Annotated in this window: 56 protein-coding genes and 1 riboswitch (2 of these 57 cut by a window edge); of the genes, 28 read left to right on the top strand and 28 right to left on the bottom strand. The window is 70.7% G+C overall.

Annotation, left to right across the window (positions count from 1 at the left end; translation table 11 throughout):
* Positions 1–529 carry the 5' portion of a PAQR family membrane homeostasis protein TrhA gene (locus BLT21_RS00465; protein ID WP_091497386.1) on the bottom strand. Its footprint begins 164 nt before the window's first position, so 529 of the gene's 693 nt are visible here — the first part of the coding sequence; the start codon lies at positions 527–529; its stop codon lies off the left edge, out of view.
* 96 nt (positions 530–625) lie between these two features.
* Between BLT21_RS00465 and BLT21_RS00470 the strand changes: the two genes are divergently transcribed.
* A complete protein-coding gene (locus tag BLT21_RS00470; protein ID WP_091497389.1) occupies positions 626–1402 on the top strand; it encodes an isoprenyl transferase in 777 nt (258 codons plus the stop codon).
* Positions 1403–1592: 190 nt separating this feature from the next.
* On the top strand, positions 1593–2948 hold the full coding sequence (locus BLT21_RS00475) for a PhoH family protein (RefSeq protein ID WP_091497392.1): 1356 nt from the start codon (positions 1593–1595) through the stop codon (positions 2946–2948).
* A 57-nt stretch (positions 2949–3005) separates the two neighbouring features.
* On the opposite strand, the gene BLT21_RS00480 is transcribed toward BLT21_RS00475, so the two are convergent.
* Genes BLT21_RS00480 through xseA form a run of 7 tightly spaced genes read right to left on the bottom strand, consistent with a single transcriptional unit; the run spans position 3006 to position 8953 of the window.
* On the bottom strand, positions 3006–3659 hold the full coding sequence (locus tag BLT21_RS00480) for a response regulator transcription factor (protein ID WP_091497396.1): 654 nt from the start codon (positions 3657–3659) through the stop codon (positions 3006–3008).
* Positions 3656–4630, bottom strand: coding sequence for a sensor histidine kinase (locus BLT21_RS00485; RefSeq protein ID WP_256335863.1), 975 nt, complete (start codon positions 4628–4630; stop codon positions 3656–3658). Before BLT21_RS00485 ends, BLT21_RS00480 begins: the two co-directional genes overlap by 4 nt.
* A 10-nt stretch (positions 4631–4640) precedes the next feature.
* Positions 4641–6035: a class II fumarate hydratase gene (locus tag BLT21_RS00490; RefSeq protein WP_091497401.1), complete on the bottom strand. Its 1395-nt coding sequence runs from the start codon at positions 6033–6035 to the stop codon at positions 4641–4643.
* 48 nt (positions 6036–6083) lie between these two features.
* Positions 6084–6761 carry a carbonic anhydrase gene (locus BLT21_RS00495; protein WP_091497404.1) on the bottom strand — a complete coding sequence of 226 codons (678 nt, stop codon included), beginning with the start codon at positions 6759–6761 and terminating at the stop codon, positions 6084–6086.
* Entirely contained in the window at positions 6758–7399 is a 642-nt protein-coding gene (locus BLT21_RS00500; protein ID WP_091497408.1) for a DUF4245 family protein, read from the bottom strand. The genes BLT21_RS00495 and BLT21_RS00500 overlap by 4 nt, the downstream gene beginning before the upstream one ends.
* Positions 7399–7632, bottom strand: a complete 234-nt coding sequence (locus tag BLT21_RS00505; RefSeq protein WP_091500618.1) for an exodeoxyribonuclease VII small subunit — start codon at positions 7630–7632, stop codon at positions 7399–7401. Before BLT21_RS00505 ends, BLT21_RS00500 begins: the two co-directional genes overlap by 1 nt.
* A gap of 10 nt (positions 7633–7642) precedes the next feature.
* Positions 7643–8953: an exodeoxyribonuclease VII large subunit gene (gene xseA, locus BLT21_RS00510; RefSeq protein WP_091497411.1), complete on the bottom strand. Its 1311-nt coding sequence runs from the start codon at positions 8951–8953 to the stop codon at positions 7643–7645.
* A 58-nt stretch (positions 8954–9011) separates the two neighbouring features.
* Here xseA and BLT21_RS00515 point away from each other — a divergent pair, with 58 nt between their 5' ends.
* A complete protein-coding gene (locus tag BLT21_RS00515; RefSeq protein WP_176786775.1) occupies positions 9012–10073 on the top strand; it encodes a 4-hydroxy-3-methylbut-2-enyl diphosphate reductase in 1062 nt (353 codons plus the stop codon).
* The gene (locus tag BLT21_RS00520; protein WP_091497418.1) at positions 10070–10651 is read left to right on the top strand and encodes a DUF6264 family protein; all 582 of its coding nucleotides are present in this window, start codon (positions 10070–10072) and stop codon (positions 10649–10651) included. The genes BLT21_RS00515 and BLT21_RS00520 overlap by 4 nt, the downstream gene beginning before the upstream one ends.
* Before the next feature lie 80 nt (positions 10652–10731).
* Here the strand turns inward: BLT21_RS00520 and fbaA are convergent, their stop codons facing one another.
* Entirely contained in the window at positions 10732–11760 is a 1029-nt protein-coding gene (gene fbaA / locus BLT21_RS00525; RefSeq protein WP_091497422.1) for a class II fructose-bisphosphate aldolase, read from the bottom strand.
* Between the two features lie 177 nt (positions 11761–11937).
* Between fbaA and glpX the strand changes: the two genes are divergently transcribed.
* Both glpX and BLT21_RS00535 read left to right on the top strand, forming a co-directional pair.
* Entirely contained in the window at positions 11938–12927 is a 990-nt protein-coding gene (gene glpX, locus BLT21_RS00530; RefSeq protein ID WP_091500619.1) for a class II fructose-bisphosphatase, read from the top strand.
* A gap of 129 nt (positions 12928–13056) precedes the next feature.
* The gene (locus tag BLT21_RS00535; protein WP_256335864.1) at positions 13057–13239 is read left to right on the top strand and encodes a UDP-N-acetylmuramyl pentapeptide phosphotransferase; all 183 of its coding nucleotides are present in this window, start codon (positions 13057–13059) and stop codon (positions 13237–13239) included.
* Positions 13240–13275: 36 nt separating this feature from the next.
* Here the strand turns inward: BLT21_RS00535 and BLT21_RS00540 are convergent, their stop codons facing one another.
* Complete coding sequence (locus tag BLT21_RS00540) at positions 13276–14523, bottom strand: DNA recombination protein RmuC (protein ID WP_091497429.1); 1248 nt, start codon at positions 14521–14523, stop codon at positions 13276–13278.
* Between the two features lie 60 nt (positions 14524–14583).
* On the opposite strand from BLT21_RS00540, the gene BLT21_RS00545 reads away from it, so the two are divergent.
* Complete coding sequence (locus BLT21_RS00545; protein ID WP_256335865.1) at positions 14584–15249, top strand: DUF6226 family protein; 666 nt, start codon at positions 14584–14586, stop codon at positions 15247–15249.
* A gap of 73 nt (positions 15250–15322) precedes the next feature.
* Here the strand turns inward: BLT21_RS00545 and BLT21_RS00550 are convergent, their stop codons facing one another.
* Positions 15323–15919, bottom strand: a complete 597-nt coding sequence (locus BLT21_RS00550; RefSeq protein ID WP_091497437.1) for an exonuclease domain-containing protein — start codon at positions 15917–15919, stop codon at positions 15323–15325.
* Positions 15920–16026: 107 nt separating this feature from the next.
* On the opposite strand from BLT21_RS00550, the gene ychF reads away from it, so the two are divergent.
* The 4 genes from ychF to BLT21_RS00570 all read left to right on the top strand — a co-directional run bounded on the left by ychF (position 16027) and on the right by BLT21_RS00570 (position 19257).
* The gene (ychF, locus tag BLT21_RS00555) at positions 16027–17106 is read left to right on the top strand and encodes a redox-regulated ATPase YchF (RefSeq protein WP_091497440.1); all 1080 of its coding nucleotides are present in this window, start codon (positions 16027–16029) and stop codon (positions 17104–17106) included.
* A gap of 43 nt (positions 17107–17149) precedes the next feature.
* Positions 17150–17593, top strand: a complete 444-nt coding sequence (locus BLT21_RS00560; RefSeq protein WP_091497445.1) for a hypothetical protein — start codon at positions 17150–17152, stop codon at positions 17591–17593.
* Between the two features lie 33 nt (positions 17594–17626).
* Positions 17627–18613: a hypothetical protein gene (locus BLT21_RS00565; RefSeq protein WP_091497449.1), complete on the top strand. Its 987-nt coding sequence runs from the start codon at positions 17627–17629 to the stop codon at positions 18611–18613.
* 104 nt (positions 18614–18717) lie between these two features.
* Entirely contained in the window at positions 18718–19257 is a 540-nt protein-coding gene (locus BLT21_RS00570) for a Dps family protein (protein WP_091497453.1), read from the top strand.
* An 83-nt stretch (positions 19258–19340) separates the two neighbouring features.
* Here the strand turns inward: BLT21_RS00570 and BLT21_RS00575 are convergent, their stop codons facing one another.
* Entirely contained in the window at positions 19341–20381 is a 1041-nt protein-coding gene (locus BLT21_RS00575; RefSeq protein WP_091497457.1) for a zinc-binding dehydrogenase, read from the bottom strand.
* A gap of 91 nt (positions 20382–20472) precedes the next feature.
* Positions 20473–20835 carry a hypothetical protein gene (locus tag BLT21_RS00580; RefSeq protein ID WP_091497461.1) on the bottom strand — a complete coding sequence of 121 codons (363 nt, stop codon included), beginning with the start codon at positions 20833–20835 and terminating at the stop codon, positions 20473–20475.
* A gap of 193 nt (positions 20836–21028) precedes the next feature.
* Here BLT21_RS00580 and BLT21_RS00585 point away from each other — a divergent pair, with 193 nt between their 5' ends.
* Positions 21029–21289, top strand: a complete 261-nt coding sequence (locus BLT21_RS00585; RefSeq protein WP_091497465.1) for a hypothetical protein — start codon at positions 21029–21031, stop codon at positions 21287–21289.
* A gap of 27 nt (positions 21290–21316) precedes the next feature.
* On the opposite strand, the gene BLT21_RS00590 is transcribed toward BLT21_RS00585, so the two are convergent.
* Positions 21317–21658, bottom strand: coding sequence for a hypothetical protein (locus tag BLT21_RS00590; protein ID WP_143024908.1), 342 nt, complete (start codon positions 21656–21658; stop codon positions 21317–21319).
* Between the two features lie 2 nt (positions 21659–21660).
* Positions 21661–22062 carry a glucose-6-phosphate dehydrogenase gene (locus BLT21_RS00595; RefSeq protein WP_091497474.1) on the bottom strand — a complete coding sequence of 134 codons (402 nt, stop codon included), beginning with the start codon at positions 22060–22062 and terminating at the stop codon, positions 21661–21663.
* A gap of 167 nt (positions 22063–22229) precedes the next feature.
* Here BLT21_RS00595 and BLT21_RS00600 point away from each other — a divergent pair, with 167 nt between their 5' ends.
* A complete protein-coding gene (locus BLT21_RS00600) occupies positions 22230–23144 on the top strand; it encodes an alcohol dehydrogenase catalytic domain-containing protein (protein WP_091497478.1) in 915 nt (304 codons plus the stop codon).
* 48 nt (positions 23145–23192) lie between these two features.
* Here the strand turns inward: BLT21_RS00600 and BLT21_RS00605 are convergent, their stop codons facing one another.
* Entirely contained in the window at positions 23193–23741 is a 549-nt protein-coding gene (locus tag BLT21_RS00605) for a type 1 glutamine amidotransferase domain-containing protein (RefSeq protein ID WP_091497483.1), read from the bottom strand.
* A gap of 89 nt (positions 23742–23830) precedes the next feature.
* Between BLT21_RS00605 and BLT21_RS15775 the strand changes: the two genes are divergently transcribed.
* Positions 23831–23959 carry a hypothetical protein gene (locus tag BLT21_RS15775; RefSeq protein WP_256335866.1) on the top strand — a complete coding sequence of 43 codons (129 nt, stop codon included), beginning with the start codon at positions 23831–23833 and terminating at the stop codon, positions 23957–23959.
* A gap of 84 nt (positions 23960–24043) precedes the next feature.
* Here BLT21_RS15775 and BLT21_RS00610 read toward each other — a convergent pair whose 3' ends face one another.
* From BLT21_RS00610 to BLT21_RS00640, 7 genes are all read right to left on the bottom strand, one after another.
* The gene (locus tag BLT21_RS00610; protein ID WP_091497487.1) at positions 24044–25552 is read right to left on the bottom strand and encodes a DHA2 family efflux MFS transporter permease subunit; all 1509 of its coding nucleotides are present in this window, start codon (positions 25550–25552) and stop codon (positions 24044–24046) included.
* A 134-nt stretch (positions 25553–25686) separates the two neighbouring features.
* Positions 25687–26643, bottom strand: a complete 957-nt coding sequence (locus BLT21_RS00615) for a glycosyltransferase family 2 protein (protein WP_091497492.1) — start codon at positions 26641–26643, stop codon at positions 25687–25689.
* Positions 26640–27770 (bottom strand): cysteine desulfurase family protein, encoded by a 1131-nt coding sequence (locus BLT21_RS00620; RefSeq protein WP_091497495.1) that lies wholly within the window; start codon positions 27768–27770, stop codon positions 26640–26642. The genes BLT21_RS00615 and BLT21_RS00620 overlap by 4 nt, the downstream gene beginning before the upstream one ends.
* Positions 27770–28627 (bottom strand): carboxylating nicotinate-nucleotide diphosphorylase, encoded by an 858-nt coding sequence (nadC, locus tag BLT21_RS00625; RefSeq protein ID WP_091500620.1) that lies wholly within the window; start codon positions 28625–28627, stop codon positions 27770–27772. Before nadC ends, BLT21_RS00620 begins: the two co-directional genes overlap by 1 nt.
* Entirely contained in the window at positions 28627–30219 is a 1593-nt protein-coding gene (nadB, locus tag BLT21_RS00630; RefSeq protein ID WP_256335867.1) for an L-aspartate oxidase, read from the bottom strand. The genes nadC and nadB overlap by 1 nt, the downstream gene beginning before the upstream one ends.
* Complete coding sequence (gene nadA / locus BLT21_RS00635) at positions 30216–31529, bottom strand: quinolinate synthase NadA (RefSeq protein WP_091500621.1); 1314 nt, start codon at positions 31527–31529, stop codon at positions 30216–30218. Before nadA ends, nadB begins: the two co-directional genes overlap by 4 nt.
* Positions 31530–31539: 10 nt before the next feature.
* Positions 31540–32235 carry an NUDIX hydrolase gene (locus BLT21_RS00640; RefSeq protein ID WP_091497500.1) on the bottom strand — a complete coding sequence of 232 codons (696 nt, stop codon included), beginning with the start codon at positions 32233–32235 and terminating at the stop codon, positions 31540–31542.
* A gap of 108 nt (positions 32236–32343) precedes the next feature.
* Here BLT21_RS00640 and BLT21_RS00645 point away from each other — a divergent pair, with 108 nt between their 5' ends.
* The 4 genes from BLT21_RS00645 (at position 32344) to gcvP (ending at position 38255) form a co-directional block, all read left to right on the top strand.
* Positions 32344–33516: a MarP family serine protease gene (locus tag BLT21_RS00645; protein ID WP_091497504.1), complete on the top strand. Its 1173-nt coding sequence runs from the start codon at positions 32344–32346 to the stop codon at positions 33514–33516.
* Between the two features lie 138 nt (positions 33517–33654).
* A riboswitch (glycine riboswitch) is annotated at positions 33655–33746 on the top strand.
* 140 nt (positions 33747–33886) lie between these two features.
* Positions 33887–34999 (top strand): glycine cleavage system aminomethyltransferase GcvT, encoded by a 1113-nt coding sequence (gcvT, locus tag BLT21_RS00650; protein ID WP_091497507.1) that lies wholly within the window; start codon positions 33887–33889, stop codon positions 34997–34999.
* Positions 34996–35379 (top strand): glycine cleavage system protein GcvH, encoded by a 384-nt coding sequence (gene gcvH / locus BLT21_RS00655; RefSeq protein WP_091497510.1) that lies wholly within the window; start codon positions 34996–34998, stop codon positions 35377–35379. Before gcvT ends, gcvH begins: the two co-directional genes overlap by 4 nt.
* A 53-nt stretch (positions 35380–35432) precedes the next feature.
* Positions 35433–38255, top strand: coding sequence for an aminomethyl-transferring glycine dehydrogenase (gene gcvP / locus BLT21_RS00660; protein ID WP_371113425.1), 2823 nt, complete (start codon positions 35433–35435; stop codon positions 38253–38255).
* Between the two features lie 28 nt (positions 38256–38283).
* Here the strand turns inward: gcvP and BLT21_RS00665 are convergent, their stop codons facing one another.
* The 5 genes from BLT21_RS00665 to BLT21_RS00685 form a co-directional block, all read right to left on the bottom strand.
* Positions 38284–39306, bottom strand: a complete 1023-nt coding sequence (locus BLT21_RS00665; RefSeq protein WP_091497516.1) for a hypothetical protein — start codon at positions 39304–39306, stop codon at positions 38284–38286.
* A 220-nt stretch (positions 39307–39526) separates the two neighbouring features.
* A complete protein-coding gene (locus tag BLT21_RS00670; protein WP_091497519.1) occupies positions 39527–40282 on the bottom strand; it encodes a CPBP family intramembrane glutamic endopeptidase in 756 nt (251 codons plus the stop codon).
* Positions 40283–40321: 39 nt separating this feature from the next.
* Positions 40322–40870, bottom strand: a complete 549-nt coding sequence (locus BLT21_RS00675) for an Lrp/AsnC family transcriptional regulator (RefSeq protein WP_091497522.1) — start codon at positions 40868–40870, stop codon at positions 40322–40324.
* Positions 40867–42231 carry a M20/M25/M40 family metallo-hydrolase gene (locus tag BLT21_RS00680; RefSeq protein WP_091497525.1) on the bottom strand — a complete coding sequence of 455 codons (1365 nt, stop codon included), beginning with the start codon at positions 42229–42231 and terminating at the stop codon, positions 40867–40869. The genes BLT21_RS00675 and BLT21_RS00680 overlap by 4 nt, the downstream gene beginning before the upstream one ends.
* 2 nt (positions 42232–42233) lie before the next feature.
* Complete coding sequence (locus tag BLT21_RS00685; RefSeq protein WP_143024909.1) at positions 42234–43394, bottom strand: M24 family metallopeptidase; 1161 nt, start codon at positions 43392–43394, stop codon at positions 42234–42236.
* Positions 43395–43766: 372 nt separating this feature from the next.
* Here BLT21_RS00685 and BLT21_RS00690 point away from each other — a divergent pair, with 372 nt between their 5' ends.
* The 10 genes from BLT21_RS00690 to typA all read left to right on the top strand — a co-directional run.
* Positions 43767–45377, top strand: coding sequence for a peptide ABC transporter substrate-binding protein (locus BLT21_RS00690; protein WP_091497532.1), 1611 nt, complete (start codon positions 43767–43769; stop codon positions 45375–45377).
* A 116-nt stretch (positions 45378–45493) separates the two neighbouring features.
* The gene (locus BLT21_RS00695) at positions 45494–46423 is read left to right on the top strand and encodes an ABC transporter permease (protein ID WP_091497535.1); all 930 of its coding nucleotides are present in this window, start codon (positions 45494–45496) and stop codon (positions 46421–46423) included.
* Positions 46413–47363, top strand: a complete 951-nt coding sequence (locus tag BLT21_RS00700) for an ABC transporter permease (protein WP_091497539.1) — start codon at positions 46413–46415, stop codon at positions 47361–47363. Before BLT21_RS00695 ends, BLT21_RS00700 begins: the two co-directional genes overlap by 11 nt.
* Positions 47360–49084, top strand: coding sequence for a dipeptide ABC transporter ATP-binding protein (locus BLT21_RS00705; protein ID WP_091497543.1), 1725 nt, complete (start codon positions 47360–47362; stop codon positions 49082–49084). The genes BLT21_RS00700 and BLT21_RS00705 overlap by 4 nt, the downstream gene beginning before the upstream one ends.
* A 12-nt stretch (positions 49085–49096) precedes the next feature.
* Positions 49097–49648 carry a PH domain-containing protein gene (locus tag BLT21_RS00710; RefSeq protein WP_091497546.1) on the top strand — a complete coding sequence of 184 codons (552 nt, stop codon included), beginning with the start codon at positions 49097–49099 and terminating at the stop codon, positions 49646–49648.
* A gap of 262 nt (positions 49649–49910) precedes the next feature.
* Entirely contained in the window at positions 49911–51635 is a 1725-nt protein-coding gene (locus BLT21_RS00715; protein ID WP_091497549.1) for an ABC transporter substrate-binding protein, read from the top strand.
* Positions 51636–51747: 112 nt separating this feature from the next.
* Entirely contained in the window at positions 51748–53268 is a 1521-nt protein-coding gene (locus BLT21_RS00720; protein WP_091497553.1) for an ABC transporter permease, read from the top strand.
* Entirely contained in the window at positions 53265–54308 is a 1044-nt protein-coding gene (locus tag BLT21_RS00725; protein ID WP_091497556.1) for an ABC transporter permease, read from the top strand. Before BLT21_RS00720 ends, BLT21_RS00725 begins: the two co-directional genes overlap by 4 nt.
* Complete coding sequence (locus BLT21_RS00730; protein WP_091497561.1) at positions 54305–55960, top strand: ABC transporter ATP-binding protein; 1656 nt, start codon at positions 54305–54307, stop codon at positions 55958–55960. The genes BLT21_RS00725 and BLT21_RS00730 overlap by 4 nt, the downstream gene beginning before the upstream one ends.
* A gap of 108 nt (positions 55961–56068) precedes the next feature.
* A protein-coding gene (gene typA / locus BLT21_RS00735; protein ID WP_091497564.1) for a translational GTPase TypA crosses the window boundary here: on the top strand, positions 56069–56453 show its beginning. 1529 nt of this gene lie beyond the right edge of the window; 385 of the gene's 1914 nt are visible here — the first part of the coding sequence; its start codon is at positions 56069–56071; its stop codon lies beyond the right edge, outside the window.

Here is a 56453-nt window from a genome sequence, read left to right on the forward strand (position 1 = left end):
GCAGTCCGCCGATGATGACGAGGGTCATCATGGCGACGTTCGCCTCGAACAGGGGAACGATGTACATCACGGCCGCCCAGCCGAGCACGAGATAGAGCGCGACGTACAGCCAGCGGGGGGCGTTGATCCAGAACACGCGGAACAGGATCCCCGCGACGGCCCCCGACCACACCAGCGAGAGCAGCAGCACCGTCTGATCCGTCGGCAGGGCCAGCACGGCGAGCGGCGTATAGGTGCCGGCGATCAGCAGCAGGATGTTCGCGTGATCGATGCGCTTGAGGATCGCCTTGGCCCGAGGCTTCCAGTCGAAGCGGTGATAGAGCGCCGAATTGCCGAACAGCAGCAGGGATGTGGCCATGAAGACGGCGCTCGCCCACTTCGCGGGCTCGCCCTGCGCGAGGACGATCAGCACGATGCCCGCCGCGATGGCGACCGGGAACGTCGCGGCGTGGATCCAGCCTCGCCACGTGGGGCGGAGCTCGATCTGAGCGCTGGCAGCGGCGGCGTCCAACAGGGGCAGCTGGGGCATCTCGGCCCCCTCATCGGATGCGGGTCGGGTCACAACACGAGCGTAAGCGACGCCGTATGCCACCGGTCACATGAGGGCGGGGAGTAGCGTAGGGGAGTGGCTGCGAACCGCGGGCGAGGACCCCTCTACCGACTCTATGCGTCCCGGCTGCGCCGGCATCTGACGCCCGAGACGGTGCCGCACCACGTCGCGATGATGATCGACGGAAACCGTCGGTGGGCGAGGCAGGCGGGTTACCCGACGCCGGCGGAGGGCCACCGCGCGGGCGCCGCGAAGATGCACGAGTTCCTCCGCTGGTGCGACGAACTGGGCATCCGCGTCGTCTCGCTCTACCTGCTCTCGCACGACAACCTCGCCAAGCGCGACTCGCGCGAGCTCGCCGACCTGCTCGAGATCATCGCCGAGCTCGCCGAGACGCTCTCGAGCGAGCCCGGCTGGCGCGTACAGCACGTCGGACGCGCCGCGCAGCTTCCCGACGACCTGGCACGCGTGCTAGTGAAGGCTCAGGAGAGCACGCGGGAGAACACGGGACTCCACGTCAACCTCGCGGTCGGCTACGGCGGACGCGGCGAGATCGTCGATGCCGTTCGCAGCATCATCACCGCCCACCACGAGCGCGGGGGGTCGCTCGAGGAACTCGCTGAGAGCCTGACCCCCGAGCAGATCGGCGAGCACCTCTACACGGGCGGACAGGCCGACCCCGACCTGGTCATCCGCACGTCGGGGGAGCAGCGGCTCAGCGACTTCCTGCTGTGGCAGTCGGCGCACAGCGAGTTCTACTTCGTCGAGGCCCTCGGCCCCGACCTGCGCGAGGTCGACTTCCTGCGCGCGATCCGCGACTTCGCGACGCGCGACCGCCGCTTCGGCGGCTGAGCGCGGCGCCACGCCCCGAGAGTTCATCCGCCGGAAATGTTCGGCGGCGTGTCGCGCTGGCGCGTCGTTGGGACCCCGCCGTACTGTCATCGCAACGGGCACGGTGCCCGTTCGAGTCGGCCTTCTCACGACTCGTGACCCACGGTCGACTCGTGTAATCGGGTGAGACACCCGAGGCGGGGAGTGGGTTGTGGCCGCACGAGCAACAGAGCAGCAGCGTCACGTCAACCACAGCGGGCGTGACGAGCTCGATCAGGAGCTCCGCACCTATGTGCTCGACACATCGGTGCTGCTGAGCGATCCGCGGGCGCTGTTCCGCTTCGCCGAGCATTCGGTCGTCGTGCCCGTCGTGGTCGTGACCGAGCTCGAGGCCAAACGCCACGACCCCGAGATCGGGTACTTCGCACGCCAGGCGCTGCGTCACCTCGACGACCTGCGGGTCGAGCACGGGCGCCTCGACTTCCCGGTTCCGGTCGGCGACGGCGGCACGCTGCGAGTGGAGCTCACCAACACCGACCCGTCGGTGCTGCCCGCCGGGATGCGGCTCGGCGACAACGACACGCGCATCCTCGCCGTCGCGATGCACCTCGCGCAGGAGGGACAGCCGGTGACGGTCGTGTCGAAGGACCTGCCCATGCGCGTGAAGGCGGCGTCGCTCGGCATCAGCGCCGAGGAGTACCTGGCCGAGCAGGCCGTCGACTCGGGGTGGACCGGCATCGCCAACATCCACCTCTCGGGCGACGAGATGAGCGACCTCTACGAGAGCGAGGTCGCCACGAGCGACCTCGTACGGGGGGTGCCCGTGAACACCGGACTGGTCATCCACTCCGAGCGCGGCTCGGCGCTGGGCCGTGTGACGGGCAACGCCTCGTTCCGCCTCGTCCGAGGCGACCGCGACGTCTTCGGGCTCCACGGCCGATCGGCCGAGCAGCGCATCGCGATCGACCTGCTGCTCGACTCGGACGTCGGAATCGTGTCGCTGGGCGGCCGCGCGGGCACCGGCAAGTCCGCCCTGGCGCTGTGCGCCGCCCTCGAGTCGGTACTCGAGCGTCAGCAGCAGAAGAAGATCATCGTGTTCCGCCCGCTGTTCGCCGTCGGCGGCCAGGACCTCGGGTACCTGCCCGGCGACGCGCAGGAGAAGATGAACCCCTGGGGGCAGGCGATCTTCGACACGCTCGGTTCGGTGGTCTCGGGCAACGTCGTCGAGGAGATCATCGCGCGGGGGCTGCTCGAGGTGCTGCCGCTCACGCATATCCGCGGACGTTCGCTGCACGACGCGTTCGTGATCGTCGATGAGGCCCAGTCGCTCGAGCGCAACGTGCTGCTCACCGTGCTGAGCCGCATCGGGCAGAACTCGCGCGTCGTCCTCACCCACGACGTCGGCCAGCGCGACAACCTGCGGGTCGGCCGCCACGACGGCATCGCGTCCGTGATCGAGACGCTCAAGGGCCACGATCTGTTCGGGCACGTCACGCTGACACGATCCGAGCGCTCGGCGATCGCCGCCCTCGTGACGGACCTGCTCGAGGCCGGCGAGCTGAGCTGACGCGCCGCTGAGCCCGGGCCCGCCGGGGCCGGCTCCGACCGCGTGTCGGGGCTGGCCTCAGTCCCAGCGGTAACCCTCGCCGCGGACGGTCGCGATACGCGACGCGCCGACCTTGCCTCGGAGGTAGCGCACGTACACGTCGACGACGTTGGAGCCGGGGTCGAAGTCGAGCTCCCAGACCCGGCTGAGGAGAGTCTCGCGGCTCAGCACCTCGCCCGCGTGCCGCAGGAACTGCTCGGCGAGGGCGAACTCCCGGGCCGAGAGGTCGATGTCCTGTCCGTCGACGGTCGCTCGCCGGGTGAGCATGTCGAGGGTGACGCCGTCGCGCGTCAGGACGGTCGCAGGACCGGCGCTCTCACGCAGACGCGAGCGGACGCGCGCCAGCAGTTCCGCCACGACGAACGGCTTCGGCACGTAGTCGCTGGCGCCCGCGTCGAGCGCCTCCACGGTGTCGCTCGTGCCGCTGCGGGCGGTGAGCATGATGACGGGGACCGCCGACCCCGACGAGCGGATGCGGCGCAGGACGTCGAAGCCGTCGATGCCCGGGAGGCCCACGTCGAGGATGACGAGATCGATGTCGTCCGAGCTCATGAGCTCGAGCGCGGTCTCGCCGTCCTCGGCGGCGACGGGTTCGAGACCCTCCGCGCGCAGGGCGCGCTCGAGGAGCCCGATGATGTGAGGCTCGTCGTCGACGAGCAGGACGCGGGTCATCCGATCTCCTTGCGCTGCAGGACGACCTCGTCCGCGCGGACCGGCGACGGCAGACGCCGGGCGGAGCGGAGCGGGATCGTGATGGTGAAGGTGGCGCCGCCGCCGGCCGTCTCGGTGACGGCGCACGAGCCGCCGTGGCCCTTGGCGATGGCGTCAACGATGGCGAGCCCGAGGCCCGACCCGCCCGCCGAACGTCGCCGACCACCGCGGTCGAAGCGGCGGAAGATGCGATGCCGGGCCGCAGGCGGGATGCCGGGACCGTGGTCGCGCACCCAGAGGTGCAGGGCACCCGCGTAGACGCCGCTGCCGAGCTCGATCGCGGTGCCGGGAGGGGTGTGTTTCGCGGCGTTGTCGGCGAGCTGGAGCCAGGCCTGCAGCAGGCGGTCGGCGTCGCCGTGCACGATCGCCCGGTGCGACGCCTCGACCCGCCAGTCGTGCCCGGGGATGACGGTGACGAGGTCGACGACGCGTTGCGTGAGACTCTCGACGTCGACGTCGTCCATCGCGAACCGCTCGCCCTCGACCGAGGCGAGCAGGTCGATGTCGCCGATGAGGCGGGTCATGCGATCGAGCTCGGCGACGGCGATGTCGCGCACCGCGTCGACGTCGGCCGGATCGGCGGAATCGACCAGCTCGAGGTGTCCGCGGACGATGGCTATCGGCGTCTTCAGCTCGTGGCGCACGTCGTCGAGCAGTCGCCGCTGCGCCTCGACGGCCGCGTCGAACGCATCTTGTGCGGCCGCCTCTCGGGGTGGTGTGGCCAGCAGGGGCCAGCCGACGAGCCAGACGGTGACGAGCGTGCCGCCGGCGACCAGAGCGTAGACCGCGATGACCGGCCAGGGCAGGTCGGCGTCGAGCAGCAGGAAGACCAGCAGCGCGCCGATCGCCACCACGACGAAGCCGGCGCACACGACGACCAGGAGTATCCCCAGGATGCGTGCGCGCCGGGCTTCCGACCGCGACGGGTTCACCCTCCGATTATCAACCAGGGTGGGTCATCGAGAGCAGGTCCAACTTCTCGTCGAGCTGCGCCTCGGTGAGATCGCCGCGCTCGACGTAGCCGAGGTCGATGACGGCCTCACGCACCGTGATCCCCTTGGCGACGGAATGCTTGGCGATCTTCGCGGCCGCCTCGTAGCCGATGAGCTTGTTGAGCGGGGTCACGATCGAGGGAGACATGCCCGCGAAGGCCGCGGCACGCTCGACATTGGCCTGGAGCCCGGCGACGGTCTTGTCCGCGAGGACCCGGACGGCGTTCGAGAGCAGCCGGATCGACTCGAGCAGTGCGGTTCCCATGACCGGGATGGCCACGTTCAGCTCGAACGAGCCCGACGCGCCGGCCCAGGCGACGGTCGCGTCGTTGCCGATGACGCGCGCCGAGACCATCAGCACGGCCTCGGGGACGACCGGGTTGACCTTGCCCGGCATGATCGACGAGCCCGGCTGCAGGTCGGGGATGTGCAGCTCGCCGAGGCCGGTGTTGGGGCCCGAGCCCATCCAGCGGATGTCGTTGTTGATCTTCGTCAGCGACACGGCGATGGTGCGGAGGGCACCGGAGGCCTCGACGAGCCCGTCGCGGTTGGCCTGAGCCTCGAAGTGGTCCTTCGCCTCGGTGATGGGCAGCTCGGTCTCGGCGGCGAGCAGCTCGATGACCTTCTGCGGGAACCCGAGCGGCGTGTTGATGCCGGTGCCGACGGCGGTGCCGCCGAGGGGGACCTCGCCGACGCGGGGCAGCACGGACTGCACGCGCTCGATGCCCAGACGCATCTGGCGGGCGTAGCCGCCGAACTCTTGACCGAGGGTCACGGGGGTCGCATCCATCAGGTGGGTGCGACCGGACTTGACGACGTCCTTCCATTCCTCCGCCTTCGTCTCGAACGCGACCGCGATGTGATCGAGGGCGGGGATGAGGTCGTCGATGAGGGCCTGGGTCACGGCGATGTGAACCGACGTCGGGAAGACGTCGTTCGACGACTGCGATGCGTTGACGTGGTCGTTGGGGTGCACCGTGCTGCCGAGGGCGCGCGTCGCGAGGGTCGCGAGCACCTCGTTCATGTTCATGTTCGACGACGTCCCGGATCCCGTCTGGTAGGTGTCGACGGGGAAGTGGGCGTCGTGGCGACCGGTGACGACCTCGTCGGCGGCGTTCGCGATCGCGTCGGCGATGGCGGGATCGAGTGTGCCGAGCTCCTTGTTCGCGAGGGCGGCCGCCTTCTTGATGCGCGCGAGCGCGGCGATCTGGCTCGACTCGAGTCCCGAGCCCGAGATCGGGAAGTTCTCGACCGCCCGCTGGGTCTGGGCGGCGTAGAGGGCGTCCTGGGGGACGCGGACCTCTCCCATGGTGTCGTGCTCGATGCGGTACTCGATGTCGGTCACGTCGTCGTTCCTCTCTCGGTGTTTTTTCGTCAGGTATCGATGGTCGCGTCAGGAAGCGGCGTCGTCGTGGACGTCGCCGAGGATGATGGACGGCTCTGCGACGCCTTCGCCCAGGCGGTAGTTCGCCCCGACGATGGCCAGGCGCCCCTCGGCGACAGCCGTGCTGATCAGTTCGGAGGCGTGCAGCAGCTGGCCGACCGTCTCGCGGAGGTGCTCGCGTCCGACAGCCTCCGCATCGACGTTCTCGGCGGTGACGCCGTCGGCGGCGCCGGCGCGCAGGACGCGGCGGACAGCCGGGACGATGGGGGAGATCTGACGCCAGATCAGCGGCGGCAGGGCCGGCGCGTCGACCCCCGTGCTCTCGATCGCCGCGCGGACGGCGCCGCAGGCGTCGTGCCCGAGGACGACGATCAGCGGCACGTTGAGCACGGCCACGGCGTACTCGAGGCTGCCGACGACCGAGTCGGAGATCACCTGCCCGGCGTTGCGGATGACGAACAGGTCGCCGAGGCCCTCGTCGAAGATGATCTCGGCCGCGAGCCGCGAGTCGGAGCATCCGAACAGGGCTGCGCGCGGTGTCTGCGAGCCGACGATCTCGTGACGGCGCTCGACGTCCTGGCGCGGATGGCGGGGCGCACCGTCGACGAACCGGATGTTGCCGGCGCGCATCTCGTCCCAGGCCTCCTGGGGGGTGGGCGATGCCGGAGCGGCAGCGGTCGAGGTCATGGGGTCTCCTCCTGCAGTTCGACGATCTGGGTGGTCAGCGCTCGCGCGGCGGTGCGCACCGTCTCGCCGTCGACCGCTCCGCCGCCGTAGACGAGGATCGTGTCGGCGCCCGCCGTCGTCGAGAGGGCGTACGAGATGTTGCCGGCCCGGGCCGGGTCGGGGATCTCGAAGACCTGCCAGTCGACGCCGTCGATGCGCTCCGTCGCGGTGGCGCGCGAGCCGCTGATCTGACGGGAGGCCCAGCCGCTGTCAGCGTCGAAGGCCTGCTGCACGTTGACGTACCCGCTCTCCGGCGCGTAGACGATCTCCCACGTCTGCACGTCGTCGCCCGCGAGCTCGGCCTTGTTGACGCGCCACGAGTCGGGTACCTCGGGTGCCACGAGCGTCCGGTCGATCGCCGCACCGACATCGGCGGCGACCGCCGCGACGTCGATGCCGGGGCGGTCGGGGACCGAGCCCCGGGGCACCGCGAGGACGATGACCGCGACGACGGCCACCGTCACGATCAGAGCGGCGATGAGGTTGCGTGCGGTCTGGCTCGATCGGTAGACACGCGATGACGCGGCCTTGCGCGCCGCGGTCTCGTCGGCGGTCTCGGGACGTCCGAGCTCCGCGACGACGCGGCGACCCTGCGCCATCACTCGTCGTCCGCGCGGGTCGCGCGTGCCTCGTCGAGTCGGCGCTTGGCGCCGAGCAGCCACTCCTCGCACCGCGAGGCGAGCTGTTCGCCGCGCGTCCACAGCGCGAGGGACTGCTCGAGGGTCGGAGCGCCCTGCTCGAGCTCTGCGACGACCCGAACGAGCTCGTCACGCGCCTGCTCGAAGCTGAGGGTCTCGACGTCGGCGGTGAGCCCTTCGGCCGGCGGAGTCATGTCTGCCATTCTAGGACGCCTCCGTCGGCGAGCCCGCGCCGCCGATCTCGTCGGCGGACTCGACCAGTTCGCCCTCCGACCGCGTGGCGAATGCTCCCCGGCCGACCGTCACGACGACGCGTGCTCCGTCCGGAGCCTGCGACGCGTCCCGGACGATGACGCCCTCGTCGAGATGCGCGATCGCGTAGCCGCGGTCGAGGGTCGCACCCGGCGAGAGCGCACGCAGGGTGGAGCGCAGGCGGGCGACGTCGTGACCCGCGGCATCCATGCGGCGCCCCACGACGTCGCGACCCCGCGCGGTGAGGACGTGCAGCTCGTGAGCCCGCGTCGTCATGAGCGACTCGGGATCGCGCAGCACCGGCCGCGATCGCAGCTGCTCGAGCTGCGCGAGGTCGTGCGAGACCCGTTGCGTGAGGCGTGTGCGCGAGCGACTGCGCAGCTGTTCGACGAGCGCGCGCTGCTCGGCGACGTCGGGGACGACGCGCTTCGCGGCGTCCGTGGGCGTCGAGGCGCGCAGGTCGGCGACGTCGTCGAGGAGCGGGTGGTCGTTCTCGTGCCCGATCGCCGAGACGACCGGCGTCGTCGCGGCAGCGACCGCGCGGAGCAGGCGTTCGTCGCTGAAGCCGAGCAGGGTCTGCGGGTCGCCGCCGCCTCGGGCGATGACGATGACGTCGACGGCGGGATCGGCGTCGAGGGCGCGCAGGGCCGCGATCGTCTCGGGTACGCACCGGTCGCCCTGCACGGCCGCGTGCACCGTGCGGAACGCGACGTGAGGCCAGCGGAGCTCGGCGTTGCGGTGCACATCGCGCTCGGCATCGCTCCGCTCGCCGGTGATGAGCCCGATCGTGTGGGGGAGGAAGGGGAGAGGCTTCTTCCGCGAGACGTCGAAGAGTCCCTCGGACCGCAGCTGAGCGCGGAGCCGTTCGAGCTGCACGAGCTGGTCGCCGAGACCGGTCGGGCGCATGGCCGACACCGTGAACGAGAAGTCGCCGGACTTCACGAAGTAGTCGCTCTTGACGCACGCGACCACGCGGTCGCCGACGCGGGGGCTCGAGCCCAGTCGCTGCAGTGTGCTCGACCAGAGCCGGAACGAGAGTGCGGCGTCGGCCTCGGCGTCCTTCAGCCGGCCGAACACATGCCCGCCCCGCAGGTTCCACGAGGTGATCTCGCCTTCGACCCAGACCGCGTTCCACCGCTGCACGAAGTCGCGGATGGTCTCGTTGAGACGCGAGATCGACGTGGGCGTCTGCGGGGAGGAGTCACGGGGGTGCACCGCATCGGGGGGCGGCGTCTGGTCGGGCGCGGACTCGAACGACGGCATGGGGCTCCTCACGGCCGCTTCCGAGCAGCCGACGGGATGGGCCTCGTAGAATCGAGGGGTGACCACTCCCGCCGTCCGGCTGCCCGTTCCCCGCGTGCCGGGGCGTCACGGCCGTCTCCAGGATATCCCTGTGGGCGCCGCCAAGCGGGTGCTCCTGGCTGCGCCGCGGGGATACTGCGCCGGGGTCGACCGTGCGGTCGTGGCGGTCGAGAAAGCGCTCGAGCGCTTCGGCGCCCCCGTCTACGTGCGGAAGCAGATCGTGCACAACATCCACGTCGTCCGCGAGCTCGAGGAGCGTGGCGCCGTCTTCGTCGACGAGGTCGACGCCGTGCCCGAGGGAGCCCACGTCGTCTTCAGCGCGCACGGCGTCTCGCCGGCGGTCGTGTCCGCGGCATCCGATCGCGGCCTCCAGGCCATCGACGCGACCTGCCCCCTCGTCACGAAGGTGCACCGCGAGGCCGTCCGCTTCGCCCGCGACGAGCGCGAGATCCTGCTCATCGGACACGAGGGGCACGAGGAGGTCGAGGGGACTGCCGGCGAGGCACCCGATCACATCACGATCGTGACCTCGCCCGAGCACGCCGACACCGTGGAGGTGCGAGATCCGGCGCGCGTCGTCTGGCTCTCGCAGACGACGCTCTCGGTCGACGAGACCATGGAGACCGTCCGGCGCCTGCGGGTGCGGTTCCCCGACCTGCAGGACCCGCCCTCCGACGACATCTGCTACGCGACGCAGAACCGGCAGGTGGCCATCAAGAAGATCGCCGCCGAGACCGACCTCGTCATCGTCGTCGGCTCGGCGAACTCGTCGAACAGCGTGCGACTCGTCGAGGTCGCCCTCGAGTACGGGGCGCGTGCTGCGTACCGCGTCGACTATGCAGACGAGATCCGTCAGGAATGGCTCGACGGCGTCCGCACCGTCGGCGTCACGAGCGGCGCATCCGTGCCCGAGGTCCTCGTGCAGCAGGTGCTCGCGAGCCTCGCCGACGCGGGATACGCCGATGTCGACGAGGTCCGCACCGCCGAGGAGGATCTGATGTTCTCGCTTCCGAAGGAGCTGCGCACCGATTCCGCGGGCGTGCAGGATGCGCGCGCGCGTGGCGGACGGGGTCGTTCGTGAGCGATTCCGAGCGGCCCCGGCCGCAGTACGGCGAGTACGCGACTCCCGAGGAGCAGCGCGCGCGGATCGCAGCCCTCGGCGGTTCCGCGCCGCATCCGGACGTCGCGGATCCCGCCCTCGTCGCGCACCCGGTCGCGCCGTCGCCGACGCACGAGCCGTCGCGTGGCCCGCTTCCCTCGCCGCGCCCCACCACCGCAGCCGCCCGCCCGACGCGCCTCGCCGATCGCGTCATCACGGTCGCGCTCCTGGCGTACGGTCTCGTGACCGTGCTCGGCGCGATCCCGCAGCTCGTCGACTTCGCGGGCTTCGCGCAGACGTGGATGGACATGGCGGGGATCGATGCGAGCCTCGCCGACCCCGCGGGCGGGCGGGCGTGGGGCATCGCCGCCGCCGTCGTCTACGGCCTCGGCTGGCTGCTGACGGCCGTGTTCTCGTGGTGGTCGCTGTCGCTGCGCCGCCTCTCGTGGTGGATCCCGCTCGTGGGCGCGATCGTCACGTTCATCATCGTCAGCATGCTGCTGGCCGCGCCGCTGCTCTCCGACCCCGGCGTGCTCGACGGCCTATCGCGCATGGGCTGAGCGGGCCCCGGCATTCGCCGCCCCAGCGCAGAACGGCGCCCCGCGTCGAATCGCGGGGCGCCGTTCTCGGTAGCTGTGGGTCAGCTCTGCGACTGTCCGAACGAGCCGAGCTGCTTCGTCGCCTCGACGACGCGCGCGGCCATGGCCGTCTCGGCCTTCTTGCCCCAGGCACGCGGGTCGTAGGCCTTCTTGTTGCCGACCTCGCCATCGACCTTCAGGACACCGTCGTAGTTCTGGAACATGAAGCCGGCGACCGAACGCGTGAAGGCGTACTGGGTGTCGGTGTCGATGTTCATCTTCACGACGCCGTTCGCCACGGCGAGGGCGATCTCCTCGTCGGTGGAGCCGCTGCCGCCGTGGAAGACGAGGTCGAGCGGCTTCTCGCCGGTGCCGAACTTCGAGGCGATGCCGGCCTGGATCTCGCCGAGCAGCTCGGGCTTGAGCTTGACGTTGCCCGGCTTGTACACGCCGTGCACGTTGCCGAACGTGAGCGCGGCGATCCAGCGACCCTGGTCGCCGAGGCCCAGGGCCTCCACCACCTGTGAGACATCGCCGGTCGTCGTGTACAGGGCATCGTTCGAGCCCTCGTGCTGGACGCCGTCCTCTTCGCCGCCGACAACACCGATCTCGACCTCGAGGATCGCGCGGATCGCCTTGATGCGGGGAAGGAGCTCCTTGGCGATCTCGATGTTCTCGGCGAGCGGCACGGCGGAGCCGTCCCACATGTGCGACTGGAAGATGGGCTGTCCGCCGTCGGCGACGGCCTCTTCCGAGGCCGAGATCAGCGGCAGGAGGAAGTCGTCGAGGGCCGGCTTCGGGCAGTGGTCGGTGTGCAGCGCGACCGTGACGGGGTAGTTCTTGGCGACCTCGTGGGCGAACTTCGCGAACGCGAGGGCTCCGGTCGCGCGACCCTTGACGGTGTGACCCGCGAAGTAGTCGGCGCCGCCCGTCGTGACCTGAATGATGCCGTCCGAGCCCGCCTCGGTGAGGCCCTGGAGCACGGCGTTGATGGACTGCGAGCTGGCAGCGTTGATGGCGGGGTAGGCGAAACCACCGGCCTTCGCGCGATCCAGCATCTCTGCGTACTGTTCGGGGGTTGCGATGGGCATGAAAGCTCCTCATGTCGGCGGTGTTACCGAGCCCACTTTATCGAAGGCGGCCGGTACGGTCAGCGGAACGACCGGGGAAACGACGCAGACGCCCGAATCGTAAGAATCGCGAATCCTTCGTCGCGGCGCGGCTGAAAACGGCCGGCGTTCGTTCGGTGCCCACCTATGCTGTGGCCCATGGTGAGTTTGACCGCCGACATGAGTCCGCTGCATCCCGATCGAAACCTCGCGCTCGAGCTCGTGCGCGCGACCGAGGCGGCCGCGATCCGCTCGGTGCCGTTCATCGGCCGCGGCAAGAAGGAGCTCGCCGACGGTGCCGCCGTCGACGCGATGCGCGCGTTCCTCACCACGGTCAACTTCGACGGCGTGATCGTGATCGGCGAGGGCGAGAAGGATGCGGCGCCGATGCTGTTCAACGGCGAGAAGGTGGGCACGGGCCGTGGGCCGCAGGCCGACATCGCCGTCGACCCGATCGACGGCACGACGTTGACCGCCGAGGGGCGCAACAACGCCCTCTCGGTCATCGCGGTCGCCGATCGAGGCGCCATGCTCGACGCCTCGTCGGTCTTCTACATGGACAAGCTCGTCACGGGTCCCGCGGGCGTCGGCGTCGTCGACATCCGTCTTCCCATCGCCGAGAACATCCGGTTGCTCGCCAAGGCGCTGGGCAAGCCCGTCGATGAACTCGTCGTCTCGGTGCTGAACCGTCCGCGGCACGCGAAGCTCATCGAGGAGATCCGGGATGCCGGTGCGGGCACGCGCCTCATGAGCGACGGCGACGTCGCCGGCGGGATCAACGCCGCCCGGCACAATGCCCGGACGGACATGTGCGTCGGGATCGGCGGCAGCCCGGAGGGCATCGTGACGGCGTGCGCCATCAAGGCGCTCGGCGGTCACATCCAGGGGCGGTTGTGGGCGCGAGATGACGACGAGAAGCAGCGGGGGATCGACGCCGGGCTGAGCCTCGACGGTCACGTCTACGAGGCCGACGACCTGGTGCGCGGCAAGAACACGATCTTCGTGGCGACGGGCGTCACGAACGGCGAGCTGGTCGGCGGGGTGCGCCGCGAGGGCGACTTCGTCTACACGGAGAGCGTCGTGCTACGCGGTGCCTCCGGGACGCTGCGGCGCATCTCGTCGGAGCATCTGACGTCGAAGTGGCTCTGAGCGGGGTTGTAACTATCACGACACGACCGCGTGTCAAGGAGTGACCCTCTCAGGGAGCCTCTGTCAGAATGGGCCCCGGTATCAACGGCGATGACCACCCATACGTCAGCACCCGGGAGAACCATGTCGATGACTGCGAACAACCCGCCGACCGGTCAGGTCGCGGTGACGATCGATCCCGCGCGACGCCCGGACGTGCTGCTGCGACGCCGCCACCCCGAGGGCCATCAGACCAGCGCGTGGTGGATGATCGGCGCGTTCCTGGCGGTGTCGGTCGCCGTGGTCGGCCTCGTCAACATGTTCCCGGCCTGACCCGGCCCACCGTCGTTCGCGCCCGCCGCAGGCGCCTCACAACCTCTCGCGCAGTTCGCCGACATCAGCACCCAGCAGCTCGGGTGCGGTCGTCATGCGCGTCGCGGTCTCGATGGCGGCGGGTGCGACGGTGGCCTCGAGCCGTGTCTCGTCGATGCCGGGGAACTTGCGGGCCGTGACCAGCACCCGGCTCTCGAGGGTGCCGACGAACTTGTTGTAGGACTCCACGGTGCGCTCGATCGCGCGGCGCAGATCGTTCGCGTGCGAGGCGAGCCCACCGAGACGCTGATAGAGCTCGTTGCCGAGGTCGAACAGCCGCCGGGCCTCATCGGACACGTCTTGCTGCGTCCAGGTGTAGGCGACCGTCTTGAGCACAGCCCAGAGGTTGACCGGTGATGCCAGCGCGACGCGACGGCTGAAGGCGTAGTCGAGCAGCGCAGGGTCTTCGTCGAGGGCGGCCGCGAGGAGAGACTCGCTCGGGATGAAGCACACCACGAACTCGGGGCTCGAACTCAGCCCCTGCCAGTAGGCCTTCTTCGCCAGGGCGTCGACGTGCGCGCGTACCGCTTTGACGTGCGCGGCGAGCAGCGCCTTGCGGCGGCGGGCATCGTCTCCCTGGGCGGTGACGGGGATCGCGCTCGCCTCGAGATAGGCGTCGAGGGGGACTTTGGCGTCCACCGCGAGCGCCTTATCGCCGGGGAGACGGACGATCAGGTCCGGTCGACCCGCTCCGCTGTCGGAGGAGATGCTCGACTGGAGCTCGAAGTCGACGTAGCGGGTGAGTCCGGCCGACTCGACGATGCGGCGCAGCTGCGTCTCGCCCCAGACGCCGCGTGCCGCGCTCGACCGGAGCGCGCCGGCGAGCGACTCCGTCGTCGAACGCAATGCCTCGTCGGTCTCACGCCCGAGGCGAAGCTGCTCGGCCACCGAGCCGAACTGCTCGCTGCGTTCGCGCTCGAGGAGCTCGACCTTGGCCTGCATCGCCTGCAGCGACTCCTGGACGGGGGCGAGTGCACGAAGCACGGCCTGCTCGCGCCGATCGCGTTCGTCGCGCGCCGCCTGATCGAGTCGGGCCTGCGTCCCGAGCTCGCGCTGCACCTCGCGTTGACGGTCGAGCTGATCGCCGTAGGCGTCGCGTTCGGCCTCGGCCACCGCGGCTCGAGCCTCGAGGCGGGCACGCTCGGTCGCGTTCTCGCGCGATGCGCGCGCCGATCCTGCGAACCAGCCGCCGGCGGCGGCGATCGCGGCGATCACGATGAGCATGAAGACGAGTGCGGCGTCCATGTGTCCAGGATGCCGCCTGGTACCGACATCGCGTGGAGGCGGATGCGGGAGGATGTCGTGGTGGACGGTTATGTGCGGCCTGAGATCGATGCCCCCGTGTTCCGCGACGCCGCGGGGGAGGTCATCGAGTACGGCAGACGGTGGCCCGGCTCGCCGCCCGAAGAGACGTACTCGGTCGACACGCATCCGGAGCGCTTCGCGCCCCTCCATACGGTGGCCGACGGCATCATCGCTCATCTGCGCACCGCATACGACGTCGTGGTCGAGGAAGGCGCGGAGGTCGCCGGCGATCTGAACCGGCCGAGCTCGTTCGACGTCGTGCGGGCGGTGCGCATGCGCGCGACCGACCCGCGCTGCGCGCCCGTCACCATCGTCTTCGACGCGTACCCGGGTCTCTCCGTGCATTCGGGTCTGCTTCACGACGCCCACTATCCGCATTGCGGTTGCGACGCGTGCGACGAAGAGTGGCAGGCCGTCGCGACAGACCTCGAGGAGCACGTCTTCGCCGTCGTGAGGGGCGGCTTCAGCGAACGGATCGCGCGGGGCGGCGAACTGCCGGTCGAGATCGCCTTCTCGTACCCGAACGGAGGTTCTTCAGGCCAGTCGCGGCTCGAGGACTTCCTTCCCGGACGCCTCGACGCGGCTCGGGTCGCCCTCGCGGCTCTGCCGGCCGACGGATGGGCGCCGTGGCCGCGCCGCTCCCACGCGCCGCGCGCCGCGCGCTGACCCGACGCGAATTGTCGTCTCAGCATCGGCTTGAGCGCCATTCGCGTCGGCTCGTCGGCCGGGCGGAGGCCGGTCAGGCCGGGCTGAGGAGCGAAGCGCCGATCGGGGCGTGCTCCGGCACGCGCACGCCCAGCAGCATCGCGAGTTCGACGATGTCCTGAGCTCCGGCCCGGCGCGCCGCGTCGACCGCGATGTGGGCGCAGGCGAGCGCATCCGCCAGTGCGTCGTGATGCGCGAAGTCGAGGAAGCCGACGGCCGCGGCCACGAGCGGCAACCGGTAGGAGTCGAGCTGGTAGGTCTTGCGAGCGAGCTGCACGCTGCACACGGAGCGGAAGGCGGGCAGCTCAGCCGCTGTGGCTTCGCACGCCCGGCGGAGGACGGCCATATCGAAGCCCGCATTGTGCGCCACGAGCACGTCGTCGCCGATGAACTCGAGCAGGCGGGGGAGCTGGGCGACCCAGCCCGGGGCGTTCGCCACGGCGTCCGCCGTGATGCCGTGGATCGACACGTTGATGTCGAAGAACCGGTCGTGGCCGGACGGCGGTCGGATCAGCCAGCCGTCCGACGCCACGACTTCGCCGTCGCGCACCCGCACGAGCCCGACCGAACAGGCGGATGCGCTGGAGGAGTTCGCCGTCTCGAAGTCGATCGCGGTGAAGTCCAAGGGCACGCCTCCAGCGTCACCCCGAGGAGCGCGCCTCCGGCGGAGGCGCGCCGCCGTCGTGCGCGATCGCCCCGGCGGGGGCCGCTGCGGCGAGCCACGTAGACTGGGTGCCCGTGGCTCTCACCATCGGAATCGTAGGACTGCCCAACGTCGGCAAGTCGACCCTCTTCAACGCCCTGACCAAGAACCAGGTTCTCGCAGCGAACTATCCGTTCGCGACGATCGAGCCGAACGTGGGCGTGGTGAACCTCCCCGATCCGCGCCTGCAGGTGCTGGCGGACATCTTCCACTCGGAGCGGATCCTTCCCGCGGCGGTGTCGTTCGTCGACATCGCCGGCATCGTGCGCGGCGCGTCGGAGGGCGAGGGACTCGGCAACCAGTTCCTCGCGAACATCCGCGAGGCCGACGCGATCGCGCAGGTCGTCCGCGGCTTCGCCGACGATGACGTCGTGCACGTCGAGGGCGCGGTGAACCCGCAGAACGACATGGAGACGATCAACGCCGAGCTGCAGCTCGCCGACCTCCAGACTCTCGAGAAGGCGATCACGCGCTACGAGAAGGAGGTTCGCGGCAAGAAGCTCGATCCCTCCGTGCTCGAGTCCGCCCAGGCCGCTCAGGATGCCCTGCAGCGCGGCGAGCTGCTGTCGGGAGCCGGCTCCAAGATCGACCTCGCGCCCATCAAGGAGCTCGGCCTGCTGACGGCAAAGCCATTCATCTTCGTCTTCAACGTGGACGAGGCGGTTCTGACCGACGATGCCCGCAAGGCGGAGCTCGCAGCGCTCGTCGCACCCGCGCAGGCGGTGTTCCTCGACGCGAAGATCGAGTCGGAGCTGATCGATCTCGACCCCGAGGAGGCGGCGGAACTGCTCGCGTCGACGGGTCAGGACGAGTCGGGCCTCGACCAGCTCGCCCGCATCGGTTTCGACACGCTCGGCCTGCAGACCTACCTCACCGCGGGGCCGAAGGAGGCGCGCGCCTGGACGATCGGCAAGGGCTGGAAGGCGCCCCAGGCCGCCGGTGTCATCCACACCGACTTCGAGAAGGGCTTCATCAAGGCGGAGGTCATCTCCTTCGAGGATCTCGTCGCGACGGGCTCCGTCGCCGAGGCCCGGTCGAAGGGCAAGGCGCGCCTCGAGGGCAAGGACTACGTCATGCAGGACGGCGACGTGGTGGAGTTCCGCTTCAACGTCTGATGCCGGCTGCGCCTCGGCCGCCCACAGCTGTCAGGATCGACGCGTGTCGCTTCGGCGTTGGGGGAAGCCGCGGCTCGAGAGGGAGCCCCAGCCCGAGGAACTCGCGGACGACGTTCTGCGCGCATACGACCGACGGGTCGGAGAGCTCGTGCTCGACGGAGCCGTCGTCGGCCATGTCGCGAGCGTCGTCGGCGAGATGTGGTTCCCGTCGCGGCAGCCAAGGTTGTGGTTCACGGTGGTGTGCCCCGACGGCGTGCGCGAGCTTCCGTTCGAGGACTACGGGCCCGGCCGGTACACGGTTCGGGAGCTCGAGGCCGGGTACCTCGACCATCACCTGCGGAGCACGGTTCGCGAACGTCGGTTGTGGGGGTCTCAATGGTTCTCGGCGACGCCGGGCGCGCGCCAGATATTCGAGGTCCGCTGGCTCTCTGACGACGCCGCTGCCCATCGCTGGCGCGAACTCGGGCTGCGCGACGAGGACTTCTGAGCCGCTCCTCGCAGGCGCGCTAGCCTGACCCATGTGAACAGACCGGGCGTCGACGATGCGGCGATCCTCCTCTCCCTGCTTCGCGCTGGGCGGCGTCCCACCTCGCTTCGCAGCGTGCTGTCGAACTGGGACATGCTGCAGGCGGACGTCCCGACGCGAGAGCGTGTGGAAGCCGCGGCATCCTTCCTCGTGAGCGACGGGCTGGCCGATGTCGACGACTCCTGGGGGATGCGGCTGACGGACCGAGGCCGAGACCTGCTCTCGTCGGTGACCGGCGTCCGCGGGATGCGCTCGATGCCCGGCGCGGTCGGCACCCTGCTCGCCGATCATGCGCCGAATGTGACATCGCTGACGCTCCCGCCACACCTCTTCGACGCCGGCCTCGAGCGATATCGGGTGGGCACCCGGCGGCGAGCCGACTCCGCGGACGCGGCGTGGCTGCGTGAGAGGAAGAGCCGCATCCCGCGTAACGGTTCGCGACGCGCCGGGCGGCGCGCGCGCCTGGCCGGAAAGCGCCGTGCGCGCCTCGACCCCGTGCTCGACCTGGGCACCCCGGCGCTGGGCTGGTCGGCGCTGGTCATGGTTCTCGGAGCGGTGGGCGTCTCGAGACACGGCCGCTTGCTATCGGGCGAAACCGTCGCGCTCGTCGTGACGATCGTCGGCGCGGTGGCAGCCCTCGTCGCGCTCGTGATCGCCGTCCGCGTCATCGCTCGGCCACTCGTGTCATCTTTCCCTGCCGTGCCGGTCTATGCCGCACTCGCCGCCGCCGTGGTCTCCCCGGTGGTGCTGAGCGTTCGAGAGCCACGCGTCGCCACGACCGACATGCCCGGGCCTCTGCTCGCGTGCGCGCTCGTCCTCGCGTTCTCGGCCGTGGCTCTCGTCGCCCGGCGACGGCGGCTTCGGACGTCGGACGCGACAGACACCGCAGCGACCGCACAGGCGGTCGCTGCCGTCGAGGAGGCCGCGGAGGAGCCGAGGACGGCACCGGCCGCGGATGTCTCGGGCGCTCCGCGGTCCTGACGCCGTCGTCCCGTTACCAGCCTGCGAGCGATCCATCAACCGGTGGGCGTCGCGGCGGCGTGATGCCTAGCGTTGAGGGCATCTCGACTCGAGGAGGCACCACCATGGCCACGAACACCACCACCACGCGCAACAAGCGCCGCGCATCCGGCGCCGGCCTGACGAACGAGCAGAACGCCGAGAGCGGCTTCCGGGCATCGCAGAAGCTCAGCGAGAACACCCAGAAGGTGCTCGTCGACCTCATCGAGCTGTCCCTCCAGGGCAAGCAGGCCCACTGGAACGTTGTCGGACGCAACTTCCGCGACACCCACCTGCAGCTCGACGAGATCATCGAGGCCGCGCGCGAATTCGCCGACACGGTCGCCGAGCGCATGCGCGCCCTGCACGCGCTGCCCGATGGACGCAGCGACACCGTCGCCGAGACGACGACGCTGCCGGAGTTCCCGCAGGGCGAGATCGACACCGCCGAGGTCATCGATCTCATCACCGAGCGTCTCGAGGCCACCATCGGCACCTGCCGCGACGTGCACGACGAGGTCGACGACGAGGACCCGACGACCGCCGACATCCTGCACTCGATCCTCGAGCGCCTCGAGCAGCTCGCTTGGATGGTCAGCGCCGAGAACCGCAAGCCGCAGGCCTGACCCCTCGGGTCAGTCCCGCTGCCGCCGACCCCGTCCCGTCGCTCCGTGCGACCGGGCGGGGTCTTCGCGTGGGCCGGCGGAGCTCATGGCCGGCGCGGATCGATCATCGTCATCCCGGCCGTGCCCGCCGTCTCCATGACGGGGAGCAGGCGCGCGGCTTCCTCGAGCCCCACGACGCGACGGACGAGCTCGTGCGGACGCAGCCTGCCCTCGGCGATGAGCGCCAGCATGCCGGGGTAGTCGACGGCAGCCATGCCGTGACTTCCCAGCAGGTCGAGCTCCCACGCGATGACGCGCGCCAGCGGGGCGGCGGTACGACCGGATGCCGACGGCAGCAGCCCGATCTGCACGTGCCGCCCGCGGCGCCGAAGGCTCAGGATGGCGTCGGACGCCGTCTGCTCGCTGCCCACCGCATCGACGGCCACGTGGCTGCCGCCGCCGGTGAGCTCATGCACGTGCGCCGCGATGTCGCGACCGTCGGCGGTCACCGTGTGCTCGGCACCGAGGGTCGCTGCGAGGCGCAGTGCTTCAGCCGACCGGTCGACCGCGATGACGCGCGCGCCGAGCGCGTGGGCGATCATGACCGCGCTGAGACCGACGCCGCCCGCGCCGACGACGGTGATCCACTCATCCGCACGCAGGCGTGCCCGTGCGGTCAGTGCACGGTATGACGTGGCGAACCGGCATCCGAGAGCGGCTGCGGCGTCGAACGACACCGTGTCGGGGATGCCGACGAGGTTGGTGTCGGCCGCCGGCACGACGACCAGCTCCGCGAACGAACCGGCGTAGGCGAATCCGGGCTGCTGCTGACGCGCGCAGACCTGCGCGTCGCCGCGGAGGCACCACTCGCAGCTGCCGCAGCCCACCACGAACGGGGTCGTGACGCGATCGCCGACCCGCCACCGTCGCACAGCGGGCCCGACCGCCGCGACCACACCCGAGAACTCGTGCCCCGGAGTGTGCGGCAGCAGGATGTCGTCATGCCCCGCCCACGCGTGCCAATCGCTGCGGCAGAGACCGGTGGCGCGCACCGACACGACGACACCGTCGTCGGGGGCGACCGGATCGGGGACATCGCGCACCGACAGCGGCCCGCGGATGCTGTCCATCACCATCGCTCGCACGATCGCTCACGCTACGGTATCGAGCCGTGCCGCAGCTCCAAGACCCGACGCTTTCGGCGACCGTGGCCGCGCGGTCGAGGTCTGGTGGCGGTCAGGCGTCGCGGAAACCCTCGAGATCGGGGTCCCACTGCGTGGGGGGCTCGTCGTCGACGGCGTATAGCTGCGCCCCGCCGGAACCGCGGCTCGGGTAGCTCTCGTGCGCGCGGAGTTCCTCCGCGCCGTCGGTGAAGTCGGGTTCGTCGCCATCCCATTCGACCGGAGCCGAAAGCACGTCGTTGCCGACACCGATGACGAGCTCGGCCTCGTCGACGCGCCCGTCACCCTCGAGGACGATCGGAATACGCACGGCCTCGGCGCGGCCGTAGTTGGCGACCGCGGCCGTGAGCTCGACGAGGGCCTCCGCAACGTCATCCGTCGTGATCACCGTGTCGCCCGCGTACGTGATTCGTCTCATGGCCCCCACTGTGTCTCGCCGGGGCGTGGTACGTCGCACGCTTGCATCGGTGCTCGGCATGAGATACGACCGTCGTCCGCCCCGGATCTTCGCACGGCGACCCGCCCGGGTCAACGCGGCTGACCCGGGTGGGCCTCGCGCCTAGCGTTTTCGCAAGCGACGCGCACACGAGTGCCGAGAACGAGGAGACGTCATGAGCGAGCAGGACCCGGCGGTCGAGCAGGAGCCCCTCTCCGAGCCGGAAGCGGTGCGCAAGGACATGCGGTACACCCCGGGGAGCGAGACCGAGACGCGCGAGAAGCAGGACGAGGCGCCGACGAGTCCCGATGCGGACGTCGACGACGATCTCGTACGGGCGCGCCCCGGTACCGGAGGACCCGACGACGTCGGCGACGTCGACGTGCCCGCGGAGGACCTCAACCTGCCCTGGCGCGACGACGAAGCGGGCGTCTGAGCGCGGCGGCACGCCGCCTGGACGGGGTCAGTTCCAGCCGACGGTGTTGAACCATCGCGCCCGGCCCTCGGCCTCCCCGGGGTCGTCGGTGCCGCGGAAGGCGTCGTGGCGGTCGAGGACACCGCCGTCGACGTTGACGAAGCCCGAGCATACGGCGCACAGTCCTCGTCCACCGGGGAATCCGTCGGGCAACTGGGGTGCCGGCTGCGCGGGTCGGCCGCCGCCGGGGCACACCCCCGGATCTGCCTGGGCCTCGGACCACATCTGCGACGTCCCCAGTCGGTTGTGCAGGCCGGGGTGCCCTCGGGGTCGCGTGCAGAGAGCGGAGCCCCGCCGCGACCGGCACCACAGCGCCGTCGGGTAGCTCATCCTCAGATGCGGATGCCGCAGACGCCGCACTCACCGGTCGCCGATACCTCGACGAAGCAGTCGGGGCACATGGCCCGCACGACGTCGGACGGTGCCGGCGCCTTGGGCGTGCGCGTACTGGTCGCCCGCGGTGCGCGACGGGTCGCGGTCGCGGTGCGCGTCACCGCGGGAGCGGTGGGCTGCGTGCGCTCGGGGACGTGCGCGTCGCAGTAGAACCGGACGAATCCGCCGTGGTTCGTCGGATGACGGTGCTTGACGGCCCAGAGCCGGTCGCGGCTCTGCGCCGGCTCGGCAGTGGGGCACGCGGCGCATCGCGCGGGGTCTCCGGGTATGACGTCGGCGACACGGTAAGGCGTCTCGTAGGTGAGGCGATCGCGCCAGTCGGCCGAGTCGACGATTCTCATGGGGAGTCCTCTCCGGCACGCGTGCGCCGGATTCCAGCGTACCCGCGCCGTGACGGGGACCGTCCGCGCACCGTTCGGTGAACATTCGCCGAACGGTGCGCGCGCCCGCGCCCGGCGCGGTGGGGCTTTGCCAGGGTGGAGGCGTCACCACGGGCGAGAGGGCGCGAATGACCACGGCGGCTCGAGCACCGATGGACGTGCTGCTGCGCCCCGCCGCCCTGGCCCGGGCATGGATGGGCGCCGGCCGGAACGCGGAGACCATCGCCGTTCCCGGGGTGGTGCTGGGGCCGGGCGAAGCGCTCGTCCGCGTCGACCTCGTCACCATCGCCGAGGACGACATCGCCATCACCGACGGCGAGGAGGAGTGCCCCGTCCCGACCGTGCTCGGACGGGAGTTCGTGGGTCGTGTTGCGGCGCTCGGCGGACGCGTCGACGCGACGGACGGCACTGCGCTCGAGCTCGGTGAGCGGGTCGTCAGCGCGGCGGGCCCGCACGAGCGCATCGGCGGGCACCGCGAGCTGGTCGGCGCTTTCGCGACGCACGTGCACCTCGTGGCGGGCACCGCCGTCGCGCGGGTGGGTGAGACGCTGCCCGCGTGCCTCCTCGCGCCCGTCCCCGGAGCGATCACACGCGCCGCAGCGGTCGTCCGGGCCATCGAGGCCGAAGCGGATCCCGAGGGCCTCGCCGTGGCGATCTCCGGCATCGGAGCGGAGCCGCTCGCGCTCGCGGCCATGCTCGCGGAGCGCGGCGCCCGGGCGCTCATCGCCTCGATCGACCCCCGAGTACGGGCACGTGCCGCTCGGTTCGGCGCCGAGCTCGCACCGGAGGCGATGGCCGACACGACCCTCGTGGCGCGGTTCCGCTCCGACGCCGGTGACCGGCGCGAGCGTCTGGTGCGGGGGAGCGCGCCGACGACCGCCGACCTCGACGCCGCCGTGGGGTTCATCCGGGCACCGGGCACGCGCCGCTATCCGTTCGCCGATCTGGTCTCGGCACCGCTGCCCCTCGACGACCTCGACGACGCGATCGAACTCGCACGGTCGGGTCGCCATCTCCGCGTGGCGATCGCCCCCGGAGCCTGAGCTCGCGGGGGCGATCGTGTGTCGTGCCGGGTGTCGCCCCGGTCGCGGTCAGGCGGTCTGGCCCGCGTGCTGACCCTCCTCGATCTCCTCGATCACCTTCGCATTGAAGGCGGGGAGGTCGTCGGGAGTGCGGCTCGAGACCAGGCCCTGGTCGACGTGCACCTCTTCGTCCACCCACGTCGCCCCCGCGTTGACGAGGTCGGTGCGCAGGCTGGGGAAGCTCGTCAGGGTGCGGCCCGACAGCACATCGGCCTCCGTGAGGATCCACGCGGCGTGGCAGATGGCGCCGACTGGCTTGTGCTGCTCGAAGAACGCCCGCGCGAAGTCCACGGCGTTGGTGTCGAGGCGCAGGTTGTCGGCGTTCACGACGCCACCCGGCAGGACGAGGGCATCGTACTCGTCGGCCTCGGCATCGGCCGTGACGACGTCGACTTTCTGCGCATGGCCGTTCTTGCCCGTGATCTCGCCCGACTCCGGCGCGATGAGGACGACGGTGGCACCGGCGTCGGAGACAGCCTGCCAGGGTGAGGTCAGCTCGCTGTCCTCGAAGCCGTCGGTTGCCAGGAATGCGATCTTCTTGCCATCGAGAGTGCTCATGTGCCCGACGCTACGCACACCCTTCCGCGCCGGCGACGCGGTTGACAGGTGAGGCGACGCATGGTCATGCGCGGGGTTACGATGGCGATATGTCCACCGCATCCACGCCCCAGACGCAGACCCTGCAGCCGGTTCCCGACGAGAAGAACCTGCTGCTCACCGCCACCGACGACGCAGCCGCCTCGTGCTGCGGCGGGGGATGCTGCTCGACGTCGTGAGACCTCGCGCCCGGGAGGGCGTATGACGAAGCCGCCGGTGCGCGATGCGCCCGGCGGCTTCGTCGTTCCCTGGTCGTGACCGGGTCAGTGCCCGGCCGGTGCTCCCTCGGGGCTGTCGGCCGGCTTGCGGATGAGCAGCGCCCCGATGATCAGCGGCGAAGCGATGATCGCGGCGACGAGGAACGCCGAGCGGGCGCCCGCCGCTCCGGCGGCGACCGACGCCGGGTCGGCCGTTCCCGCCTGGGCGGCGGCCATGACGGTGATGAGGAGGGCGATACCCGCGGCGCCCGCGACCTGCTGCATCGTCGAGACGATCGCGCTGCCGTAGGAGTAGAACCGTGGCTGCAGCGAGCCGAGCGACGCCGTGAAGAGCGGTGTGAACGACATCGCGAGCCCGAGCGACAGCACGGTCTGGAGCGACAGCAGCAGCCAGACCGAGGTGTTCTCGGTCAGCGTCGTGAAGGTCCACAGGATGCCGGTGACGAGCAGCGCGCCCGGAACGAGCAGCACACGCGTGCCCCATCTGTCGTAGACGCGGCCGATGAACGGCCCCGCGATACCCATCGCGAGAGAGCCGGGCAGCACGACCAGTCCGGACTCGAGCGCCGAGAGCTGAAGGACGTTCTGCATGTAGAGCGGCAGGAGCGTGATCGCACCGAAGAAGGCCATCGACATGACGGCGAGCTGCGCGACCGACAGCGAGAAGTTGGCCGAGCGGAAGACTCGCAGGTCGAGCAGCGCCTCGTCGGTGCGCTGCAGCCGGAGTTGCCGCCACACGAAGGCGCCCAGGGCGAGGACACCGACGGTCAGGGCGACGATGAGCGGCAGGTTCGACGGGGCGGCGGCGGCCGCGGCATCCCCGCCTCCATGCCCCCCGGCGCCGATCTGGCTGAGCCCGAAGACGATCCCGCCGAAGCCGAATGCCGACAGGACCACCGAGAGGACATCGAGCGGGGCACGCCGGGTCTCGCCCAGGTTGTGGATCCAGCGCACGCCGATCGCGAGTGAGACGAGTGCGATCGGGAGCACGACGCCGAAGATCCAGCGCCAGCTCAGGGTGTCGAGGAGGAAGCCCGACAGCGTCGGCCCGATCGCGGGCGCGAGCGACATCACGATGCTGACGCGGCCCATCATCCGCCCTCGCGCATGCGGCGGGACGACGGTCATGAGCGTCGTCATGAGCAGCGGCATCATGATCGCCGTGCCCGAGGCCTGCACGACCCGAGCCACGAGCAGCACCTCGAACCCGGGGGCGAGCACGGCGATCAGCGTGCCGGTCGCGAACAGGCTCATGGCCGCGGTGAAGACCGCGCGCGTCGTGAAGCGCTGGAGGAGGAAGCCGGTGATGGGGATGACCACGGCCATCGTGAGCATGAACGCGGTCGTCAGCCACTGGGCGGCGACGGCGGTGATGCCGAAGTCGACGATGAGGTGCGGGATCGCGACGCCCATCGTCGTCTCGTTGAGGATCGCCACGAACGCCGCCACCAGCAGGAGCCAGATGACGCGGTTCGCTTCGGCGGTGACGACCGTCGGGACAGCCGGTGGGCCGGCGGTCTCGGATGCGGTGGTGGAGGACGGCGCGACGGCCATGGGCAAGCTCCTCGGTCGGGTTGATCGTCGTCACCCGAGGGCGGACTCGGAGGGGAAAACGCCCCCCGCGATCGATTATTCCCGCGAGCGGCGGCTCCGCGCCAGCGGCACCGCACCGTCATCGGCGCCGCGCGTCACCAGAGCCGGGCGATGTCCCACAGCTCGGCGATCTCGGGGTCGACGGGACGGTGGCTCGCTGCGCGACCCCGGAACTCACGCACGAGGGCGCCGACGCGTCGGCGGTAGTCGGGATCGGGATGCGTCGTGGCGATGCGCACGAGCGGCGGGATGTCCATGTCGAGCACGAGGCGCACCCGTGCGTCGGCCGCCGCTTGCGCGTCGGCGGCATCGAGCACCGCCAACCCGGCCCGCAGCGCTTCCGCGTAGTCCGCGAGCACGCCCACCTGAGCGCGGTGCTGGGTGATCGACGAACCGTCGGCCCGTTCGCGCCACTGGACGACGACGTCGGGGATGACGTCGAACGCGCGCGCACGGGTGTACATCTGCTGGGCGACGAGCTGGTCCTCGTAGAGTCGCTCCTCGGGGAAGCGCAGGCGGTTGCGCCGCCAGAACTCGATGCGACTCGCTTTCGACCAGGCGACGATGTTGCCCGACGCCTGCGGGTGCGCGGCCAGGGTCGTGCCGACGCGGGCGGGATCGGTCGACGCCGCGACCCACGGCTGCACCGGACCGGGGACGTACCCCTCGTCCGTCGGCCGGAGGCGGACGTACGCGCCCGCGACGAAGTCCGAGCCGGAGGCGTCGAGGGTCTCGACCCACCGTTCGAGCGCGATGGGGGTGAGCACGTCGTCGCCGTCGAGGAATGCCACGAGGGGTGTCTCCACCCGGTCGAGGCCGACGTTCCGCGCCGCACCGAGACCGACCGGGCGGGGGTGCGTGACGACGCGGAACCGGTCGTCCGCCGCGGCCGCCTCGGCGAAGATGCGTCCGGTCGCGTCGCGCGAACCGTCGTCGATCAGGACCGCCGTCCAGGCGGGGAGGGTCTGCCGCCGGAGCGAATCGAGCGCTTCCGCCGCGTACGGGGCGATGTCGCGGCCGGGGACGATGACGGTGACGACGGGCGAGCTCACGAGCCCGATCGTACTGCCGCCACCGCGTCCGCCACGGCGTCGGCGAGCGACACCGCGTGCGGGGGAGCCGCCCGGTCGAAGCTGAAGCGCACGGCGGTCCGGGCGTCGTCGTCGTCGAGTCCGATCGCGGTCAGCACGTGCGAGGCCTCGTCGCTGCCGGCGGCGCAGGCCGACCCGCTGCTCGTGACGATCCCGCGCCGTTCGAGCTCGAGCAGCACGGCCTCGCCCGACGTCGCGGCGAAGGCGAACGAGGCGTGTCCGGGCAGGCGGCGCACCGGGTCGCCGGTCACGCGCGCCCCGGGCACGACCGCGAGCACCTGGCTCGTGAACGCATCGCGCACGGATGCGGCCCGCGCCGCGGCGTCCGCGCGCTCGCTCTCCGCGAGCTCCAGGGCCAGCGCGAGCCCGACGGCACCCGCGACGTTCTGCGTGCCGGAACGGCGGCCCCGTTCCTGACCGCCGCCGTGCAACAACGGCTCGAGCGGCAGCCGGCCGCGTACGCCCAGCAGGCCCACGCCCTGCGGGGCACCGATCTTGTGCCCGGCGATCGAGATGGCCGCCGCGCCCGTCGCCGCGAGGTCGAGCCAGCCGGCGGCTTGAACGGCGTCGACGTGCACGGGCGTGCCGTGGACCGCGCGCGCGATCCCGGCGACGTCCTGCACGGTGCCGATCTCGTTGTTGGCATATCCGACGCTCACGACCGTGGTGTCGTCGCGAACGGCAGCGGCGACGGCGTCCGGCTCGACCCGTCCGCCGCCGTCGACGGGGAGGACGTCGAGGGCGTAGCCGTGCATCCGTTCGAGGTACCGGCACACGGCGAGCACGGAGTCGTGCTCGACGGCCGTCGTCACGATGTGGCCGGGGGTGCGTCCTCGAGCGCCCAGCGAGATGCCTGCGACGGCGAGGTTGTTCGCCTCGGTGCCGCCCGACGTGAACACGATGTCGCCGGGCCGCATCCCGAGGACTGCCGCTGCACGCCGCCGCGCGTCCTCGAGCGCGGCGGAGACGTCCTCACCGACCGTGTGCACGCTCGAGGGGTTCCCGAACCGTCCGGTGAGGAACGGCGCCATGGCCTCCAGCACCTCACGGCGCACCGGCCCGCCCGCGGCGTGATCGAGATAGAGCATCAGGGCGCGTCGACGACGAGGTCGAGGCCGAGATCGAGCGCCGGTGCGGAGTGGGTGAGCGCCCCCACCGAGATCACGTCGACCCCCGTCTCGGCGATCACGCGCACCGTGGCCAGCGATACGCCGCCCGAGGCTTCGACGGTCGCGCGACCGGCGACCATCTCCACACCGCGGCGGAGGTCCGCGGGCGAGAAGTTGTCGAGCATGATCGTGTCGATGCCGGCCGCGAGGACGGGCTCGATCTGATCGATGCGGTCCACCTCCACCTCGACATGCGCGGTGTGGGGGAGTTCCGCCATCGCGCGCCGCAGGGCCTCGGTCAGGCCGGTGCCGTCGGCGGTCATGACGCCGAGGTGGTTGTCCTTGAGCATGACGGCGTCCGAGAGTGAGAACCGATGGTTCCGGCCGCCGCCGTCGCGCACGGCCTGGCGCTCGACGGCCCGCAGGCCCGGTGTCGTCTTGCGCGTGTCGGCAATGCGCGCGCCGGTGCCGGCGACGGCATCGACGTACGCCCGGGTGAGGGTCGCGATGCCCGACATCCGCTGGGCGAAGTTCAGTCCTACCCGTTCCGCCGTGAGCACCGCGCGGGCGGGGCCGCGGACGACGGCGAGCGTCTGACCCGCATGGATCGTCGCGCCGTCCGGCACCGTCACGACGACTTCGCACGTCGGGTCGGTGAGCGAGAAAGCGGCCGCGAAGACGGCGCCGCCGCTGAAGACCCCGGAGACGCGTGAGACGAGCTCCGCCGTCGCCCGGGCCGTCTCGGGGACGAATGCGCTGCTCGTGAGATCCCCCCACGGTGCGTCTTCGTCGAGGGCCGCGGTCACGACCGCGTCGATGTGGCGGGCCGAGAGCATCATGCGACCTTTCCGGTCGGGGTCGTCCTGATCGCCGCAGCGGACGCGGTAGCGGTGTCGGCGTCGGCGTCAGTGTCGGTGTCGGTGCGGTGGTGCGCCCCGACCGATGCGGTGCGGGCGAGCGCCGCGGCGGTGACGGCCCGGGCGACGGCGAGGAGGTTGGCGTCCTCGTGTTCGCGGTGGTCACGGGCCGGCGGCAGCGACTCCGTCCACGCGTCGATCGTCGCCCGTGCGCTCGTCAGGCCGTCGGCGTCGCGGTCGAGACCGACGTGACGCCACATGAGCGCCTGGAGCGCTTCACGGGAGAACGCCGCAGCGATCGGTGCGGCGCCCCTCGCCCCGGGCGGGCCGGCGACCGGCGCGGGGACGACGGCGGGGGGACGCCGGTGCAGGGGGATCGCGGCGTGTGCGCGGTCGGCGGCGACGGCGCGGCCGGTCCGTATCCCGAACACGACCGCCTCCAGAAGGGAGTTCGAGGCGAGGCGATTGGCCCCGTGGACGCCGGTGCGCGCGACCTCACCGACCGCGAAGAGGCCGCCGAGGTCGGTGCGTCCGTCGAGGTCGGTGACGACCCCGCCCATCGCATAGTGGGCAGCGGGGGTGACAGGCACCGGGTGCCGGGCCCAGTCCCATCCGCGGCCGCGGACCGCACGGTCGATCGTCGGGAACCGCTCCGCCAGGAACGTCGCCGTCGCGGCGGGGGTGCTGCGGAGTCCCGAGGCGTCGAGCAGTACGGGACGCCCGTCCTGCGCCCGCATCGTCGCGGCGATGGCGCGGGCCACGACATCGCGAGGTGCGAGCTCCGCGTCGGGATGGGCCGCGAGGCAGAAGCGCCGTCCCTGCTCGTCGAACAGGACGGCTCCCTCGCCGCGCACCGCCTCCGACACCAGCGTGCCGTCGTCGAGGACCGTGGGGTGGAACTGCACGAACTCGAGGTCGGCCACGCGCGCTCCGGCCCGGAGGGCCAGGGCGATCCCGTCGCCGGTGGCCACGGCCGGGTTCGTCGTATGGGCGTACAGACGCCCCGCGCCGCCGGTGGCGAGCACGACGGCATCCGCCTCGATCGCCTCCTCGCGACCGTCCGCCAGGACGCGGACGCCCCGGACGGCGCCTTCCGCGACCAGCAGCTCGGTCACGAAGGACGCGGTTCGGGTCTCGATATCGGCGGCGGCGAGCGCTCGGGCCACGGCGAGCTGGATCGCGGCACCCGTCGCGTCGCCGCCGGCGTGCAGGATGCGGGGGCGACCGTGGGCGCCCTCGAGGCCGAGTCTCGGCGCGCCGGTCGCATCATGGTCGAAATCGACTCCGAGCGCACGGAGGGCCGCGATCGCCTCCGGGCCCGACGACGTGAGCATCTCCACCGCGTCGCGCTCGCCGAGACCGGCTCCGGCGCGCAGGGTGTCCTCGGCGTGCGCGGCGGCCGAGTCGCCCGGCGCCACCGCTGCGGCTATCCCGCCCTGGGCGTACGCCGTGTTGCCGCCATCGACGGCGCCTTTCGTGACGACCATCACCTCGCAGCCGGCCCGCACCGCGGAGAGGGCGGCCATGCCGCCGGCCAGGCCGGACCCCACGACGACGATGCGGCGGGTCACGGTCGGGCCGCCAGCATCCGCTCGAGCGCGGCGCGTGCGGGAACCGCCACATCGTCCGACACGCGGATGCGGTTGGGGGTGCGTCCGGCGCACAGCTCGTCGAGCACCCAGGCGAGGTAGCCCGGGTGGATGCGGTACATGGTCGAGCACGGGCACACGACGGGGTCGAGGCAGAAGATCTCGTGCTGGGGGTGCTGAGCGGCCAGCCGCTGGACCAGGTTGATCTCGGTGCCGACGGCGAAGGTGGTCGGCTCGGTGGCCGCGTCGATCGCCTTGCGGATGTAGTCGGTCGAACCGGCCTCGTCGGCCGCGTCCACGACGGGCATCGGGCACTCGGGGTGCACGATCACGCGCACGCCCGGGTGCTCGCGCCGCGCCTGCTCGATCTGCTCGACGGTGAAGCGGCGGTGCACGGAGCAGAAGCCGTGCCACAGGATCACGCGAGCGTCGCGGAGGGCTGACTCCTCGTTGCCGCCCCGGGCACGCCGCGGGTTCCACATCGGCATGCGGTCGACGGGGACGCCCATGGCCTTGGCGGTGTTCCTCCCGAGGTGCTGGTCGGGGAAGAACAGCACCCGCCGACCGCGCGCGAAGGCCCACTCGAGCACCGTGCGGGCGTTCGACGAGGTGCAGACGATGCCGCCGTGACGACCGACGAAGCCCTTGATCGCGGCCGAGGAGTTCATATACGTGACGGGGACGACCGGCAGCATCCCCTCGGCATCCGGCGTGTCCAGGTCGCCGTAGACGTCGGCGAGCTGCTCCCAGCACTCCTCGACCTCGTCGATCGAGGCCATGTCGGCCATGGAGCAGCCGGCGGCCAGGTTCGGCAGGATCACAGCCTGTTCGGGCTGCGAGAGGAGATCCGCCGTCTCGGCCATGAAGTGCACCCCGCAGAACACGATGGCCTCGGCCTCGGGGTGCGCCCTGGCCGCTCCCGCGAGCTGGAACGAGTCGCCGACGTAGTCTGCGTGGCGGACGACCTCCTCACGCTGGTAGAAGTGGCCGAGCACCACCACGCGGTCGCCGAGCTGCTCCTTCGCCCGACGGACGCGGTCGTGCAGCTCGTCCTCGTCGGCGGAACGGTAGAACGCCGGGAGCTCGCCCTGACGCGGAGCGCCGGTCGGGATGACGTCTCCCATGGAGGATCCCGGACCGTAGCCCGGGCGGGTGTCGAAGCTCCACGGACCTGCGGCGAGGTCGGTGTTGCAGGTCTCGACGGTCGAGGCTCCGGTGACGATCGCCTGGATGCCGTGGTCGACGCTCGGGTCGACGGGTGGCGGCAGCAGCGGGAGGGGCGAGATGGTCATGCGCGTTCCTTCATCGGGGGAGCGGGCCGCGGTCGGCGAGCTCGACGTCATGGTTGTAGCGGTAGAGGCGCGCGGGCCGATGGCTGCCCGTGCGGAACTCCCGGGTCGGGATGAGGGTTCCCGACCCCTCGACCTGTCGGCGGAAGTTCGCCGGGTCGAGACGTCTGCCGCCGATGGCCTCGTACACCTCGCGCAGGTCGGCGAGCGTGAACAGGTCGGGCAGCAGGCCGTGCGCGATGCGGCTGTAACCGACCTTGTTGCGCAGGCGCCACAGGGCGTACTCGACGATGTGGTCGTGATCGAAGGCGAGCGCGGGCAACGCGGCGGTGTCGAACCATGCGACGTTGTCGTCGGCCGGGAGCGGGGTGGCTGCGACGTCCTCGCGCACGAGCGCCCAGTAGACGATCGACACCACCCGCGACGGAGATCGGCCCACGTCGCCGAACACGTACAGCTGCTCGAGGTAGCTCGGCGCGAGCGCCGTGGTCTCGGCCAGCGTGCGCGAGGCCGCGGCCTCGAGGTTCTCCGCGACGTCGAGCCACCCGCCGGGGAGCGCCCACTGGCCGGCATGCGGGTCGCGCGTGCGCCGCACGAGCGGGATGACGACCGCGGGGACCTCGCCGCCGTCGTGGCGCAGGCTGAAGATCACCGTCGAGACGGCGACCCGGATGTCGTCGTGGCGATCGGCGCCGCTGGTTCTTGTCATGGTGACCCTAACTTCCGGTATGATCTTAGGGTCACCACGACACGAACACCAAACCGGGGGACTCCCAGTCGGGCGACGTACGCTGTGACCCGTCCCCGAGGAGGTCCCGTGCTGCTGGTCGACGTCATCGTCGTGATCCTCCTCGTCGGCTTCCTCGCGATCGGAGTGACGCGGGGCCTCGTCGCGATCGCCGGTTCGCTCGCGGGCCTCATCGTCGGTTCGCTCCTCGCGGTCTGGGCGGTGCCCCTGATCGCGCCGGGCGTCGCCGACTGGGAGTATCGCTCGCTCGTCCTCGCCGTCTGCGCGATCGCCATCATCGGTCTCGTCACCGCGCTCGGCACCGCGGTCGGCGCGGCCATGCGCCGCGGAGTCGACCGCGCCAAGCTCCGCATCCTCGACCGCATCCTCGGCGCAGCCGGAGCCACGGTCGCGGGCGGGCTGGTCCTCCTCCTCGGCGCAGGCGCCGTGACCGCGAGTGGCATGCCGGTGGTCTCGACCGCCGTCGCGTCCTCGCGAGTGCTGTCGTTCCTCGACGGACTGACCCCCGACCCGGTCGACACCGCGCTCGCCGAGGTGCGCGGCTTCGTCGTCGACGAGGGCATCCCGAGCATCGGCGAGCTGCTCCGCCCGGAGGTCGCCCCGACCGCACCCGCCGTCGCGCTCGACGACCCCGAGCTGCAGCGCGCCGCGGCATCCGTGGCTCGCATCAGCGGCACCGCCTACTCGTGCGGCGTGTCGATGACCGGATCCGGGTTCGTCGCGGCCGAGGGCCTCATCGTCACCAACGCCCACGTCGTCGCGGGCGTCGACACGCCCGTCATCGAGCTGCCGGGACGCGACGCGCGGGAAGGTCGGGTCGTGTACTTCGACCCGATCGACGACCTCGCGGTGATCGCCGTCGACGGCCTCGACGCCGCACCGCTCGCCATCGTCCCTCCGGTGACGGCCGGCACAGCCGTCGCCGTTCAGGGGTATCCCCTCGGCGGTCCGTTCACCAGCGGAGCGGCCTTCGTGCTCTCGGTCGGTTCGGCGCCCGTCCCCGACATCTACGACGACTCCAGCTCGCCCCGCGAGATCTACGCCCTCGACGCCGACGTCCGCCCGGGCAACTCCGGCGGTCCCCTGCTGACCGACGGCGGGGAGGTCGCCGGCGTCGTGTTCGCGCGCGGTGCCGACGACGAACGTCGCGGCTACGCCATGACGACGACCGAGCTGCTGCCCGCCCTCGCCGGCGTGACCGCCGACGCCCCCGCGGTGCGAGCCGGAGCCTGCACCCGCTGACTCCGCCGGAGCCCTCGGTTCCGCGAGACCCCAGTCGCGGCCCGAGAAGGTGGGGTTGCGCCGGGGTCTCGGGGCGGAAGTGTGGTCTCGCGGCTCGGCGGTGACGCTATGCTGATCGCGCAACTGAAGACAGGCCGCATGACGCACGCGGGAGAGCCCCGGAGCAATCCGGGCACCGAAGGAGCAAGCCTCCCCGCCAATCTCTCAGGTCCGCGTACCGCGCGCGTCCGGCCGCTCTGGAAAGCGATCCCCTCGGGGATCCGCCGACGGTGAAAGCCGGGCTCGCCCGGTGAAACTCTCAGGCCCAAGACAGAGGGGGAGTTCCGGATGCCGCAGCCGTGGCAGCCGCCCGCCCGCAACGGGAGAACTCATGTCAGATCCCCGCTCCACCGTCCTGCACCATCGTCATACCGCGCTCGGCGCATCGTTCACCGACTTCGGCGGGTGGCTCATGCCAGTCCGCTACACGTCCGACCTGGCCGAGCACCACGCCGTACGCTCCGCCGCCGGGCTCTTCGACATCTCGCACATGGCGGAGTTCGAGGTGACGGGCTCGGTCGCCGGCGACTACCTCGACGCGGCGCTCGCGGGCGTGCTGTCGGCGATGCCCGTCGGCAAGGCGAAGTACTCGCTCGTGCTCGCGGTCGACGGCGGCATCATCGACGACGTCATCGTGTACCGCCTCGCCGACGAGCGTTTCCTCGTCATCGCCAACGCGGGTAACCGTGCGCCGGTCTGGGCCGCGCTGCAGCAGCGCGCCGAAGGGTGGGACGTCGAGCTCCGCGACCTCACCGACGAGTACGCGCTGCTGGCAGTCCAGGGGCCCGCCGCACTCTCGGTGCTCGAGGCCACGCCGGGCCTGACGACCACCGGCGTCGCGCTGGCCGACACCAGGTACTACGCGTGGGCCTCCGCTGAGTTCGCAGGCGAGCCCCTGCTCCTCGCCCGCACCGGCTACACCGGCGAGGACGGCTTCGAGCTGATGGTTCCGATCGCCGCGGCCGAGGCGCTGTGGGACGCGCTGCTGGCCGCGGGTGCGCCCTTCGGACTCGTCCCCGCCGGCCTCGCGTCGCGCGACACGCTCCGTCTCGAAGCCGGGATGCCGCTGTACGGCCACGAGCTGTCGCTCCAGGTCACGCCGACGCAGGCCGGTCTCGGCCGGGCCGTCGCGATGGACAAGCCGGAGTTCGTCGGCCGAAAGGGGCTGGGGTCGCGGGACGGCTCGGACGTCCCCGTCCTCGTCGGTCTCGCCTCGGCGGGGCGACGTGCGGGCCGTGCCGGCTACGCCGTGCTCGGGCCGGACGGCGAGCGCGTCGGCGAGGTCACGAGCGGCGCCCTCAGCCCCACCCTCGGCCACCCGATCGCCATGGCGTACGTCGCCCCGGTGTTCGCCACGCCCGGCACCGAGCTCGCGCTCGACGTCCGCGGCACCCGCATCCCCGCCACCGTCACCCCGCTGCCGTTCTACCGGAGGAAGAAATGACCGATCTCGACGCCCTGAAGTACACCGCCGAGCACGAGTGGGTCGCCCTCTCGGGCATGACCGCGACCGTCGGCATCACCGACTACGCCGCCGAGAAGCTGGGTGACGTCGTCTACGTCGATCTGCCCGCCGTCGGCACAGCCGTGTCGGCCGACGCGGTCTGCGGCGAGATCGAGTCGACCAAGTCGGTCGGCGAGCTGTACGCGCCCCTGAACGGCACGGTGGTCGAGATCAACGAGGCCGTCGTCGACGACCCCTCGCTCGTCAACGCCGGCCCGTTCGGTGAGGGGTGGCTCATCCGTGTCGAGATCGACCCGGCCGACGCCGACGTCCTGCTCGACCGCGCCGCCTACGTCGCGCTCACGGGCGGAGACCAGTGACCTCCGCCTTCGCCGCCCGCCACATCGGCACCGACGGCGCCGCGCAGCGCCGCATGCTCGACGCCCTCGGCTACGACGACGTCGACACGCTGCTGGCCCGGGCCGTGCCCGCGGCGATCCAGGTCGACCCGCGTGTCGACAGCGTCATCCCCGGCGCCGTGGGCGAGAGCGAGGCGCTCGCCGAGCTCCGCGAGCTCGCGTCGCGCAACCGCCCGGCCCGCGCCATGATCGGACTCGGCTACTACGACACGCTGACACCCGCCGTCATCCAGCGGAACGTGCTCGAGAACCCCTCCTGGTACACCGCGTACACGCCGTACCAGCCCGAGATCTCGCAGGGCCGGCTCGAGGCGCTCATCAACTTCCAGACCATGGTCACCGACCTGACGGGTCTCGCCACGGCGAACGCGTCGATGCTCGACGAGGCCACGGCGGTCGTCGAGGGCATGCTCGTCGCCCGACGTGCGTCCAGATCGCGCAGCGACGTGTTCCTCGTCGATGCGGATGCGCTGCCCCAGACCAAGGCGCTGCTCGGTCATCGGGCCGAGGCGCTCGGCATCGAGCTGCGTGAGGTCGACTTCGCCGCGGAGCCGCAGGCGGTCCGCTCCGACGCAGCTGTCTTCGGGGCGTTCGTGCAGTATCCGGGAGCGTCGGGTCGCGTCTGGGACCCGTCCGCGCTCATCGCCGCTGTGCAGGCCGCAGGCGGCCTCGTCGTCGTCGCCGCCGACCTGCTCGCGCTGACCCTGCTGCGTTCGCCCGGCTCGCTCGGAGCGGATGTCGCGGTCGGCACCACGCAGCGCTTCGGCGTGCCGATGGGCTTCGGCGGCCCGCACGCCGGCTACATGGCCGTGCGCTCCGGTCTCGAGCGGCAGCTGCCCGGCCGCCTCGTCGGCGTCTCGGTCGACGCGGCCGGCGACCCGGCCTACCGCCTGTCGCTGCAGACGCGCGAGCAGCACATCCGCCGCGAGAAGGCGACCTCGAACATCTGCACCGCCCAGGTGCTGCTCGCGGTGATGGCCTCGATGTACGCCGTCTACCACGGGCCCGCCGGGCTGCGCGGCATCGCTCAGGCGGCGGCCGGCCACGCGGCGCTGCTCGCCGAATGGCTGACGGATGCTGGCGCAGAGGTCGCGCACCGGCACTTCTTCGACACCCTGACCGTCCGGGTCCCGGGTCGGGCCGCCGCGGTCGTCGCGGCCGCGCGCGAGCTCGGCTACCAGCTGTGGCTCCGCGACGGCGACACGGTCGGCGTCTCGGTCGACGAGACGACGACCACGACCGACCTGCATCGGATCGCGCAGGCGTTCGGCGGGCCCGAGCAACGCGCGTTCGCCTTCGTCGCCGGCCGGGCGTGGCCGGAGCGGCACGCCCGGCCGGGGCTGCTGCGCGAGGACGAGTACCTCACGCATCCGGTCTTCAACAGCCACCACTCCGAGACGGCGATGATGCGCTACCTCAAGCGCCTCGCCGATCGCGACTACGCGCTCGACCGTGGGATGATCCCGCTCGGCTCGTGCACCATGAAGCTCAACGCGGCGACCGAGATGGCTGCGGTGACCTGGCCGGAGTTCGCTCGGGTGCACCCGTTCGCCCCCGCCGACGACGTGCGCGGCTACCTCGACCTCGTCGACCAGCTCGAGTCGTGGCTCGCCGAGGTCACCGGATACGACGCCGTCTCGCTGCAGCCGAACGCCGGCTCGCAGGGCGAGCTCGCCGGGCTGCTGGCGATCCGCGGGTACCACCGGTCGCGGGGCGACGACGATCGCACCGTCTGCCTCATCCCGTCGTCGGCGCACGGCACGAATGCGGCATCCGCCGTGCTCGCGGGGATGCGCGTCGTCGTGGTGGCCTGCGACGAGGCCGGCAACGTCGACCTCGACGACCTGCGCGCGAAGATCGCCCAGCATGCCGAGACCCTGTCGGCCCTCATGATCACGTACCCGTCGACGCACGGCGTGTACGAGCACGAGGTGCTCGCCATCACCGCTGCGGTGCACGATGCCGGCGGGCAGGTGTACGTCGACGGCGCGAACCTCAACGCGCTGCTCGGCTATGCCCGATTCGGCGACCTCGGCGGCGACGTGTCGCACCTGAACCTGCACAAGACCTTCGCCATCCCGCACGGCGGCGGCGGCCCGGGCGTCGGTCCCGTGGCAGCCAAGGAGCACCTCGCGCCGTTCCTGCCGTCGCATCCGTTCGCGCAGCGCGACGGGCACGCCGGCGGGTTCGTGTTCGACGGCGGACCGATCTCCGCGGCGCCGTACGGCTCGGCGTCGATCCTGCCCATCTCGTGGGCATACGTGCGGATGCTGGGCGCAGCGGGCCTGCGGGCCGCGACGGGCGCCGCCGTGCTGGCGGCGAACTACGTCGCCGTGCGGCTGCGCGAGCACTACCCGGTGCTGTACGCGGGCGAGGGCGGTCTCGTGGCGCACGAGTGCATCCTCGATCTCCGGCCTCTGCGCGAGCGCACGGGGATCACGGTCGACGACGTGGCGAAGCGGCTCATCGACTACGGATTCCACGCGCCGACGATGTCGTTCCCGGTGGCGGGCACGCTCATGGTCGAGCCGACCGAGTCGGAGGATCTCGCCGAGATCGACCGCTTCGTCGAGGCGATGATCGCCATCCGCGCCGAAGCCGACCGGGTCGCGGCGGGGAAGTGGCCCGCCGACGACAACCCGCTCGTCGGCGCCCCGCACACGGCGGAGGCGGTCGTCACGTCGGACTGGTCCCACGCGTACACGCGCGAGGACGCGGTCTACCCCGTCCGCTCGCTCGTGCGCGGCAAGTACTGGCCCCCGGTGCGCCGCATCGACCAGGCCTACGGCGACCGCAACCTCGTCTGCGCCTGCCCGCCCCCCGAGGCCTTCGCCTGATCCCGTCCGATCTCGGATCCGCGAGACCTCAGTTCCGCCCCGAGACGCTGGGTTCGCGCCGGGCTCTCGGAGCGGGGCTGACGTCTCGCGGGTCGAGGGCGGGAGCGGGGCGCAGCGCGACCCGGCAGCGGGTGAGGCGCTCGAGGTCGGGCGGGCGCAGCCGTCGCACGCCGGCGGAGCGCAGGATGTCGTCGAGCCGGTCGAACTCGACGACATCCTGCCATCCCCAGTGCATGATCCGGCGCGCGCCGCCCGCACGTAGTCGCGCGTCGCGGGCGCGCTGCTCACGCAGCAGGAGGGGCGCATCGCCGAAGCGCCCGTCGAACTTCAGGTCGCCGTCCGCTTCGCCGAGCACGTCGTCGTCGCCCCAGCGGAAGTCGACCCGGTCGCGGCCCAGCACAGGCTGCAGTTCGGGCTCGACGTAACCGAGCAGGTCGATGGTCCCGCGGCTCAGCGACTCGAGAGTCGACTCCGCCGCCGCGTCGGCGCGGTGGAGCGACCACCGTGCGCGCCGGCGCCCGCGGCTGGTGGAGCGGTCCTCGTTGCGCGCGACGAGCACGTCGGTGCTGCGGACATGGCCGGCCCGCAGCACCGCATCCGCGACCGACAGGGCGATGAGCTCGCAGCGGTCGCGCGCGATGTCGATCGCGCATTCCGTCGCGCTCGTGAGCGAGACCCCGCCGACCTCGACGATCTCGCGGGGATCACGTGTCGTGTGGACGCGCAGTCCGCCGCGGTCGCCGCCGGAGACCCCTGCGTCGGCGAGCACGTGCACGTCGCGCGGCGCGCCCACCACGGGCAGGCCGAGCAGAGCGGCCGCCGACTCATGGCTGAAGACGCAGCCGGGACGCGTCACGCCCACCGCGTGCACGCGCGCGACGTAGCGGTCCCAGGGCGGGAGCCGATTCCACACGGATGCGGGTGCGTAGACGCCGCGCCGGATCGGGACGAGCTCGCCCCGTCGCGCCGCCCGCTCCGGGTGCGTGCGGTTGCGGGTGAGCACGAGCGGGACGGGGCAGGGTGCGAGAGCGGATGCGGTGGTGTCGGGCATCCGGCCATCCTGGTGATCCGCCCCGTCGCGAGTCCGCCCCTCCCCAGCCCGCGCCCCACTTCCGCCGCCCGCCTCCCCTGTGCAGGACCCGCCGAGCCCCCGCGCCGAGCGCTCCCCGAACCGCGAGACTTCACTTGCGCCCCGAGACCCCGGCGTGAACCCAGCGTCTCGGGGCGCGACTGCAGTCTCGCGGCTCACGGCCCGCCGGGGCGGGGCGGGGTCAGAACAGGGCGGGCCACCAGGCGGCGGCGAGCGGGTAGCCGATGAAGGCGATGAGGTCGATGACGACGTGGGCGATCACGAGCGGCATGACGCGACCCCACCGGTGGTAGACCCACCCGAAGACGACGCCCATCGCGACGTTCCCGAAGATCGGTCCGATGCCCTGGTACGCGTGGTAGGTCCCGCGCAGCGCAGCCGTCGACAGGATGATGGTCCACGTGCCCCAGCCGAGCCGACGCAGTCGATCGGAGAGGTAGGCGATGAAGATCACCTCCTCGGTCAGGCCCGCGCGAAGCGCGGCGAGGGCGAGCAGCAGGATGGCGGTCCAGCCCCCGTCGAGCGGAGCCGCGCCGACCTGCACGGTGATGCCGAGGGCGCGGCCGAGCGCGTAGAGCCCCAGACCCGGCACGCCGATGATCGCGACGAGCAACAGGCCGGCGCCGGCGTCGCGTCCGAAGACCCGGAAGTCGAGCCCGATGCGCCGCAGCGCCGACCGACCCGGCTCCCAGAGGAAGTAGATCGCGAGGGCCACGGGGGCGAGGTTGAACAGGTGCGAGAACGCCTGCGACACCACGGACCAGGGATCGACCGTCGCGGCTCCCGGGTTCAGCGACGTCGACTGGTCGCCGAGCCGCACCGGGCTCGTCACCGCCTGGACGAAGGAGAGCAGCGAGAAGAAGGCCGACCGCCCCACCGACAGCGCCAGGACGAGGGCGATCTCCCACCACAGACGGGTGCGCGAGACGTGCATCATCTTTCCTCCCGGGTCGATCGTAGATCCGGGAACGCGACGTCAGGGTCGGCGCCGCTTGCGGGCCGGAGTCTCGGTCGCCAGGACGTGCTGAAGCGGCTGCGGGTCGGCGAGCCGCCCGATCGCGAGCATCGTCTCGACCCGGTCGATGCCGGGGATCGGCCAGACCTCCTCGACGAGCAGCCGCTGCAGGTCGGCGTGGTCGCGGACGCGGAATCGAGCCATCATGTCCCACCCCGCGGCGAGCACCAGAGCCTCGGTCATCGCGTCGACGGCCTGCAGGGCCGCCAGCACGGCGGCGGCGTCCGCATCGCCGGTGAGACGGAGGGGCATCACGACGAGCATCGGGTACCCCAGTGCGGCCCAGTCGAGCTCGATCGTGTGGCGGCGGATGACGTGACCGCGCTCCATGCGCGCGATCCGCTCGGCCACCGCCGGCGCCGACATCCCGACGTCCGCCGCGATGCTGCGCATCGAGGCTCGGGCGTCCTCGTGCAGACGGTGCAGGATGCGGCGGTCGACGTCGTCGATCTCGAGCACCTCGCGCTCGGGCTCGAGGAGGGCGCGCAGCCGGGTCGGATCGGTGGTCATGCCCCTCCCCGGGCGGTGTCTGCGAAGCCGCTCCGCTCGAGTTCGCGGAAGACCTCGAGAGTGAACTGCACGTGGTCGAGGAAGTCCTCGACGTAGCCGTGCTCATCGTAGCCGTGCATGTTGCCGGCCGGCCGGAGGGTGCCGGTGGGCGAGATGATCGGGGCGCCGAGATGCTCCAGGAACAGGGCTCCCGGGCCCGCGCCGGTCATGACGTCGTAGACGACGGGATCGGCCCCGAACGCGCTGCCCGCCGCCCGGAGCACAGCGTCGCCGAACGCCGACTCGACCGGCGAGAACGCCGGCGGGATCGAGCGGACCACCGAGAGCACGACATCCGGATGCCGTTCGGCGAGATGCTCGCGGACGGCATCGACGACCTGCTCCGGCGCCATGCCCGGGACGAGCCCGAAACGCACGCGCGCCGTGGCGGAGGCGGGGATGCTCTGACGCACGCCCTCGTCGAGGTCGAAGCCCGACAGGCTCACGGACGGCTCGAAGATGAAGCGCGTGGCGAGCTCCGCGGTCGTCCCCGGCAGATACGGCGAGATGCCGTCGCGCGCGATCGACGGGCCGGGGAGGGTGATCTCGGCTGTGCGGCGCTGCGCGCGCTCGTCGGGCACGATGGCCTGATCGCGGACGCCGGCGACGGCGATCCGTCCGTCCGACGTGCGCAGCGACGAGACGGCGGCCATCAGCTCGAGCGGCGCGGAGCGCAGGATGGACGAGTACGACGGGTGCTGCGCCGCGGCGAGGATGTCGAGCGACAGCTCGATCTCGAGCGAACCGCGGCAGCCGAAACCGACGGCCGGACGGCCGTCCTCCTCGCGCAGATAGCTCTCCCAGAGGCAGGCGTCGGCGCGGAGCTCGGCGGCGTGCTCGGCGAGGACGTCGCCGAGTCCGGGGCTCCCGATCTCCTCGCACGGGTCGGCGAGGTAGATGATTCCGAAGGGGGTGCGGCCTTCGTGCTCCTCGATCCAGAGCCGGAGCGACGCGAGCCGTCCGGCAGCGTCGGCCTTGTCGTCGCAGGCGCCCCGCGCGTACATCGCGCCGTCACGGATCTCCGCTGCATAGGGGGGTGAGGTCCACCGCTCCGGGTCGCCCTCCGGCTGCACGTCGTAGTGGTTGTAGAGCAGCAGCGAGGCGTCGCTCGCACCCGCGCGGAACCCGACGACCACGGGGCCATAGCCGGGGATCTCGTACCGGTCTACGCGGTCCATGAGGGGCGCGAGCCGCTCCTCGATCCAGTCCGCCGCCTGCCCGATGGCATCGAGGCGGCCGGCGACGGTCGGGAAGCGGCAGAGGTCCTGCCAGCTTCCGACGATGTCGGCGGCGTCGCGGTCGATCCGCGGGTCGCGCGCCATCGTCACTTGCCTCGGGGGAGCGAGACCGGGGTCAGCTCGTACGGGTAGTCCGAGATCAGCTCGTAGCCGTCGTCGGTGACCAGGACGATGTCCTCCAGGCGCACCCCGCCGAAGCCCTGCCGGTAGCAGCCGGGCTCGATCGCGATGACGTCGCCCGCGACGAGCACGGCGTCGTTCTGGTTGAGGCTCGGCGGCTCGTGCACCTCGAGTCCGACTCCGTGGCCGAGCGAGTGGAAGTAGCCCTCGTCGAGCACTTCGCCCGGCTTCTTGGTGAGCTGGGTCGGCTGTCCGGCGGCCTCGATGGGCTCGCAGGAGATGCGGTGGAGCTCGGCGACCGGGAGACCGGGGCGAATGGCCGCGAGGGTCGCGTCGAACGACTGCTTCACGATGTCGTAATAGAACGCGAGCTCGCCGTCGATGTCGCCCTTGACGAAGGTGCGGGTCATGTCGGAGTTGCCGCCCGAGGCGATGTCGCGCGGGCAGATGTCGACCGTCACCGGCTCGCCGGCGAAGATCTGGCCCGACCCGGCGTGATGCCCGATGCAGGTCTGCGGCCCGTGAGCCACGATCATGCCCGCATCCTCGCACCCGTTGCGCAGGAACACCGCGCGGATGCGGTCCTTGAGGTCTTCGCAGGTGAGCGGGACTCCGTCGAGGAGCAGGCCGCCGTCGGCGCCGACGGTCGCGCGGTCGATCGCGTCGGCCACGAGCGATACGCCGGCCTCGGCGGCGACCTGGGCCCGTCGGATGCCCGCGAGCTCGTGGGGCGTCTTCACGCGGCGACGCTGGACGAACAGGTCGCGGTCGACGTGCACGTCGACGCCGTTGGCGCGGAGGTGATCGGCCACCTCGAGGGGGAAGGTCGGCGGGACGGCCGCGCTGGACACTCCGAGCCGACGGCATGCCGCGACGAGCGTGGAGAGTTCGGCGAGGTCGGGATCCTGCCCGGCGGCGCGGAAGTCGTCGAACCCGAGTTCGTCGAGCGGGAAGACCGTCATGCCCGCGACGTCGCGCATGCGGGCGGCCTCGAGCGACTTGATCGCCACGTGCGGGGCGCCGTCGATCTCGATGTACAGGAACGGGTCGTGCACGTCGTGGGGGATGACGTGGCGCATGTCTGCGGCCAGCGTGCTCGCGTAGATGAGGATGGCGTCGTCCACCACGGCTGCTCTCTTCCGGTCGGGTCGCCCGCGACATGCGGGTCACCGGCGACTTTACATCAACGCTGTTCGCCGGGATCGCAGCAACTGTTTGTGAGGTTGAAAGAGTCGCAAAGTTGGCAATCGAAAGTGTCCTACACGTTGAGAACGTGGGACCGAACACGGATGCGGATCGCTACGCCCAGCGTCTGAGCTGTGCCGCGAGCAGGATGACAACCCCTCGGGAGGGATTGTTGCCGACATGTAACGGTTTCGCCCTGGATGCGGTCACAGGGGGCGAGCGCGCTTATCGTCGCTGTATATCCCGTGCTCCGGACGTCGGCGTGTCTTCGCCGCCGTGGTTCCCGAGCGCGTACCCGTCACCCAGGAGGAAACATGTCGAGACGACGTTGGGGAGTCGGCGCGATCGCGCTGGTGTCCGCCGTCACGCTCACGCTGACCGGTTGTTCGGCCGGCGGCGACAGCAACACGGGCGGAGGCTCCACCGCCTCCGCGATCATCACCACGAACGGCACCGAGCCGCAGAACCCGCTGATCACCTTCGGGACGACCGAGACCGGCGGCGGCCGCATCATGACCTCGATCTACGCCGGTCTGGTCAGCTACAAGGCCGACGGCACCATCGAGAACGAGGTCGCCTCGTCGATCGAGAGCGACGACAACGTCGTCTGGACGATCACCGTCGCGGACGGCTGGAAGTTCACCAACGGTGAGGAGATCACCGCGCAGACCTTCGTCGACACCTGGACCGCTGCGGCTCAGGACGTCGACGGCGCGTACTGGTACTACACCATCGAGGGCGCATCCGACGACGGCAGCACGGCGCCCACCGGCCTGGCGGTCGTCGACGACATGACCTTCACGGTCACGCTCAAGTCTCCCGACGCCGACTTCCCGCTGCGTCTCGGCTACACCGCCTACATGCCGCTCCCGTCGGTCGCCTTCGAGGACATCGAGGCGTTCGGTGAGAACCCGATCGGCAACGGCCCGTACATGCTCGACGGCGAGGGCGCCTGGCGCCACAACGAGGGCATCGACCTCGTCCCGAACCCCGACTACAACGGTGTCCGCGAGGTCGCGAACGACGGCCTCAACATCGTCTTCTACACCTCGCTCGAGTCGGCGTACGCCGACGCTCAGGGCGGCAACCTCGACGTGCTCGACACGGTGCCCGACACCGCGTTCGCGACGTACGAGACCGACTTCCCCGAGCGCTCGGTGAACCAGGCCGCCGCGATCTACCAGGGCTTCAACATCCCCTTCTACCTGCCGGACTTCGGCAACGACGAAGAGGGTCAGCTGCGCCGCGCCGCGATCTCGATGGCGATCAACCGCGAGGAGATCACCGACACGATCTTCCAGGGCACCCGCACGCCGGCGACCGACTTCACGTCGCCCGTCGTCGAGGGCTGGAGCGACGACCTGCCGGGCTCCGAGGTCCTCGAGTACAACCCCGAAGAGGCGCAGGCCAAGTGGGCCGAGGCCGAGGCGATCAAGCCGTACACCGGTCCGTTCACGCTGGCGTACAACTCCGACGGCGGCCACCAGGCCTGGGTCGACGCTGTCGCCAACAGCATCTCGAACACGCTGGGCATCGAGGCGAGCGGTCTGCCGTTCCCGACCTTCGCCGCGGCGCTCGACCTGCGCACCACCGGCACGCTGACCGGCGCGACCCGCGCCGGATGGCAGGCCGACTACCCGTCGCAGGGTAACTTCCTGTCGGCGCAGTACAGCACGGGCGGCAGCTCGAACTACGAGGGCTACACGAACCCCGAGTTCGACGATCTGCTCGCCCAGGCCGCCTCGGCTCCCTCGATCGAGGACGCCGCGGGTCTGTACGAGCAGGCGCAGGAGATCCTGATGCGCGACCTCCCCAGCATCCCGCTGTGGTACCAGAACGCCGTCGGCGTCTGGGGCGAGGGCGTCGACAACGTCGTGTTCGGCTGGGACTCGGTTCCGCTCTACAACCAGGTCACCAAGGGCTGAGTTCGGCTTCCGGCGATCATCGGTTACGGTGTCCGGGGCGCGTTGCGTCCCGGACACCGTGCTGACCGGAGACCTCGAACCCCCATAACCCGAACCCTCTTAGGAACTATTCGTCGATGCTCTGGTTCATCGGTCGACGGCTGCTGCAGCTGATCCCCGTCTTCTTCGGGGCGACCCTTCTCATCTACGCCCTCGTCTTCCTGCTGCCGGGAGACCCGATCGCCGCTCTGTACGGCGACCGGCAGCCCTCGCCCGCCGCCATCGAGGCGGTGCGGGCCCAGTACAACCTCGACAAGCCGTTCATCGTCCAGTACTTCCTCTACATCGGGGCGCTGCTGCAGGGTGACTGGGGCACGACCTTCTCGGGCCGACCCGTCATCGACGTCATGGCCCAGGCCTTCCCGATCACGCTGCGTCTGGCAGTCCTGGCACTCGCCATCGAGGCTGTGTTCGGCATCGTCGTCGGCCTCATCGCGGGCCTGCGCAAGGGCAAGCTGTTCGATGCGACCGCGCTCGTCGTGAGCCTCCTGCTCATCTCCGTGCCGACGTTCGTCATCGGATTCGTATTGCAGTACGTGCTCGGCATCCAGCTCGGATGGTTCCGGACGACGGTCAGCGCCGGCGCTCCCTGGAACGAGCTGCTGCTGCCGGCCATCGTGCTCGCCACGGTGTCATTCGCGTACATCGTCCGACTCACGCGTTCGTCCGTCGCCGAGAACCTCTCGGCCGACTTCGTCCGCACGGCGACCGCGAAGGGCCTCAGCCGACCGCGCGTCGTGACCGTCCACGTGCTGCGCAACTCGCTCGTGCCGGTGGTCACCTACCTCGGCGTCGACCTCGGCTCGCTCATGGTGGGCGCCATCGTCACCGAGAGCATCTTCAACATCAACGGCGTCGGCGGCACGATCTATCGCGCCATCACGATCGGTGAGGGGCCCACGGTCGTGTCCTTCGTCGCCATCATGGTCATCATCATCATGCTGGCGAACCTGCTCGTCGACCTCCTGTACGCCTGGCTCGACCCGAGGATCCGCTATGCCAAGTAATCTCCGCCGGAATCAGGACCACTTCGTCGCACCCGAAGAGGAGACGCCGCTCCAGGCGATCGACGCTGTCTCCACCGACGACAAGCCGCGCACCGTCTGGGGGGACGCCTGGCAGTCGATGCGTCGCCGACCGATGTTCTGGGTGGCTGCGAGCCTGATCGTGCTGATCCTCCTGGTCGCCATGTTCCCCGGGCTCTTCTCGCCGGTGTCGCCGACGGCGAACTGTCTGCTGGCCAACAGCAACGGCGGGCCGGCTGCGGGTCACCCGTTCGGATTCACCCGACAGGGATGCGACGTGTACGCGCGAGTGATCTACGGCACCCAGTCGTCCGTCATGGTCGGTGTCATCGCGACCCTCATGGTCACGATCTTCGGTTCGGTCGTCGGCGCCCTGGCCGGGTACTACGGCGGCCTCCTCGACGCGATCCTCTCGCGCGTGGCGGACATCTTCTTCGCGATCCCGACCGTGCTCGGCGCCATCGTCTTCATGTCGGTCGTCCCCGAGCGCACGCCGCTCGTCGTCGCGCTCGTCATCGCGGTGTTCGCCTGGCCGCAGATCACCCGCATCATGCGCGGCGCCGTGCTCACGGCGAAGCAGGCCGACTACGTCGTGGCGTCGATCGCCCTCGGTGTGTCGCGGTGGCGCGTCCTGCTCCGCCACGTGCTGCCGAACGCTGTCGCGCCCGTCATCGCGGTGGCCACCGTGTCGCTCGGCACGTTCATCGTCGCGGAGGCGACTCTGTCGTTCCTCGGCATCGGCCTGCCCGGCACCGTGATGAGCTGGGGCAACGACATCAACTCCGCACGTCAGTCGCTGACGACGAGCCCGATGGTGCTGATCTACCCCGCCGCCGCACTGTCGGTGACCGTCCTGTCCTTCCTCATGCTGGGCGACGTCGTGCGCGACGCCCTCGACCCGAAGGAGCGTGCGCGCCGATGAGCGACACCACGTCCTCCGAGACCACGCCCCTTCTCGACATCCGCAACCTGCACGTCGGCTTCCAGACGAAGGCCGGCCTCGTGCCCGCCGTCCGCGGCGTGGACCTGACGATCTACCCGCGCCAGTCCGTGGCGATCGTGGGCGAGTCCGGGTCGGGCAAGTCCACCACTGCGCAGGCGATCATCCGGCTCCTCCCGGGCACCGGGCGTATCACCGAGGGGCAGATCCTCTTCGAGGGCCGCGACCTCGCCGCGCTGTCGAACCGCGAGCTGCAGTCCGTGCGCGGCTCGCAGATCGGCTATGTGCCGCAGGACCCGATGTCGAATCTCAACCCGGTGCTGACCGTCGGGTTCCAGGTGCGCGAGGCCGTCCGATCGAACCGCAGCGCGACCGGTCGCGCAGGGGTGCGCGACCGCGCCGTCGAGGTGCTCACCGAAGCGGGTCTGCCCGACGCCGAGGATCGGATGCGGCAGTACCCGCACCAATTCTCGGGCGGCATGCGCCAGCGCGCTCTCATCGGCATCGGCCTGTCGGCCCGCCCCAAGCTGCTCATCGCGGACGAGCCCACCTCGGCCCTCGACGTGACGGTGCAGCGCCAGATCCTCGATCACCTCGGCACCCTGACGACCGACTTCGGCACGTCGGTGCTCTTCATCACGCACGACCTGGGTCTCGCCGCCGAGCGCGCCGAGCACCTGGTGGTGATGTACCGCGGCCGTGTCGTCGAGTCCGGGCCCTCGCAGGAGATCCTGGCCGACCCGAAGCACCCGTACACCAAGCGTCTCGTCTCGGCCGCGCCGAGCCTGGCATCGCGCCGCATCCAGGCCGTGCGCCACAACGAGGACGTCGACGTGTTCGGTGCCGGCGAGGAGTTCCTCGCCCGGGCGGAGGAGCGCGAGGCCGAGGCGGAATCGGTCGCCGCGGCGGCGGACTTCATCGACATCCGCAACGCGCGTCGCGTCTACAAGGTGCGCACCGGCGGGCTCTCCTCGAAGGAGATCGTCGCGGTCGACGACGTCAGCATCCAGGTGGCCAAGGGCACGACGACCGCGATCGTGGGGGAGTCCGGGTCGGGCAAGTCGACGCTCGCGAAGCTCTTCCTGCAGCTCGAGCAGCTGACCTCGGGCGAGATCCGCTTCGACGGCAAGAAGCTCGGCGGACTCTCGCGCGCCGACGAGCTGGCGTTCCGTCGACGGGTGCAGCCCGTCTTCCAGGATCCGTACGGCACCCTCGACCCGCAGTACAGCGTCGGCGACACGATTGCCGAGCCCATGCGTGTGCACAAGTTCGGCAGTCAGAGGGATCGCTCGGCGCGCGTCCGCGAGCTGCTCGACCAGGTATCACTTCCGGCAGCGGCCAAGGACCGCTACCCGAGTGAGCTCTCGGGCGGGCAGCGACAGCGCGTCGCGATCGCGCGCGCTCTCGCGCTCAAGCCCGACGTGCTCGTGCTCGACGAGGCGGTGTCGGCCCTCGACGTGCTCGTGCAGGGCCAGATCCTGAACCTGCTCACCGAGCTGCAGACGGAGCTGGATCTGACCTACCTCTTCATCACCCATGACCTCGCGGTCGTGCGACTCGTCGCCGACAACGTGTCGGTGATGCGACGCGGTCGCCTCGTCGAGTCGGCGAGCACGGACGAGGTCTTCGATCATTCCACCGAGGACTACACCCGGGAGCTCCTCGCGGCCATCCCGGGCGCGGGCTTCCAGTTCGGCGCCTGACGCGGCGACGGCATGACGAAGACCTACCGACCGGCGTCGGCGACCGTGGCGGTCGTCGGCGCCGGTCTGCTCGGCCTCTTCCTGCTCGGTGACGTGTTCGTGCGGGGCGGTCTCGTGCAGGGGCTCCTCGTGGCGCCGTGGGTGCTGTTCGCTCTCTGGTCGATCTACACGTTGCTCTATGCGTCTGTGGTGCGGATCGACGAGCACGCGATCGTCGTCGTGAACCCGTTGCGGGTCACCCGGGTGCCGTGGTCGGCGGTGGCCGACATCCAGCTGCGCTGGCAGCTCGCCGTCGTGACCGTCGAGGGGCGGGTGATCTCGGCCTTCGGCGGACCGTCTCCGGGCCGCCCCGCGCGGCTCGGACGCGCGGCCCGCGCGAGCGAGAGCGACGAGGCCCGGACCCCTTCCGGTCTGCGTCAGGTAGACGAGATCCGCGAGGCGTGGCACGAGCACTCCGGCGATGCCGTCGACACTGCGGTCACGACGGCGGCCAACCGCGCGGTCCTCGTGCCGCTCGCGGTCGTCGTCGCCAGCGCGCTGATCGCGCTCGTCGTCGGTCTCTGACGACGAGGGGATCGGCGCACCCGGCGATCGATAAGCGCGCGGCCGGGTGCCGATGTGCTCACCCGACACCGTCAGGGGTGAGCAACCCGTCGTCCCGCGCCCCACTGCGTAGGACACATTTTGCTAACGAACTCGTTTCGCGCAACACGCTCGAAACGAACGCACGCAAGGGTAGTTCTCATCTGAGCTCGGCGACCTGGTCGGCGGGCGGGGAACGGAAAGGTCTTCCGTCACCCGGATCATCAAGAGAACAGGAGTGGGAATGCGTTTGACGCGTATCTCCATGGCGGCCGCGAGCGCCGCAGCCCTCGCGCTCGTCGTCGCCGGCTGCGCGCCGGCGGACGGCGGCGACCAGGAAGAGACCTCGACGAGCCAGTCGATCTCGGTCTCGGTCGGTCCGAACGACTTCATCAGCTACAACGGATTCACCCCCGAGACGTACTCGACGTACAACTCGGCGATCGTGGACCGGCTCCTCGCGGGCTTCAGCTACTTCGACGAGGTCGGGGCCATCCAGCCGAACGCCGACCTGGGCTCGTACGAGCTGATCTCCGAAGACCCCATGGTCGTGGAGTACACCATCGCCGATGACGCCGAGTGGTCCGACGGCACGCCGATCACGGTCGCGGACGCCGTCCTCGCCTGGGGCGTGCAGAACGCCAACCTGACCAGCGGCGAAGGCCCGCTGTTCAACTCCGTCTCGCAGGACCTGGGCGACACCGTCCCCGAGGGCCCGCAGGGCGACGCCGACGCGAAGTCGTTCACCGTCGAGTTCGCCGCGCCCGACCCCGACTGGCAGATCCAGACGTGGATGCTCAGCCCCGCACACGTCGTCGCCGAGCAGGGCGGCCTGTCGCTCGACGAGCTCGTCGAGGCGATCCGCGGTGGCGACTCCGCCGCTCTCGCCGACGCCGCCGAGTTCTGGAACACCGGCTGGAACACCGACCCCGGCACGCTGCCGGACGAGGCGCTCATCCCCAGCTCGGGCCCGTACGTCCTCTCGTCGTGGGAGGCCGGCCAGTCGGTGACCCTGAAGCGCAACGAGAACTACTACGGCGAGCCCGCTGCGAACGACGAGCTCGTCATCCGCTTCGTCGCGCAGGACGCGATGGTCCAGGCTCTGCAGAACGGTGACCTCGACGTCATCGCGCCGCAGCCCTCGGTCGACACCGTCTCGCAGATCGAGGAGCTCGGTGACGCCGCTCAGCTGCTGACCGGCCAGACCCTCACGTGGGAGCACCTCGACTTCAACTTCAAGGGCAACGCGTCGCTCGCCGGCAGCCTCGAGCTGCGCCAGGCGTTCGCCATGTGCGTGCCGCGTCAGCAGATCGTCGACAACCTCATCAAGCCCGTCAGCTCGGACGCGGTCGTCATGAACGCCCGCGAGGTGTTCCCCTTCCAGGAGAACTACGACGAGGTCGTCTCGGCTGCCTACGACGGCCGCTACGACGAGCCGAACCTCGATGAGGCCAAGGCTCTCGTCGACGCCGCCGGCGCAGCCGGCACCGTCGTCCGCATCGGCTACTCGGCGCCCAACCCCCGCCGTGCCGACGAGGTCGCCCTCATCAAGTCGTCGTGCGACCAGGTCGGCTTCGACATCCAGGACGTCGGCAACGCCGACTTCTTCCAGCCCGGCGGCACGCAGGAGCGCGGCGACTACGACGTGGCGCTGTTCGCCTGGGCCGGTTCGGGTCAGATCACCTCGGGCCAGAACATCTACGCCACCGACAAGCCGCAGAACTACGGCGGCTACTCGAGCCCGGTCGTCGACCAGGCCTGGCAGACGCTCGTGACCAGCCTCGACGAGTCGGTGCACCTCGAGCAGACGAAGATCATCGAGAAGCAGCTCTGGGACGACCTGTTCGGCATCCCGGTGTTCGCTCACCCGGGTGTCGACGCCGCGGCGGCCGACATCCAGAACGCTCAGCACTCCGTGGGCCAGAGCGGCATCATGTGGAACGCCGAGAAGTGGTCGCGCGCAGAATAAACGTATTCTGTCTCTGACACGACCAGGGTGTGGGCCGTCGCTGCGGTGACGGCCCACACTCCCGTGAGGGGCACACGTGTGCCCCGCGTACGACCAAGGGACTTCGACTTCCGTGCTGAAATTCATCATCCGCCGTCTGGCGGCCGCGGTGGGCATCCTGCTCGCCGCATCCCTGCTGATGTACGTCCTCACGATCAACTCCGGCGACCCGCTCGCCGATCTGCGCGAGAGCAACGCGGACAACCGCGAGCAGTTGATCGCCCGGCGTACCGAATACATGAACCTGGACCAGCCGTGGTACCTGCGGTACCTGACCTGGCTGACGGGCGCGAGCAAGTGCCTCATCGGCCAGTGCGACCTCGGCCTCACCCGGCAGGGCGTCGAGGTCTCGACGCTCGTGGGACAGGCGGCCGCCTCGACGCTGAGGCTCGTCCTGCTCGCCACGATCCTGGCGCTCATCATCGGTATCGCGATCGGCATCGTCACGGCGATCCGCCAGTACTCCGGCCTCGACTACGCCGTCACCTTCGCGACCTTCCTGTTCTTCTCCCTGCCGGTGTTCTGGGCTGCGGTGCTCTTCAAGGAGTACCTCGCGATCGGATACAACGACTGGATCCGCGACCCGCAGCTGACACCCGTGCAGATCATCGTGATCGCCCTCGTCATCGGCTTCATCGTGCAGGTCTTCGGCGGCGGCTCGGTCAAGCGGCGTGCGATCACCTTCGCCGCCGCCGCGGTCTTCGTCGGCGCGGCGCTGTCGCTCATGCTGGCGACCAACGCGTTCCGCGAGCCGCGCCTCACGATCATCGGCGTCGCGGTGCTGACGATCCTTCTCGCGCTCAGCGCGACCGTCGCCACCGTCGGCCTGCACAATCGCCGGGTCCTCGTCGTGGCACTGTCCAGCGCCGGCGTCGTGATCGTCATGCACCTCGCCCTCACCAACGTGTTCATCTACTACATGAACTGGGGCGTGCTCATCGGCGGTGCTCTGCTCGCCATCGTGGTGCCGTTCCTGATCGGGCGCTTCTTCGGCGGCAGGTTCCGCGGCCCGGCCACCGTCGCCGCGTTCGTCACGATCTTCGGCGGTGCTCTGCTCACGGTCGTCGACTCGCTGTTCCGTGTCTGGCCGTCGTTCCTGCAGCGCAAGCCGCGGCCCATCTCGACGATCGGCGCGCAGACGCCGAACTTCGACGGCACCTTCTGGCAGACCTTCCTCGACATCGGCACGCAGATGCTGCTGCCGACGCTGCTGCTGACGGTCATCTCGCTCGCCTCGTACAGCCGCTATACGCGCACGTCGATGCTGGAGGTCGGAAATCAGGACTTCATCCGCACGGCGCGCGCGAAGGGCGTGCCCGAGCGACTGGTGATCTTCCGCCACGCGTTCCGCAACGCCCTCATCCCGATCGCCACGATCGCCGCGTTCGACTTCGCCGGCCTCATCGGCGGCGCGGTCATCACCGAGCGCGTCTTCGGCTGGAAGGGCATGGGTGAGCTGTTCGCGACGGGCCTCGCAGAGGTGGACCCGAACCCGGTCATGGCCTTCTTCCTCGTGACCGGCCTGGCCGCGATCGTCTTCAACATGCTGGCGGACATCTTCTATGCCGTCATCGACCCGAGGATCCGAGTATGACGAACCCGAACGACAACGTCCCGACCACGACGTCGGTGCTCTCGGTCGCCGAGGCCGAGGACGCCGCACTCGCGAAGAGCACCGCTGCGCCCCGCTCGCAGGCCCGGATCGTCTGGGGTCGTTTCCTCCGGCACCGTGCGGCGACCATCTCGGCGGTCGTGCTCATCCTCCTCACGCTGCTCAGCTTCACCTCGGTCGGGTTCTTCGGCATCCCGGGATGGTGGCCGCAGGACTACCGGGCCGCGGGTGATGTCGTCAACGGCGGCGTACCGACGCTGAGCCTCATCCCCGAGTGGCTCGGGGGCGACGGCATCCGCATCGGCGAGCACCCGTTCGGCCAGGAGAACACCGGCAAGGACTACTTCGCGCTGACGATGATGGGGACGCAGCGGTCGATCCTGCTCGGTCTCGTGCTCGGCATCTCGTCGACGGTGATCGGCAGCATCATCGGTGCCGTCGCGGGGTACTACCGCGGCTGGGTCGACTCCGTCCTCATGCGCATCACCGACCTGTTCATCGTGATCCCGCTTCTGGCCCTCGCGGCCGTCGTCGGCCAGATCGCGGGCAACATCGGCGAGAACCCGATCCTGCTGGCGTTCATGCTCTCGCTGCTGACGTGGACCGGCCTCGCGCGCCTGGTGCGCGGGGAGGTGCTGTCGCTCCGCGAGCGCGACTTCGTCCTCGCGGCCCGTGCGTCCGGAGCCGGGGGAGCGCGCATCATCTTCCGTCATCTACTCCCGAACACCGTCGGCGTCATTGCCGTCAATGCGACCTTCGCGATCGCGGGCGCGATCCTCCTCGAGAGCTCGCTCTCGTTCCTGGGATTCGGCGTGCAGCCGCCCGAGACCTCGCTGGGCCTGTTGATCAGCCAGTACCAGGGCAGCTTCACCAGCCGGCCGTGGCTGTTCTGGTGGCCGGGAATGATGATCCTGGCGATCGCCCTGTCGATCAACTTCCTGGGCGACGGCATCCGCGATGCGTACGACCCGCGGCAGTCGCGCAGCGTCCGCCGCGAGATCAAGAGGAGGAACCGCGCATGAGCGCCACCGCCACGCGAACCGCACTGAAGTTCACCGACCTCGCCGTCACGTTCCTGACCGGTTCGGGCGACGTCAACGCCGTCAAGGGCATCTCGCTCGAGGTCGCCCCCGGCGAGGTCGTCGCGGTCGTCGGCGAGTCGGGATCGGGCAAGTCGGTCACCTCGCTCGCCGCGATGGGCCTCCTCGCCGAGAACGCGATCATCCGCGGATCGGTCGAGGTCGGCGAGACCGAGGTGATCGGGCTGCCGAACGAGCAGATGCGCAAGCTGCGCGCCAGTGAGATCGCGATGATCTTCCAGGAGCCCATGACGGCGCTCAACCCGGTGCTCACGATCGAGCGCCAGCTGACGGAGATCTTCGAGCTGCACGATGTCGCCTACGGCGAGGATGCGCGCGACCGCTCGATCGAGCTGCTGCGCATCGTCGGCATCCCCGAGCCCGAGCGGCGCATCAAGCAGTTCCCGCACCAGTTCTCGGGCGGCCAGCGCCAGCGCATCGTCATCGCGATGGCGATCGCGCTCGATCCGAAGGTGATCATCGCCGACGAGCCGACGACGGCCCTCGACGTCACCGTGCAGGCCGAGATCCTCGACCTGCTGCGGCGGCTCAAGGACGAGACGGCTGCCGGCATCCTGCTCATCACCCACAACATGGGCGTCGTCGCCGACATCGCCGACCGCGTGGCCGTGATGTACCGGGGCGACCTGGTCGAGGTCGGCGGCGTCGAGGACGTCCTCACCCGGCCGCAGCACCCCTACACGAAGAAGCTGCTCGCCGCGGTTCCGCGCCTCGACCCCGAGCTCACCTCGCGGGCTTCGACGAGCGCGTCGCGCGACGTCGTGCTCGAGGCCTCGGGGCTCGTCCTCGAGTACGCGGGACGCGGGAAGACCTTCCGTGCGGTGGAGGACGTCTCGTTCGACCTCGCTGCGGGCGAGGTGCTCGGCATCGTGGGCGAGTCCGGGTCGGGCAAGTCGACGATCGCCCGCGCCGTGCTCGGACTGATGCCGGTCGCAGAGGGCACGCTCAGCCTCGGCGGGCAGGATCTCGCGAAGCTCCGCGGACGCAAGGCCAAGAACGTGCGCCGCGACATCGGCGTGGTGTTCCAGGACCCGGCGGCTTCGCTGGACCCGCGGTTCCCGATCGGCGACTGCATCATCGAGCCGATGGCGATCCACCGCGTCGGCACCAAGGCCGAGCGGCTCGACCGGGCGCGCGAGCTGCTCGACGCCGTGCGGCTGCCGCGCGACGTGCTCGAGCGCTACCCGCACGAGCTCTCGGGCGGTCAGCGTCAGCGCGTCTCGATCGCCCGGGCGCTCACGCTCAGGCCGAAGCTCTTCGTCGCCGACGAGCCGACGTCGGCGCTCGACGTCTCGGTGCAGGCTGCTGTCCTCGACATGCTCAAGGAGCTGCAGGAGACGTACGCGTTCGCCTGCATCCTCGTCAGCCACGACCTGGCCGTCGTCGATCAGCTGTCGGATCAGATCCTCGTGCTCAAGTCGGGGCGCACGGTCGAGCAGGGCCCGACGTCGCGCGTGCTGCTGCAGCCCGCGGAGGCCTACACGCGCGAGCTTCTCGCGGCGTCGCCCGTGCCCGATCCCATCGAGCAGCGCCGGCGACGCGAAGAGCGTCGCGCCGCTCTCGACGCTTCCTGACGGCCGCCGTCGGCCCCTCCGCAGGCGCCCCGCACCCTCGCAGGGCGCCTGCGGTAGAATCTCCTGTCGGCATCCCGGCGTTTCCCCTTCATCCTGAGGACCCCCTTCATGGCGCATGCCCTTCGTCCTGACCTCCGCAACGTCGCGATCGTCGCGCACGTCGACCACGGCAAGACGACGCTCGTCGATGCCATGCTCCGCCAGACCGGCTCGTTCGGCGAACACGCGCACGTCGAGGAACGTGCCATGGACTCGAACGATCTCGAGCGCGAGAAGGGCATCACGATCCTCGCCAAGAACACGGCGATCACCTACAACGGCGCACACACCGAGGTGCCCGTGACCATCAACGTCATCGACACCCCGGGCCACGCCGACTTCGGCGGCGAGGTCGAGCGCGGCCTGTCGATGGTCGACGGCGTCGTGCTCCTGGTCGACGCGTCCGAGGGTCCGCTCCCGCAGACCCGCTTCGTGCTGCGCAAGGCGCTCGAGG

This window comes from Microbacterium sp. cf332 (assembly GCF_900102175.1).
GTDB lineage: Bacteria > Actinomycetota > Actinomycetes > Actinomycetales > Microbacteriaceae > Microbacterium.

What these genes read in the sequence shown, in the direction of transcription:
- BLT21_RS00540 (WP_091497429.1), bottom strand. Translation starts at nt 14,523, where the DNA reads ATGGACGCCGCACTCGTCTTCATGCTCATCGTGATCGCCGCGATCGCC.
- xseA (WP_091497411.1), bottom strand. Translation starts at nt 8,953, where the DNA reads ATGCCGTCGTTCGAGTCCGCGCCCGACCAGACGCCGCCCCCCGATGCG.
- gcvH (WP_091497510.1), top strand. Translation starts at nt 34,996, where the DNA reads ATGACCGATCTCGACGCCCTGAAGTACACCGCCGAGCACGAGTGGGTC.
- BLT21_RS00610 (WP_091497487.1), bottom strand. Translation starts at nt 25,552, where the DNA reads ATGGCCGTCGCGCCGTCCTCCACCACCGCATCCGAGACCGCCGGCCCA.
- BLT21_RS00500 (WP_091497408.1), bottom strand. Translation starts at nt 7,399, where the DNA reads ATGGCGCAGGGTCGCCGCGTCGTCGCGGAGCTCGGACGTCCCGAGACC.
- BLT21_RS00580 (WP_091497461.1), bottom strand. Translation starts at nt 20,835, where the DNA reads ATGAGACGAATCACGTACGCGGGCGACACGGTGATCACGACGGATGAC.
- BLT21_RS00595 (WP_091497474.1), bottom strand. Translation starts at nt 22,062, where the DNA reads ATGAGAATCGTCGACTCGGCCGACTGGCGCGATCGCCTCACCTACGAG.
- BLT21_RS00680 (WP_091497525.1), bottom strand. Translation starts at nt 42,231, where the DNA reads ATGGCGCGCGACCCGCGGATCGACCGCGACGCCGCCGACATCGTCGGA.
- BLT21_RS00695 (WP_091497535.1), top strand. Translation starts at nt 45,494, where the DNA reads ATGCTCTGGTTCATCGGTCGACGGCTGCTGCAGCTGATCCCCGTCTTC.
- BLT21_RS00605 (WP_091497483.1), bottom strand. Translation starts at nt 23,741, where the DNA reads ATGAGCACTCTCGATGGCAAGAAGATCGCATTCCTGGCAACCGACGGC.
- gcvT (WP_091497507.1), top strand. Translation starts at nt 33,887, where the DNA reads ATGTCAGATCCCCGCTCCACCGTCCTGCACCATCGTCATACCGCGCTC.
- BLT21_RS00705 (WP_091497543.1), top strand. Translation starts at nt 47,360, where the DNA reads ATGAGCGACACCACGTCCTCCGAGACCACGCCCCTTCTCGACATCCGC.
- BLT21_RS00670 (WP_091497519.1), bottom strand. Translation starts at nt 40,282, where the DNA reads ATGATGCACGTCTCGCGCACCCGTCTGTGGTGGGAGATCGCCCTCGTC.
- BLT21_RS00730 (WP_091497561.1), top strand. Translation starts at nt 54,305, where the DNA reads ATGAGCGCCACCGCCACGCGAACCGCACTGAAGTTCACCGACCTCGCC.
- glpX (WP_091500619.1), top strand. Translation starts at nt 11,938, where the DNA reads ATGGTGAGTTTGACCGCCGACATGAGTCCGCTGCATCCCGATCGAAAC.
- BLT21_RS00700 (WP_091497539.1), top strand. Translation starts at nt 46,413, where the DNA reads ATGCCAAGTAATCTCCGCCGGAATCAGGACCACTTCGTCGCACCCGAA.
- BLT21_RS00690 (WP_091497532.1), top strand. Translation starts at nt 43,767, where the DNA reads ATGTCGAGACGACGTTGGGGAGTCGGCGCGATCGCGCTGGTGTCCGCC.
- BLT21_RS15775 (WP_256335866.1), top strand. Translation starts at nt 23,831, where the DNA reads ATGTCCACCGCATCCACGCCCCAGACGCAGACCCTGCAGCCGGTTCCC.
- gcvP (WP_371113425.1), top strand. Translation starts at nt 35,433, where the DNA reads ATGCTCGACGCCCTCGGCTACGACGACGTCGACACGCTGCTGGCCCGG.
- BLT21_RS00715 (WP_091497549.1), top strand. Translation starts at nt 49,911, where the DNA reads ATGCGTTTGACGCGTATCTCCATGGCGGCCGCGAGCGCCGCAGCCCTC.
- nadA (WP_091500621.1), bottom strand. Translation starts at nt 31,529, where the DNA reads ATGACCATCTCGCCCCTCCCGCTGCTGCCGCCACCCGTCGACCCGAGC.
- BLT21_RS00665 (WP_091497516.1), bottom strand. Translation starts at nt 39,306, where the DNA reads ATGCCCGACACCACCGCATCCGCTCTCGCACCCTGCCCCGTCCCGCTC.
- nadC (WP_091500620.1), bottom strand. Translation starts at nt 28,627, where the DNA reads ATGCTCTCGGCCCGCCACATCGACGCGGTCGTGACCGCGGCCCTCGAC.
- BLT21_RS00570 (WP_091497453.1), top strand. Translation starts at nt 18,718, where the DNA reads ATGGCCACGAACACCACCACCACGCGCAACAAGCGCCGCGCATCCGGC.
- BLT21_RS00505 (WP_091500618.1), bottom strand. Translation starts at nt 7,632, where the DNA reads ATGACTCCGCCGGCCGAAGGGCTCACCGCCGACGTCGAGACCCTCAGC.
- BLT21_RS00585 (WP_091497465.1), top strand. Translation starts at nt 21,029, where the DNA reads ATGAGCGAGCAGGACCCGGCGGTCGAGCAGGAGCCCCTCTCCGAGCCG.
- BLT21_RS00620 (WP_091497495.1), bottom strand. Translation starts at nt 27,770, where the DNA reads ATGCTCTATCTCGATCACGCCGCGGGCGGGCCGGTGCGCCGTGAGGTG.
- BLT21_RS00675 (WP_091497522.1), bottom strand. Translation starts at nt 40,870, where the DNA reads ATGACCACCGATCCGACCCGGCTGCGCGCCCTCCTCGAGCCCGAGCGC.
- BLT21_RS00725 (WP_091497556.1), top strand. Translation starts at nt 53,265, where the DNA reads ATGACGAACCCGAACGACAACGTCCCGACCACGACGTCGGTGCTCTCG.
- BLT21_RS00480 (WP_091497396.1), bottom strand. Translation starts at nt 3,659, where the DNA reads ATGACCCGCGTCCTGCTCGTCGACGACGAGCCTCACATCATCGGGCTC.
- BLT21_RS00710 (WP_091497546.1), top strand. Translation starts at nt 49,097, where the DNA reads ATGACGAAGACCTACCGACCGGCGTCGGCGACCGTGGCGGTCGTCGGC.
- BLT21_RS00495 (WP_091497404.1), bottom strand. Translation starts at nt 6,761, where the DNA reads ATGACCTCGACCGCTGCCGCTCCGGCATCGCCCACCCCCCAGGAGGCC.
- BLT21_RS00600 (WP_091497478.1), top strand. Translation starts at nt 22,230, where the DNA reads ATGACCACGGCGGCTCGAGCACCGATGGACGTGCTGCTGCGCCCCGCC.
- BLT21_RS00535 (WP_256335864.1), top strand. Translation starts at nt 13,057, where the DNA reads ATGACTGCGAACAACCCGCCGACCGGTCAGGTCGCGGTGACGATCGAT.
- BLT21_RS00590 (WP_143024908.1), bottom strand. Translation starts at nt 21,658, where the DNA reads ATGAGCTACCCGACGGCGCTGTGGTGCCGGTCGCGGCGGGGCTCCGCT.
- BLT21_RS00640 (WP_091497500.1), bottom strand. Translation starts at nt 32,235, where the DNA reads ATGACAAGAACCAGCGGCGCCGATCGCCACGACGACATCCGGGTCGCC.
- fbaA (WP_091497422.1), bottom strand. Translation starts at nt 11,760, where the DNA reads ATGCCCATCGCAACCCCCGAACAGTACGCAGAGATGCTGGATCGCGCG.